At 63.0% G+C, this 54,400-nt stretch carries 61 protein-coding genes and 1 riboswitch (1 of these 62 running past the window's edge); of the genes, 33 read left to right on the forward strand and 28 right to left on the reverse strand.

All coding sequences use genetic code 11. The annotated features are described in order from the left end of the window. On the reverse strand, window positions 1–296 hold the start of the coding sequence (locus V1294_RS34900) for a sulfite exporter TauE/SafE family protein (protein ID WP_108522006.1). The gene continues 466 nt to the left of window position 1, outside the view; 296 of the gene's 762 nt are visible here — the first part of the coding sequence; its start codon is at window positions 294–296; the stop codon falls past the left edge of the window. Window positions 297–450: 154 nt separating this feature from the next. On the opposite strand from V1294_RS34900, the gene V1294_RS34905 reads away from it, so the two are divergent. From V1294_RS34905 to uvrB, 5 genes are all read left to right on the forward strand, one after another. Continuing rightward, complete coding sequence (locus V1294_RS34905; protein ID WP_334503690.1) at window positions 451–1,356, forward strand: LysR substrate-binding domain-containing protein; 906 nt, start codon at window positions 451–453, stop codon at window positions 1,354–1,356. After that, a complete protein-coding gene (locus V1294_RS34910) occupies window positions 1,346–2,569 on the forward strand; it encodes an NAD(P)-binding domain-containing protein (protein ID WP_334503691.1) in 1,224 nt (407 codons plus the stop codon). Before V1294_RS34905 ends, V1294_RS34910 begins: the two co-directional genes overlap by 11 nt. A 136-nt stretch (window positions 2,570–2,705) precedes the next feature. Beyond that, window positions 2,706–2,918 carry a hypothetical protein gene (locus tag V1294_RS34915; protein WP_108522009.1) on the forward strand — a complete coding sequence of 71 codons (213 nt, stop codon included), beginning with the start codon at window positions 2,706–2,708 and terminating at the stop codon, window positions 2,916–2,918. A 56-nt stretch (window positions 2,919–2,974) separates the two neighbouring features. Then, window positions 2,975–3,130, forward strand: coding sequence for a hypothetical protein (locus V1294_RS34920; RefSeq protein WP_442895406.1), 156 nt, complete (start codon window positions 2,975–2,977; stop codon window positions 3,128–3,130). A gap of 113 nt (window positions 3,131–3,243) precedes the next feature. Continuing rightward, the gene (gene uvrB / locus V1294_RS34925) at window positions 3,244–6,219 is read left to right on the forward strand and encodes an excinuclease ABC subunit UvrB (protein WP_334503692.1); all 2,976 of its coding nucleotides are present in this window, start codon (window positions 3,244–3,246) and stop codon (window positions 6,217–6,219) included. A 179-nt stretch (window positions 6,220–6,398) separates the two neighbouring features. On the opposite strand, the gene V1294_RS34930 is transcribed toward uvrB, so the two are convergent. Then, window positions 6,399–8,381, reverse strand: a complete 1,983-nt coding sequence (locus tag V1294_RS34930) for an adenylate/guanylate cyclase domain-containing protein (RefSeq protein WP_334503693.1) — start codon at window positions 8,379–8,381, stop codon at window positions 6,399–6,401. Between the two features lie 209 nt (window positions 8,382–8,590). Here V1294_RS34930 and V1294_RS34935 point away from each other — a divergent pair, with 209 nt between their 5' ends. From V1294_RS34935 to V1294_RS34945, 3 genes are all read left to right on the forward strand, one after another. Next, window positions 8,591–9,541 (forward strand): D-cysteine desulfhydrase family protein, encoded by a 951-nt coding sequence (locus tag V1294_RS34935; protein WP_334504956.1) that lies wholly within the window; start codon window positions 8,591–8,593, stop codon window positions 9,539–9,541. Between the two features lie 84 nt (window positions 9,542–9,625). After that, complete coding sequence (locus V1294_RS34940; protein ID WP_334503694.1) at window positions 9,626–9,877, forward strand: hypothetical protein; 252 nt, start codon at window positions 9,626–9,628, stop codon at window positions 9,875–9,877. A 111-nt stretch (window positions 9,878–9,988) separates the two neighbouring features. Next, on the forward strand, window positions 9,989–10,177 hold the full coding sequence (locus V1294_RS34945) for a hypothetical protein (protein ID WP_334503695.1): 189 nt from the start codon (window positions 9,989–9,991) through the stop codon (window positions 10,175–10,177). Between the two features lie 159 nt (window positions 10,178–10,336). Here V1294_RS34945 and V1294_RS34950 read toward each other — a convergent pair whose 3' ends face one another. The 3 genes from V1294_RS34950 to V1294_RS34960 all read right to left on the reverse strand — a co-directional run bounded on the left by V1294_RS34950 (window position 10,337) and on the right by V1294_RS34960 (window position 14,018). Then, the gene (locus V1294_RS34950; RefSeq protein ID WP_171985690.1) at window positions 10,337–10,513 is read right to left on the reverse strand and encodes a hypothetical protein; all 177 of its coding nucleotides are present in this window, start codon (window positions 10,511–10,513) and stop codon (window positions 10,337–10,339) included. 494 nt (window positions 10,514–11,007) lie between these two features. Beyond that, window positions 11,008–11,994, reverse strand: a complete 987-nt coding sequence (locus V1294_RS34955) for a transporter substrate-binding domain-containing protein (RefSeq protein WP_334485123.1) — start codon at window positions 11,992–11,994, stop codon at window positions 11,008–11,010. 1,844 nt (window positions 11,995–13,838) lie between these two features. Next, window positions 13,839–14,018 carry a hypothetical protein gene (locus V1294_RS34960; protein ID WP_334485125.1) on the reverse strand — a complete coding sequence of 60 codons (180 nt, stop codon included), beginning with the start codon at window positions 14,016–14,018 and terminating at the stop codon, window positions 13,839–13,841. Between the two features lie 339 nt (window positions 14,019–14,357). On the opposite strand from V1294_RS34960, the gene V1294_RS34965 reads away from it, so the two are divergent. From V1294_RS34965 to V1294_RS34990, 6 genes are all read left to right on the forward strand, one after another. Next, window positions 14,358–14,807, forward strand: a complete 450-nt coding sequence (locus V1294_RS34965; protein ID WP_108522012.1) for a nuclear transport factor 2 family protein — start codon at window positions 14,358–14,360, stop codon at window positions 14,805–14,807. 238 nt (window positions 14,808–15,045) lie between these two features. Next, the gene (locus tag V1294_RS34970; RefSeq protein ID WP_334504959.1) at window positions 15,046–15,312 is read left to right on the forward strand and encodes a hypothetical protein; all 267 of its coding nucleotides are present in this window, start codon (window positions 15,046–15,048) and stop codon (window positions 15,310–15,312) included. A gap of 185 nt (window positions 15,313–15,497) precedes the next feature. Next, complete coding sequence (locus V1294_RS34975) at window positions 15,498–15,932, forward strand: nuclear transport factor 2 family protein (protein WP_334503699.1); 435 nt, start codon at window positions 15,498–15,500, stop codon at window positions 15,930–15,932. Between the two features lie 248 nt (window positions 15,933–16,180). Then, window positions 16,181–17,083, forward strand: a complete 903-nt coding sequence (locus tag V1294_RS34980) for a hypothetical protein (protein WP_334503701.1) — start codon at window positions 16,181–16,183, stop codon at window positions 17,081–17,083. 182 nt (window positions 17,084–17,265) lie between these two features. Continuing rightward, window positions 17,266–17,682, forward strand: a complete 417-nt coding sequence (locus tag V1294_RS34985; protein ID WP_108522014.1) for a hypothetical protein — start codon at window positions 17,266–17,268, stop codon at window positions 17,680–17,682. 157 nt (window positions 17,683–17,839) lie between these two features. Next, window positions 17,840–17,977: a hypothetical protein gene (locus tag V1294_RS34990; RefSeq protein ID WP_156438246.1), complete on the forward strand. Its 138-nt coding sequence runs from the start codon at window positions 17,840–17,842 to the stop codon at window positions 17,975–17,977. Between the two features lie 48 nt (window positions 17,978–18,025). On the opposite strand, the gene V1294_RS34995 is transcribed toward V1294_RS34990, so the two are convergent. The 3 genes from V1294_RS34995 to V1294_RS35005 form a co-directional block, all read right to left on the reverse strand. After that, a complete protein-coding gene (locus V1294_RS34995; RefSeq protein WP_334505014.1) occupies window positions 18,026–18,175 on the reverse strand; it encodes a hypothetical protein in 150 nt (49 codons plus the stop codon). Window positions 18,176–18,335: 160 nt separating this feature from the next. Beyond that, the gene (locus V1294_RS35000; protein WP_334503704.1) at window positions 18,336–18,815 is read right to left on the reverse strand and encodes a MaoC family dehydratase; all 480 of its coding nucleotides are present in this window, start codon (window positions 18,813–18,815) and stop codon (window positions 18,336–18,338) included. A 2-nt stretch (window positions 18,816–18,817) separates the two neighbouring features. After that, a complete protein-coding gene (locus tag V1294_RS35005; protein WP_334503706.1) occupies window positions 18,818–19,279 on the reverse strand; it encodes a MaoC family dehydratase in 462 nt (153 codons plus the stop codon). A 205-nt stretch (window positions 19,280–19,484) separates the two neighbouring features. Here V1294_RS35005 and V1294_RS35010 point away from each other — a divergent pair, with 205 nt between their 5' ends. Further along, complete coding sequence (locus V1294_RS35010; RefSeq protein ID WP_334485138.1) at window positions 19,485–19,778, forward strand: DUF4282 domain-containing protein; 294 nt, start codon at window positions 19,485–19,487, stop codon at window positions 19,776–19,778. A gap of 130 nt (window positions 19,779–19,908) precedes the next feature. Here the strand turns inward: V1294_RS35010 and ychF are convergent, their stop codons facing one another. The 4 genes from ychF to V1294_RS35030 form a co-directional block, all read right to left on the reverse strand. Continuing rightward, window positions 19,909–21,006 (reverse strand): redox-regulated ATPase YchF, encoded by a 1,098-nt coding sequence (ychF, locus tag V1294_RS35015; protein WP_334489960.1) that lies wholly within the window; start codon window positions 21,004–21,006, stop codon window positions 19,909–19,911. A gap of 144 nt (window positions 21,007–21,150) precedes the next feature. Then, a complete protein-coding gene (pth, locus tag V1294_RS35020; RefSeq protein ID WP_334503708.1) occupies window positions 21,151–21,765 on the reverse strand; it encodes an aminoacyl-tRNA hydrolase in 615 nt (204 codons plus the stop codon). Between the two features lie 21 nt (window positions 21,766–21,786). Beyond that, complete coding sequence (locus tag V1294_RS35025) at window positions 21,787–22,509, reverse strand: 50S ribosomal protein L25/general stress protein Ctc (RefSeq protein WP_334485142.1); 723 nt, start codon at window positions 22,507–22,509, stop codon at window positions 21,787–21,789. A gap of 379 nt (window positions 22,510–22,888) precedes the next feature. Further along, window positions 22,889–23,170, reverse strand: a complete 282-nt coding sequence (locus V1294_RS35030; RefSeq protein WP_334503710.1) for an accessory factor UbiK family protein — start codon at window positions 23,168–23,170, stop codon at window positions 22,889–22,891. 195 nt (window positions 23,171–23,365) lie between these two features. On the opposite strand from V1294_RS35030, the gene V1294_RS35035 reads away from it, so the two are divergent. The 4 genes from V1294_RS35035 to pgeF are packed head-to-tail and all read left to right on the forward strand — an operon-like array spanning window position 23,366 to window position 26,858. Continuing rightward, window positions 23,366–24,100 carry a dienelactone hydrolase family protein gene (locus V1294_RS35035; RefSeq protein WP_334503712.1) on the forward strand — a complete coding sequence of 245 codons (735 nt, stop codon included), beginning with the start codon at window positions 23,366–23,368 and terminating at the stop codon, window positions 24,098–24,100. A gap of 12 nt (window positions 24,101–24,112) precedes the next feature. Beyond that, window positions 24,113–24,958: a prolipoprotein diacylglyceryl transferase gene (gene lgt, locus V1294_RS35040; RefSeq protein WP_334503714.1), complete on the forward strand. Its 846-nt coding sequence runs from the start codon at window positions 24,113–24,115 to the stop codon at window positions 24,956–24,958. 8 nt (window positions 24,959–24,966) lie between these two features. Beyond that, window positions 24,967–26,094, forward strand: coding sequence for a class I SAM-dependent methyltransferase (locus V1294_RS35045; RefSeq protein WP_334485148.1), 1,128 nt, complete (start codon window positions 24,967–24,969; stop codon window positions 26,092–26,094). Then, window positions 26,091–26,858 carry a peptidoglycan editing factor PgeF gene (gene pgeF, locus V1294_RS35050; protein WP_334485150.1) on the forward strand — a complete coding sequence of 256 codons (768 nt, stop codon included), beginning with the start codon at window positions 26,091–26,093 and terminating at the stop codon, window positions 26,856–26,858. Before V1294_RS35045 ends, pgeF begins: the two co-directional genes overlap by 4 nt. 2 nt (window positions 26,859–26,860) lie before the next feature. Here the strand turns inward: pgeF and V1294_RS35055 are convergent, their stop codons facing one another. From V1294_RS35055 to V1294_RS35065, 3 genes are read right to left on the reverse strand one after another with little or no spacing between them, the layout of a single operon-like run. After that, complete coding sequence (locus tag V1294_RS35055; protein ID WP_334503716.1) at window positions 26,861–27,814, reverse strand: PDR/VanB family oxidoreductase; 954 nt, start codon at window positions 27,812–27,814, stop codon at window positions 26,861–26,863. Further along, window positions 27,814–28,332, reverse strand: coding sequence for an MOSC domain-containing protein (locus tag V1294_RS35060; RefSeq protein WP_334503719.1), 519 nt, complete (start codon window positions 28,330–28,332; stop codon window positions 27,814–27,816). Before V1294_RS35060 ends, V1294_RS35055 begins: the two co-directional genes overlap by 1 nt. Next, complete coding sequence (locus tag V1294_RS35065) at window positions 28,332–29,645, reverse strand: MFS transporter (RefSeq protein ID WP_334503722.1); 1,314 nt, start codon at window positions 29,643–29,645, stop codon at window positions 28,332–28,334. Before V1294_RS35065 ends, V1294_RS35060 begins: the two co-directional genes overlap by 1 nt. 486 nt (window positions 29,646–30,131) lie before the next feature. Between V1294_RS35065 and V1294_RS35070 the strand changes: the two genes are divergently transcribed. Further along, window positions 30,132–30,734, forward strand: a complete 603-nt coding sequence (locus V1294_RS35070) for a helix-turn-helix domain-containing protein (RefSeq protein WP_334503724.1) — start codon at window positions 30,132–30,134, stop codon at window positions 30,732–30,734. Here the strand turns inward: V1294_RS35070 and V1294_RS35075 are convergent. Further along, window positions 30,703–31,098, reverse strand: coding sequence for an alcohol dehydrogenase catalytic domain-containing protein (locus V1294_RS35075; RefSeq protein WP_334503727.1), 396 nt, complete (start codon window positions 31,096–31,098; stop codon window positions 30,703–30,705). The two genes, V1294_RS35070 and V1294_RS35075, sit on opposite strands and share 32 nt — an antisense overlap. Before the next feature lie 134 nt (window positions 31,099–31,232). Here V1294_RS35075 and V1294_RS35080 point away from each other — a divergent pair, with 134 nt between their 5' ends. Continuing rightward, the gene (locus V1294_RS35080) at window positions 31,233–31,850 is read left to right on the forward strand and encodes a hypothetical protein (RefSeq protein WP_334485163.1); all 618 of its coding nucleotides are present in this window, start codon (window positions 31,233–31,235) and stop codon (window positions 31,848–31,850) included. 170 nt (window positions 31,851–32,020) lie between these two features. Then, window positions 32,021–32,974, forward strand: coding sequence for a ribose-phosphate pyrophosphokinase (locus V1294_RS35085; protein WP_190242091.1), 954 nt, complete (start codon window positions 32,021–32,023; stop codon window positions 32,972–32,974). Between the two features lie 106 nt (window positions 32,975–33,080). On the opposite strand, the gene V1294_RS35090 is transcribed toward V1294_RS35085, so the two are convergent. Next, window positions 33,081–33,896 carry an SDR family NAD(P)-dependent oxidoreductase gene (locus V1294_RS35090; protein WP_334503729.1) on the reverse strand — a complete coding sequence of 272 codons (816 nt, stop codon included), beginning with the start codon at window positions 33,894–33,896 and terminating at the stop codon, window positions 33,081–33,083. A 140-nt stretch (window positions 33,897–34,036) separates the two neighbouring features. Next, window positions 34,037–34,621 (reverse strand): 6,7-dimethyl-8-ribityllumazine synthase, encoded by a 585-nt coding sequence (locus V1294_RS35095; RefSeq protein WP_334485168.1) that lies wholly within the window; start codon window positions 34,619–34,621, stop codon window positions 34,037–34,039. Window positions 34,622–34,699: 78 nt separating this feature from the next. Further along, window positions 34,700–34,852: riboswitch (FMN riboswitch) on the reverse strand. A gap of 188 nt (window positions 34,853–35,040) precedes the next feature. On the opposite strand from V1294_RS35095, the gene V1294_RS35100 reads away from it, so the two are divergent. The 5 genes from V1294_RS35100 to V1294_RS35120 all read left to right on the forward strand — a co-directional run bounded on the left by V1294_RS35100 (window position 35,041) and on the right by V1294_RS35120 (window position 41,050). Beyond that, the gene (locus V1294_RS35100; RefSeq protein WP_334503731.1) at window positions 35,041–36,021 is read left to right on the forward strand and encodes a Bug family tripartite tricarboxylate transporter substrate binding protein; all 981 of its coding nucleotides are present in this window, start codon (window positions 35,041–35,043) and stop codon (window positions 36,019–36,021) included. 250 nt (window positions 36,022–36,271) lie between these two features. Continuing rightward, on the forward strand, window positions 36,272–37,894 hold the full coding sequence (locus V1294_RS35105; RefSeq protein ID WP_334503734.1) for a glycosyltransferase family 87 protein: 1,623 nt from the start codon (window positions 36,272–36,274) through the stop codon (window positions 37,892–37,894). 372 nt (window positions 37,895–38,266) lie between these two features. After that, window positions 38,267–38,767 (forward strand): YbjN domain-containing protein, encoded by a 501-nt coding sequence (locus V1294_RS35110; RefSeq protein ID WP_108522035.1) that lies wholly within the window; start codon window positions 38,267–38,269, stop codon window positions 38,765–38,767. Window positions 38,768–38,977: 210 nt separating this feature from the next. Then, window positions 38,978–39,796: a pyrroline-5-carboxylate reductase gene (proC, locus tag V1294_RS35115; protein WP_334503736.1), complete on the forward strand. Its 819-nt coding sequence runs from the start codon at window positions 38,978–38,980 to the stop codon at window positions 39,794–39,796. A 90-nt stretch (window positions 39,797–39,886) separates the two neighbouring features. Next, window positions 39,887–41,050 (forward strand): IS110 family transposase, encoded by a 1,164-nt coding sequence (locus V1294_RS35120; protein WP_334495839.1) that lies wholly within the window; start codon window positions 39,887–39,889, stop codon window positions 41,048–41,050. 443 nt (window positions 41,051–41,493) lie between these two features. Here the strand turns inward: V1294_RS35120 and V1294_RS35125 are convergent, their stop codons facing one another. From V1294_RS35125 to V1294_RS35140, 4 genes are all read right to left on the reverse strand, one after another. Then, the gene (locus V1294_RS35125; protein WP_334503738.1) at window positions 41,494–41,889 is read right to left on the reverse strand and encodes a thioesterase family protein; all 396 of its coding nucleotides are present in this window, start codon (window positions 41,887–41,889) and stop codon (window positions 41,494–41,496) included. A 194-nt stretch (window positions 41,890–42,083) separates the two neighbouring features. Continuing rightward, entirely contained in the window at window positions 42,084–42,296 is a 213-nt protein-coding gene (locus V1294_RS35130) for a tautomerase family protein (RefSeq protein ID WP_028350741.1), read from the reverse strand. Window positions 42,297–42,419: 123 nt separating this feature from the next. Then, on the reverse strand, window positions 42,420–43,913 hold the full coding sequence (gene hisS, locus V1294_RS35135; RefSeq protein ID WP_442895475.1) for a histidine--tRNA ligase: 1,494 nt from the start codon (window positions 43,911–43,913) through the stop codon (window positions 42,420–42,422). A gap of 117 nt (window positions 43,914–44,030) precedes the next feature. Beyond that, window positions 44,031–44,456 (reverse strand): YegJ family protein, encoded by a 426-nt coding sequence (locus V1294_RS35140; protein WP_442895407.1) that lies wholly within the window; start codon window positions 44,454–44,456, stop codon window positions 44,031–44,033. A gap of 223 nt (window positions 44,457–44,679) precedes the next feature. Between V1294_RS35140 and V1294_RS35145 the strand changes: the two genes are divergently transcribed. Next, on the forward strand, window positions 44,680–44,898 hold the full coding sequence (locus tag V1294_RS35145) for a hypothetical protein (RefSeq protein WP_334485185.1): 219 nt from the start codon (window positions 44,680–44,682) through the stop codon (window positions 44,896–44,898). Between the two features lie 25 nt (window positions 44,899–44,923). Here the strand turns inward: V1294_RS35145 and V1294_RS35150 are convergent, their stop codons facing one another. The 3 genes from V1294_RS35150 to V1294_RS35160 all read right to left on the reverse strand — a co-directional run bounded on the left by V1294_RS35150 (window position 44,924) and on the right by V1294_RS35160 (window position 47,482). Further along, window positions 44,924–45,274 carry a hypothetical protein gene (locus V1294_RS35150; RefSeq protein ID WP_334485187.1) on the reverse strand — a complete coding sequence of 117 codons (351 nt, stop codon included), beginning with the start codon at window positions 45,272–45,274 and terminating at the stop codon, window positions 44,924–44,926. A 113-nt stretch (window positions 45,275–45,387) separates the two neighbouring features. Beyond that, a complete protein-coding gene (locus V1294_RS35155) occupies window positions 45,388–46,278 on the reverse strand; it encodes a branched-chain amino acid aminotransferase (protein ID WP_334503746.1) in 891 nt (296 codons plus the stop codon). Between the two features lie 127 nt (window positions 46,279–46,405). Further along, window positions 46,406–47,482, reverse strand: coding sequence for a branched-chain amino acid aminotransferase (locus tag V1294_RS35160; protein WP_334503748.1), 1,077 nt, complete (start codon window positions 47,480–47,482; stop codon window positions 46,406–46,408). A gap of 352 nt (window positions 47,483–47,834) precedes the next feature. Here V1294_RS35160 and V1294_RS35165 point away from each other — a divergent pair, with 352 nt between their 5' ends. The 3 genes from V1294_RS35165 to V1294_RS35175 are packed head-to-tail and all read left to right on the forward strand — an operon-like array spanning window position 47,835 to window position 50,522. Next, window positions 47,835–48,386 carry a MarR family winged helix-turn-helix transcriptional regulator gene (locus V1294_RS35165; RefSeq protein ID WP_334503750.1) on the forward strand — a complete coding sequence of 184 codons (552 nt, stop codon included), beginning with the start codon at window positions 47,835–47,837 and terminating at the stop codon, window positions 48,384–48,386. Window positions 48,387–48,439: 53 nt separating this feature from the next. Then, window positions 48,440–49,123: a response regulator transcription factor gene (locus V1294_RS35170; protein ID WP_334489962.1), complete on the forward strand. Its 684-nt coding sequence runs from the start codon at window positions 48,440–48,442 to the stop codon at window positions 49,121–49,123. Between the two features lie 10 nt (window positions 49,124–49,133). Next, window positions 49,134–50,522: an ATP-binding protein gene (locus V1294_RS35175; protein ID WP_334485193.1), complete on the forward strand. Its 1,389-nt coding sequence runs from the start codon at window positions 49,134–49,136 to the stop codon at window positions 50,520–50,522. 121 nt (window positions 50,523–50,643) lie between these two features. Here the strand turns inward: V1294_RS35175 and V1294_RS35180 are convergent, their stop codons facing one another. Both V1294_RS35180 and V1294_RS35185 read right to left on the reverse strand, forming a co-directional pair. Further along, the gene (locus V1294_RS35180; protein WP_108522046.1) at window positions 50,644–51,186 is read right to left on the reverse strand and encodes a DUF3617 domain-containing protein; all 543 of its coding nucleotides are present in this window, start codon (window positions 51,184–51,186) and stop codon (window positions 50,644–50,646) included. Between the two features lie 105 nt (window positions 51,187–51,291). Then, the gene (locus V1294_RS35185) at window positions 51,292–51,612 is read right to left on the reverse strand and encodes a hypothetical protein (protein ID WP_334485196.1); all 321 of its coding nucleotides are present in this window, start codon (window positions 51,610–51,612) and stop codon (window positions 51,292–51,294) included. A gap of 165 nt (window positions 51,613–51,777) precedes the next feature. Here V1294_RS35185 and V1294_RS35190 point away from each other — a divergent pair, with 165 nt between their 5' ends. Further along, complete coding sequence (locus V1294_RS35190) at window positions 51,778–52,239, forward strand: hypothetical protein (RefSeq protein ID WP_334485198.1); 462 nt, start codon at window positions 51,778–51,780, stop codon at window positions 52,237–52,239. Window positions 52,240–52,375: 136 nt separating this feature from the next. Continuing rightward, window positions 52,376–53,056, forward strand: a complete 681-nt coding sequence (locus V1294_RS35195; protein WP_334503754.1) for a ribonuclease T2 — start codon at window positions 52,376–52,378, stop codon at window positions 53,054–53,056. Between the two features lie 150 nt (window positions 53,057–53,206). Here the strand turns inward: V1294_RS35195 and V1294_RS35200 are convergent, their stop codons facing one another. Further along, a complete protein-coding gene (locus V1294_RS35200; protein WP_334503756.1) occupies window positions 53,207–54,361 on the reverse strand; it encodes a calcium-binding protein in 1,155 nt (384 codons plus the stop codon). Window positions 54,362–54,400: the final 39 nt, after the last annotated feature.

The raw sequence follows: 54,400 nt of genomic DNA on the forward strand, positions 1-54,400 counted from the left end.
AGCGCGATCGGCTTGTCCGGCACGTAGCGGGCGATCGACCACACCCCGAGCGCCAGCGCGCAGCCGATCAGATAGACGAACACCGGCCGCCAGCGGATATGCGCCCGCCACAGAAAGGCGCGCCAGCCGTTCGAGGCCATCTGCGTGATCGCATGCAGCACCATCGCGGTGGGCAGCGGCATCAGCATCAACAGCACGCCGATCAGGATCATCCCGCCGGCCATGCCGAACAGGCCCGACAGGAACGCTGTCGCGACCATCAACGCACCGAGGGCTGCGATCATCAGGGGCGTCAAGAGAAGTCTCCTGTATCAGCGCGGCCCAGACCGAGGTCCCGGCGCGGAATAGTCTCCCTCGCACCGATTCAACCACAGCTATTCTTCTGCCTCGCTTGTGACGCGTGCGCAAACTGAGTTATCTTGCCCTGGCATCAGTTTTCCTGAGGGTTATGTGCGGCGGCTGCTCTTTCTCAACGGTATCAAGGCGTTCGAGGCTGCCGCCAGGACCGGCAGCTTTGCCGCCGCCGGCACTGAGCTCAACGTATCCGCCGCCGCGGTCAGCCGGATGGTGCATCTGCTGGAAGAGCGGCTGGGGGTGGCGCTGTTCGAGCGCAAGGCCAACCGCCTCGCCACCACGGCGGCGGGCCGCGCCTACCAGAGCGGGCTGACGCCGATCTTCGATGCGCTGGCGAGCCTGACCGCGCAGGTCACCGTCCCCTCCAGCGTGCGCGTGCTGACCATCGGGGTCGGCCCCACCTTTGCGATGAAATGGCTGATCCCGCGGCTGGCGGATTTTCGCAAACAGGAGCCGGATATCGACGTCCGCATCACCACCGGCGGCGCCGCGGTGCCGTTCGGCGAGGACTGGAGCTGCGGCATCAAGCTCGGCGACGGCGAATGGCCCGGCCTGATCGCCGAGCCTTTATTTGCCGCCGACCTGCTGCCGGTGTGCGCGCCGCGCCTTGCCAGTCAGCTCAAACGCCCCGGCGACCTGAAGGGGCCGACGCTGCTGCGGGTGGTACATTCGCCCGACGATTGGCCGTCGTGGCTCGAGGCCGCCGGCACGGCCCGCATCACGGCCCGCGGGCCGGAGTTCGAATTTTACGGCCAGGCGCTGCAGGCCGCCGTCGACGGCCTCGGCATCGCCATGGGCATCCGCCCCTATATCGACGACGACCTTGCCGCCGGCCGGCTGGTCGCGCCATTCGCGTTAAGCGTGCCGAAAGGCATGCGCTGGTATCTGGTGTATCGCGGTTTCAGCACCGCCCAGCGCGATTTCGCTGCGTTCCGGCGCTGGATTGTCCGCGCCGCGGCGGAGCCCGCCACACGCCGCAGGGGCCACAGACATGCCGGATGAAAAGATCGAGACGCTGGTGATCGGCGGCGGCCAGGCTGGCCTCGTGATGAGCCACCGGCTGAAAGAGCGCGGGCTTTCGCACCTCGTGCTCGAACGCCACCGGATCGCCGAACGCTGGCGCAGCGAACGCTGGGACGGGCTGAAATTCCAGTTTCCCAACTGGTCGGTGCGGTTGCCGGATTTTCCGTTTCCGCACAGCGATCCGGATGGCTTTGCAAACACGGACGACATCATCAAATTCATCGAGGCCTATGCAAAATTCGTCAGCCCCCCGATCCGCTGCGGCGTCGCGGTGACGCGGCTGTCGCGGCGTGACGGCGCGGGTTTCATCGCCGAAACCACTGGCGGCACGATCACGGCGGATAATGTCGTGATCGCCACCGGTCCCTATCAGCGCAACCTCGTCCCGGACATGCTGCGCGATCATCCCGTGTTCCAGGTCCATGCCGCCGACTACAGGAATCCCGGACAGCTTCCGCCGGGCGCGGTGCTGGTGGCCGGCGCCGGCGCGTCGGGCGCGCAGATCGCCGAGGAATTGCTGCAGGCCGGCCGCCGCGTCTACCTCTCGATCGGACGGCACCGCCGCCTGCCGCGCCGCTACCGCGGCCGCGACCTGATCTGGTGGCTCGCCGAGATGCGCCTCGATCAGGTCTCGCCGGAGGAGCGTGGGCCCGCGCGCCTGGGCCCTGTCATTTCCGGCGCCTATGGCGGCCGCACCATCGATTTCCGCAACTTCGCCGCCGACGGCATGATCCTGGTGGGACGCATCGAGGCGGCGCATCGCGGCGTGATCGAGATTGCACCCGGCCTTGCCGAAAGCATGACCGATGGCGATCTTGTCTACACCACCTTCCTCGATACGGTGGACGCATATGTGAAACGGCGCCGCATGGAGCTGCCCGAAGACCCCGACGCCCGCGCCACGTTCGCCGACCCGCCTTGCGTCACCGCGCCGCTCACGCATCTCGACCTCGCGGCCGAAGGCATCTCCGCGGTGATCTGGGCCACCGGCTACGGCGTCGATTTCAGCTGGATCGATCTCCCCGTTCTGGACGCGCGCGGCGAAGCGGTCCATCGCTACGGCATCTCGGCGATGCCGGGCCTGTATTTCCTCGGCCTGCAATGGCTGTCGAAGATGAACTCCTCGTTCCTGTCGGGCGTCGGCGACGACGCCGTGGTGCTCGCCGATCATATTTTGGCGCGGCGCCTCTAACCTCGCCCCGCTTGCGGGAGAGGGAGTCGATCGCATCCGGGGAACGCCAAAAAGTCCAGGACATGTGAACCCGTTCACATTTGCCTTTGCCGGACCATGCTGTTCTCGTCCCATGGGCAATTCCGGGGGACACGCCATGATCTATGGTGGCTTTGAAATTCAGTCGTTCGAAGCAGGGAGAGGGCTATGGCACGCCAGGATTCAACGGGCCGACCAAGAGCCGGTGGTGATCGACGGGATGGCGTTTCCAACGCTCGAAGTCGGTTTCGCGTGGTCGGATCCGGAAGCGGCGATTGCGGACGCGAAAGCCCATATCGACCGTTTCAAGCCGCGGTTCGCGAATCCCTAAGCACCGCCGGCGGAATCTCCCTACCCCTTCCCGAACAGACCCTGCAGGCGACGCCGGTGCTCTCGAACTGCCCGGATTGCAGCGCCTCGCTCGCCGTGCTGAGCATCATCCCCGGCCGCGCCAGCGCCGAATACTGGACCATGCGGTGCATCCGCTGCGGCGGGATTCATCTGGATATCGTCAAACCCTCGACCGCCCCGCTGACGGCGTAAGGCGCGGCGGTTCCAAATCGGCTTGCTGACATCTGCTGACATAACGACGTGCAGCATCGCGCGCGAGGCCGTTTGCCCTTTTCTCGCTGGCTGACTCATCCCATATTCGCCGCATGGCGAAGAAACCCGACAGCCCCAAAAAGCCCGGCAAAACCCCGAAATCCAAAGCCCACCGGCCGGACGTGCAGCCGATCGGCCCGGCGCTCGCCGAACTGCTCAATCCCGCGATCAACCGCGGCGATGCCGGCATGGGCTCGGGCACCGGCCTGCAGCCGCCGCCGGACAATTCGTGGGACCGCCGCGCCGGCGGCGAGGCCGCAGCGCATCGCGCGCGCGCCTCGACCAAAGGGACGAGCGATGACGTCGCGAAACGCGATGCGTCCAGAGAAGGTCTCGAAGAGGCCCCGCAAGCCAATTACGGCACCTCGGCGACCATCCCGACGCTCGACCCAGAACTCGCGCGCCAGCTCGGCCTGCCCACCGCGGAAGACGACGACGAAGCCCTCGCCCGTCCGCCGCGCAACAAGATGGAGGCGCTCGGCGTCAAGGCGACCGCCGACGCGCTGGAAAACCTGATCCGCGACGGCCGCCCGGAATTCAAGGGCGATGGCGGCCAGCTCAAGGTCTGGACGCCGCATCGGCCGCCGCGCCCGGAAAAATCCGAAGGCGGCGTCCGCTTCGAGATCAAATCCGAATACGAGCCGAAGGGAGACCAGCCGACCGCGATCGCCGAACTGGTCGAAGGCATCAACCGCAACGACCGCACGCAGGTGCTGCTCGGCGTCACCGGCTCGGGCAAGACCTACACCATGGCCAAGGTGATCGAGGCCACGCAACGCCCCGCCATCATCCTGGCGCCGAACAAGACGCTGGCAGCCCAGCTCTACGGCGAGTTCAAGAGTTTTTTCCCCGACAACGCAGTGGAGTATTTCGTCTCGTACTACGATTACTACCAGCCCGAGGCCTACGTCCCGCGCACCGACACCTACATCGAAAAAGACTCGTCCATCAACGAGCAGATCGACCGCATGCGCCACTCGGCGACGCGCGCGCTCCTGGAGCGCGACGACGTCATCATCGTGGCTTCGGTCTCCTGCATCTACGGTATCGGCTCGGTCGAGACCTATACCGCGATGACATTTGCCCTGAAGAAGGGCGAGCGCATCGACCAGCGGCAGTTGATCGCCGACCTCGTCGCCCTGCAATACAAGCGCACCCAGGCCGACTTTACCCGCGGCACCTTTCGCGTCCGTGGCGACGTCATCGACATCTTCCCGGCGCACTATGAGGACCGCGCCTGGCGCGTGAACCTGTTCGGCGACACCGTGGAAAATATAGAAGAATTCGATCCGCTCACCGGCCACAAGCAGGACGATCTCGAATTCATCAAGATCTACGCCAACTCGCACTATGTGACGCCGCGCCCGACGCTGGTGCAGGCGATCAAGTCGATCAAGAGCGAATTGAAGCTGCGGCTCGACGAACTCAACAACCAGGGCCGCCTGCTGGAAGCGCAGCGGCTGGAGCAGCGCACCACCTTCGATCTCGAAATGATGGAGGCGACAGGAAGCTGCGCCGGCATCGAAAACTATTCGCGCTACCTCACCGGCCGCCGGCCCGGCGAGCCGCCGCCGACGCTGTTCGAATACGTCCCTGACAATGCGCTGGTGTTCGCCGACGAAAGCCACGTCACCGTGCCGCAGATCGGCGGCATGTTCAAAGGCGACTTCCGCCGCAAGGCGACGCTCGCCGAATACGGTTTCCGCCTGCCCTCCTGCATGGACAACCGTCCGCTGCGGTTCGAGGAATGGGACATGATGCGCCCGCAATCGGTCGCGGTGTCGGCGACCCCGAGCGGCTGGGAGCTGAACGAAAGCGGCGGCGTGTTTGTCGAGCAGGTGATCCGCCCGACCGGCCTGATCGATCCTCCCGTGCACATCCGCCCGGCGCGCACGCAGGTGGACGATCTCGTCGGCGAAGTCCGCGCCACTGCTGCGGCCGGCTACCGCTCGCTGGTCACGGTGCTGACAAAGCGCATGGCGGAAGACCTCACCGAATATTTGCACGAGCAGGGCATTCGCGTGCGCTACATGCACAGCGATATCGACACCATCGAGCGCATCGAGATCATCCGCGACCTTCGCCTCGGCGCGTTCGACGCGCTGGTCGGCATCAACCTCTTGCGCGAAGGTCTCGACATTCCCGAATGCGCGCTGGTCGCGATCCTCGATGCCGACAAGGAAGGCTTTCTGCGCAGCGAGACCTCGCTGATCCAGACCATCGGCCGCGCCGCGCGCAACGTCGACGGCAAGGTGATCCTCTATGCCGACCAGATGACCGGCTCGATGGAGCGCGCCATTGCCGAGACCGACCGCCGCCGCGAGAAGCAGGTCGAGTACAACACGGCGCACGGCATCACGCCGGAGAGCATCAAGAAGTCGATCGGCGACATCATGAACAGCGTCTATGAGCGCGACCACGTGCTGGTCGAGATCGGCGACGGCGGCATGGCCGACGACGTCATCTCCATCGGCCACAATTTCGAAGCGGTTCTCTCCGACCTCGAAACAAGAATGCGCGAAGCCGCCGCCGATTTGAATTTTGAGGAAGCCGCCAGATTACGCGACGAAGTCAAACGCCTCCGTGCCACGGAGATGGCCGTGGTGGACGATCCCACCATCAAGCAGCGCGGTGTCGCCGCCAAAGCGGGTGCTTATGCGGGCACCAGGAAATACGGCGATGCGGCGAATTTGCCGACGTCAGCGATGAAGAAGCGCGGCGGCGCCTCTTCTTCACCCTCCCCTGGAGGGGGAGGGTCGCGCGCCGCAGGCGCGCGGGGCGGGGTGAAATCTCTCGGCAGCGGCGGTCCCTCGACCTCGCGCGTCCACAAACCCCACCTGGACGAAATGCATGGCCCGGAATCCCTGCCCTACCGCCCCGGCAACGCCAAACCGCGCAAACCCGAGCCCGACAGCGGCAGCAAAATCTTCCAGCCAACCGACTCGCGCCAATCGGGTCCCGAGTTCGGCCCCGCCCCGCGATCGAGCGGCGGTGCGCCGGGACATCGCGGCGGGTGGAAGAAGAGGTAGTTGCTGTTCGCGGAACGAGTACCGATCAATCCGGGTCACGTCGCCCAGCGAAGTCGACGTCCGCTTCCCTCCCAACGCGACGTAGTCACTGCGTAGCAACGAAACGGCGCGATGTGTCCGAAGGACATCTTGTCACTCCTCTTGTCTGCCCGTAAGCAAGCAATGAAGATTCTTGTCCCTCATTGCTCGCGAACGCCGGCCTTTCTGAGTCCATCCAGGATGTCGTCGTACTCACGACGGAACTGCGGATTGCTCGAACGTGCGTAGCCCATTTGACGGGACCACTGGACCGTGAAGTCCGGTCGGATTGCATTCAATTCAGCTAACGTTTGCTGGGCCTTTTCCAATTGGCCAGTGGCTCCATAAGCTGAAATCAGATCCACATACGGCAACCAGTCCAATTTGTTCAGATTGATCGACCGCCTGCATTCCGCAACGGCTTGGTCATATTGGCGCACATGCACGTGAGCATGACAGAGGAAGAAGTGCCAAGCGCCAGCGGACGGATCTTTGGGGCTTAGGCGCAAAGCGATCTGAACTGGGGAGAACGCTTCGCGCGCGCGTCCCGCCGTGACAAGTGCGATTCCCTTTGATGCGTGCGCGCCCGGCGAATTAGGGTCGATTTCCAGAGCGGCGTCGAATTCAGGCAACGCCCCCTCGGGATTTCCGTATATCAAAATGTTTCCCTTGGTTACGTGCGCGTTTGCACTCGCCGGGCGTTTTGCAAGAACTTGATCAACTAAGTTGGTCGCGATCTTTTTGTCTTCCATCACGGACGTTGACCATCCGTTGAGCACGCCATTGGCTATGCACCACGCTTTCCCGAGCATTGCGTCAATGTTGTCCGGATCGAGGCGCAACGCGCTGTCAAACAAGTCCTTTGCCTGCCCGTTCGTTACCTTGGTCTGAGGCCCATAGACCTTCGCCCAGCCGCGCATGCTGAAATCCACAGCATCTGGATTCGTTGACGGGTCCATTAGGCTGCGCCGGCTTTCGGCCTGGATGAGTTCGACGTTGAGAGAGCGGGCGAGCCGCGCCGTGACCTGCTCCTGCAAGGCGGTGAGATTCATCCGATCGCCGTCAAAACGATCCGACCAGACGTCGCGACCGGTCGAAAGGTCCGCAAGCGACACGTTCATCCGGACCCGATCTCCGGCCCGTTGCACGGCGCCCTGTACGGCCCATCGAATACCAAGGTCCTTGCCGAGCGTCTTGAGATCGACCTGCTTGTTCTTATAGGTAAAAGCCGTCCCGCGCCCGATCACGAATGCACCGGGCATCTGTGCGAGGTCGGTCGTCAGGTCAGTCGTAATACCGTCCGCGAAATAATCCTGCTCCGGATCGTTGTTGAGGTTCGCAAAGGGCAGGACGACAAAAGACAAGCGGGGAGCGATTTCGGGCCGGGCCGCTGCCTCTCTCTGCGTCTTTTGTCCTTCCTGCAAAGCATCAGTGCGGACCGTCTTCCCGACATGCCAATAGACGACGAGGCCGCCGGCCACCGCAGCGACGACTGCAAGCGCGCCACCGACATGCGCTAAACGCGCTCGTATCCGCCCCGTGGAACGACGAGGCGGTGACAGCGTGCCTTGTCTTGCGCGTTCAGTCTGGGTAGCCGAGCCAGGTCCATCCCTGATCATGGCATAGGCCCGCACCGGGCGGTCGATATTCTTGAGATTCTGCTCGCCCAGATCGGCGAACTCAACGCTGACCTTGCCCCTGACTTGATCGTAGGCCGAGGCTGAGATGCAGACGCCGCCCGGTTCTGCGATACTTTCAAGCCGCGCCGCAATGTTAACGCCGTCTCCAAAGATGTCGTGGGGCTCGACGATTATGTCGCCGATATTGATGCCCACACGGAAAGTAATGCGCCTATCTTCAGCATCTCCGATTGTCAGTTCGTCAATCCGGGTCTGGAACTGTACAGCAGCTCGGATGGCTTCGACGGCGCTCGAAAACTCCGCCAAGAGCCCGTCGCCGGTGTTCTTCACGACGCGGCCGCCGTGGTCGGCAATCGCTGGTTTTACACCGTTCGCTAGGAGAGTGGCCAGTTTGGCGTGGGTCGCCTCTTCGTCATGGTGCATCAACCGCGAGTAGCCAGCCACGTCGGCGGCCAATATCGCCGACAGCCTCCGCTCGACTCGGTCTGGCCGCTCCTGCACCATGCCTGCGATCCAACCTAGACGCGATTTGTACAACGGGTCACCTGGGATGGCTATACGGGCAAATGTCGCAATTGGGTCAATTGCGTCGGCTGGACCCACCATTGTTGAATGTCACTTGCAAATCAGACGGACAGAACGATGCAAATTGATCGCAGGCCGTTATCCGACCGACTCGCCGCCTTCCCTCGCTTGGGGTTAGCCAACTGCCGATCCCGCTCGAGCCGATGACGCGGCTGACGGCGCATCTCGGCGGCCCGCGGCTGTGGGTCAAGTGCGAAGATGCGACAAGGCTCGGTTTTGGCGGCAACAAGTTGCGCAAGCTCGACTATGTCCTGCATGAGGCCCTTGCGAGCGGCGCCGATACGATCGTCTCGGGCGGCGTCGTGCAGTCGAACAGCCAGCGGCAGGTCGCGGCGGTGGCGGCAAAGCTCGGCCTCGCGTGCCATCTTGCGGTCTACCACGGCCGGCTCGAACCGCCGACGCCGGAATACAAGACCTCGGGCAACGCGTTTCTCAATCGGCTGTTCGGCGCGCATCTCCATGACGTGCCTTGGACCGGTGACCGCAATGCCGCCATTCGCACGCTCGTCGGCGATCTCCAGGCGAAGGGTCACAAGCCGTACTTTGTGCCCTACGGCGTCTCGAATGCGCTGGGCGCCGTCGCCTATGCCACGACGATTGCCGAGATCGAACCGCAGGCCGCGCGATTGGGTTTTGCACAGGCCGCTATCGTGCACTGCACCGGAAGCGCCGGCACGCAGGCGGGCCTCGTCGCCGGCGCCGCCGTGGCGATGCCCAACACAGGGATCGTCGGGATTGATATCGACGCCGAGCCCGCGCGGGCGCGCGCCGATGTCGTGACGTTTGCGCGCGAAGCGTCCGATCTGCTTGATATTCCCTTCGACGAAGCAAGCGTGGAAGTCGTCGCGGGTCATGCGGGCCCTGCCTACGGCGTCCCGCACGAAGCCACCATTGAAGCGATCCGCCTCGCCGGCCGGCTCGAGGCGCTTCCGCTCGATCCCGTCTATTCCGGCAAAGGACTCGCAGGCCTGATCGCCCTGATCCGCCAGGGGCTCTGGCGCAACGACGAGGATATCATCTTCCTGCACACCGGCGGCGCTCCGGCGCTCTTCGCCTACCAGAGCGCACTCGGCATCTGAACTGGGTCGCGGTTGTACGGCTCGGAAATGGTCCGCTTGTCGGGGTAGACCGCAATCGACGGGTGAGCGGTCAAAAGATCGCGGATGACCCGCAGCAGACGAGCGGAAGCTCGCGAGCGACCATCCACCAAATTCCGAAAAAATTCGGAGCTGTGCGCCGATCACGGTGAACGAGCCGAAGTAAATGGTCGCGACGAGAACCGCTCTTTGGGGTTGACTGGTCCAAAAATCATGAACGAGCAGATAAGCGAACAGAGCGCCTATCGTTACAAATGCCAAAGCAAACGCCACGGGTCATGGCAAAATGTCGTGCAAACAGCGGTGGTTGAAGGTTAGTCTCTTTTGGTTCCTGTTCAAGCCGGTCGGCCTGATCAGCTGGTCATGGACGTTCTTCGCCTAGAGCTCGTTCTTTGCATCGGCGACAGGCTTCGGATCGAGGAGAATGCCATGCCCGAAGCACAAAGCGACATTGACTATACAGTTGATATCCGCAGACACGAGACGACATTCCGTGCGAATACTGCCAAGGGAGAGGAATTCCTCGGCGGCGTTGACCTCACCATGTCCAATGAGGAAGCACATACATTCATACAGGATGCCCGGGCGGCAGGGCTGACGGTCAAACCGTTTTTCTAACGACTTCGCAACCCCAATCAAATCATCCACTCATCAGATGAATGGCATAGGATGATCGCGGACGACCAAACCATCCGCTGGCTGTGGTGTCGCTTGGATCGCGATACTGCCGGCCGTTTGACGTAACGTGCGTGGAGGATATATCACGAGGGGTACGGGCTAATAGGTTAGGACAAGCAGGCGTTGCACAATCGCGCCTAAGCAAACGAGCACCACCAGCAATTTGAGGAGGTTTGCCAATCGGCCGTCGGTAGCAAACTTGTCGATGGCCCAAAAACAGATTGCGCCCACGACCACAATGATCAGAACGCCAATTAGAACTGAAATGATCGCCATGAGTTATCCTTGGACTTGCTGCTGCCGGGTGCAGCATCCCGAGGCACCGGCCGGGCGTCAAGGGCAAGTCGTGCTAGTTTCGTTGAATTGAGGCTACAAATTCGGGAGCTCCCGCTGGCTGGCTCGTGCCATCAGTTATCCATCAGCGTGCCGATAAGCCTTAGTAGCGCCTGGTGCTCTGGGCCGTTTGCACCGTCTCGGAGGAATTTGCCGATATCCGTGTGGAGATTTGTCCGCCAGAGCTCACGTTTGGCTCGTGTTTCACGACCGGCAACTTCGACGCCGGATCGCGCGTCCACAGCCAAGCGTCGCCATTGCTGCTTTGGTACAAAAGTCGCATACCACTTAATCGAGAGATCGCGCCGCGCGGTTCCTGATTTCACATAGCACCGTCGTGTTGACCTGCCGCAAGCGGCGGAATGGCGCCTTTCCACTCGCGCACGGCCTGCGGAACTTGAGATAACACTGAAAGCGGATGGGGGTCGCACGGTCAGTTAGGGAGATCGTGCATTTCCAAGGGTTTGGAACAGCGTTTGTCGCCACCAATCGCTTTCGATCTGATCGAGCACGGCGAGATCGAGCATTGGCCGCAAGGTACTGCCCTTCGGCAGCACGATTGCATAGCTCTCGCTGCTGAAGCTGGTGTCGACAATACGAACCGAGGCCGAGAAATCCTTCCGGACGGTCCAGGTCAGAAGCGGTTTGTCATGGACGAAGGCATCGATCGCGCCGCGGCTCAATGCAGATAGGCCGCTTTGAGGGTCCGGAAATGCTCGAAAGGAAAGTTGCTGACGAGTTAGGTAGTCGGTTGTCGCAGAGTTCGCGACGGCGCCGACGCGCACGGATCGTAAGTCGTTGAAGCCGTGAACGGCGCCTTCGAGCCCTCGGCGCGTGAGGGTGGAGGTGATACCTGCGGTGAACACGGCTATGGCGATGACGGAAGCGATCATCCACCCGGTTGCGACGATTCGCCCTGGAAGAGTTGCCGGCGCATTCTGAGCAGCTCCCGCCTGTGTCATGGCGATAGTCGACCACCAGAAGCTGGAGCCGAGCCCCTTGGCTCCTCCGCCGAAATGTTCCGTTTTCCGGCGTTCCAGTAGCCAAATGAGGAAGCCGACCGCCATCGCAAAACAAAGCAGTACCGCGACAGCCTGGAAGAAGCCGAAGGAAAGAAGTGCCCGCCCGATCGATACCCAGGCGCTTTCATTGATGGGCACCGCAATCCCAAGTCCGGTGTTGTAGAAGGGTTGCGTAAAATCGACGCTGCGTGCGCGCCCAGCGGTCACAGTTACTGCCGCGACACCGGCGTCAAGGGTGCCCTTCGCGACGTCATCCAGCAGATCCTGCACGTTCTGGGTCTCGACCAAGCGAAAGCGCAGATGCGCTCCAGCAGCGATTTTTCTCCAAAGTTCGATGCTGATACCGCCCCAGCTCCCATCCGGCTGCTTCATCGCGAAGGGCGGGGCCTCCTTGGTCGCCACTACCAATTCTCTGTCAGGGACTGTGCCTTGGGCTCGAACGGCGTTGCAGTCGAGCGCAAGCACCGCCAGCGACAGAACGCATAGCAGGAGCGGTCGAACTGACGAAATCGCTGGTTTGCCTTGAGAGGCCCGATCTCGCCGCGCTAAACGGCTAAGGGCTTCCGGAGCGAAATCCAGCCCGTCAGAAGCGCCACGGTGCGGGACTGCCGGAGATTCCTCGAACGAACTCATAGCGGACCTTAACTTAATACGTATTGGAGATCGGCCGACGGAAGCATTGCTATTTGGCGGCATTTCGTCATCAGGCGGAGCGCCGACCAGTTCGGCCCGATGCGGAACCGACGCGCCGGAACGAGGTCAAGCTTTCGAGAAGCGGTGACGCGGTGAATATCGGCTTCAACGTACGCTCAACCCGCCCCTCCGCCGACCCATAGCAGACCAATTCAACTGTTCCTTGGGAACTCGTCGCACCTATGGCCGGCGTATCCCCGTAACCCTTGAAGAATGGATGGCGCACCTTGCTCTCGGCTGACCTGACCGGTACTCGATCTCGGCGAGCAGCTCGGGCTCCACCCAGTGCCCTTATGGGCGATGCTGACCTGTATCGACGCGAGCGCCTTAACAGCAACTACGGATTAACATGCCACGTATCCTTCTCGCTTCTCTTACATTCCTCGCGATCACCTTGGTGCTTTTGCTTCACGCGACACACCACGGCGCGCACGCAAATTCGCATTGCGGCTTTTGGACCGAGATTGAGGCAGGACTGTCGTGTCGCTAGTTAGGCAAGTGTCCAATCGATCGGTGGCCAGTCAGATCTCGGCTTTCAAATTCTTGAAAGCATCCTGAATGTATTTGGCCAGCGGCGCTTGCCGTCCTGCTCGATCCACGCGTCGACGGCGAGCCGCAGCCCCTCGAGCCGCCTACGCCTCTTTCGCGAGAACACTACTACCGATTGCGTTGCTTGCCGGGCAAATCACACATGGCTTGGTCCAGTCCTCGTCGCGAAAATAATTCGCTTCGCGGTTACCCCAAATCACCTCTACAACTCCCGCCATCCCGCACCCGCTAGAGGGGCGTATCGCGATCGTCACGGACGTTGGGTGCGGGATGCGATGGACGCGGCAGCGTTGGGCGCGCGAGGGGTCGCAGGGCGGATTTTCCGTGAGCGATTATCCGGCGCGCAGACGACCGGCGCTTAAACGCCTTCGCCAGGATTTTGGTCGGCAGCACATGAGCCGGTCGAAGCGTTTTGGTGGAGGAAGCCGCGGACGGCAAAGGCGTGTGGTTCTGGCACCCGTGGCTGGTGTCAAGCTGATGGAGATTTGTCGGCCCCAACCGGGCTAATCGCCAATCCGTCAGCGACGGTGGCAAGAGGAATTCGTCGCCGGGAAGAGCGCGCTATAAGCCGTAAAACCATTGCGCAGGGAAGGCCGGGTGTTCCGGCGCACCTTGCAGTCACCCGTGTGCATTTTGTGCGCACGACTGCGGGTGCTGAGGGCACCCGGCTTTCCCTGCGCCCTCTTCGTTTTTCGAGGGCATCGCCGATCGCATGACTTCGGGCGCGTCGCGCCGCGAGAATGCGAAGGCGTGTCTCCTTGTAGGATAGGTGGAGCGAAGCGAAACCCATCGCGCGCTGCGTCCATCACGATTGATGGGTATCGCTTCGCTCCACCCATCCTGCGGTTCTAGCTGTTTGACATTCGAATCCGAAATCGCAGCCGCGTCATTGCCTGCGACAAACGCGAAGCGTTTGCGCAAGGGAGCGAAGCGACGAAGCAATCCATTCTTTCTTTACAGCCTGTGGATTGCTTCGCTTCGCTCGCAATGACGGCGCCGCCGCCTCACCCCGACCGGCGGTTGCTCGTGTTCTGCGTCATGTTGCCGTGCTCGGCCTGTTCGCGGATGTTGTTCTTCTCGTCGTCGCGATGGCCCTTGGTGGTATCGAGCGGAACGCTGGGCGCGCTGCCAGGGCCCTTGTGGCTCTGGTTATCTTGCGGGACGGGCGGAACGGGTTTCGTCATCATGGTCTCCGTTATCAATCGAAAGCAACGCCGGCCGTGGAGGGATCGTTCCCCGGAACGGTTGCATGCAACGGCGCATGCATTGTCGCCGGCCGCAAAAACCCATGCCACCGATTTCGGCGCGGCTCGGTGATCTTCGAACAGAAGGACGCCCCCGGAAGCGGCGCTCGGAAAGCAATAAGATACCGCCCCGCGCCCCTTCCCGCCGCACGGCCCGTAGCAGTGAACCATTTCGAAACCATCGCGACAGATACTTTAGTTCCTTTGGCTGATACTTCTGCCGTTCCGTTCACAATGGGGCCGGCCGCAAGAGCCGATCGAGCACAGGTAGGTGGGCGAATGACCGAGGGATCAAATCGTCAGCACGTGCTGGATTTCCTCAACGTCCTGTATTCCGGCGATGTCGAGGCCGCGCTGGAGCGCTGCACCGACGACATCGAATTCCTCGCCAACGCCCCGATCGACATCCTGCCGCACATGGGCCATCGCCGCGGCAAGGCCGAAATGCGCGAGATGTGGAATGCGGTGCGCGCCCGCTATTCCGAGCTGCGCTGCGAGGTGCCGATGCTGGTCACCGAGAACGACAAGGCGTCCGCGTTCATCCGCGTGTTCTTCCGCAAGAACATCAATCAGCGCATGGTGCAGTTCGACATCGCCGGCTTCTACACACTGCGCAACGGCAAGATCAGCCATATCAGGGAAGTCATCGACACCTTCGATCTGGTCCAGCAACTGCTCGAACGCGATATCGCCGCGATCCTGACCGGCAGGCGGCCGGACCCGATCTAGCGTCTACGCACTCCGTCATTCCGGGGCGCGTCGAAGACGCGAACCTCAGATGTGCAATTGCACATCGGGGAATCTCGAGATTCCACAATGTGCAATTGCACATTGGGGTTCGATGCTACGCATCGCCCCGGAATGACAGATGAAATGCGGAACGCTTCGCCGGATATTCCAAACGCCATTGAACCTGATCGCGTCCTCCGTGACACACCACAAGGCTGTTTCCGGACACGAAGAACACATGAAGATCGCATTGCTGACCTTGCTTGGTTTGGCGTTGGGGACCTTGGGAGGCGCGGCACTGGGCATCGGGGCCGGCCTCGCCTGGGTGCAAATCTTCAAAACCACGAGTTTTGAAGGCTATAGCGGGATGCTGGTGTTCTTCACCTTCATGCCGCTGGGGGCCGCGATCGGCGGCATTGGCGGCGCCCTGCTGTTCGGCATCATCGCCGTTCGCGACGCCGAAATCGCTATCGAGCGGCAGCCGCTGCGCGGTCATGACCGTTAAGTGATCGGCAAACGGCCGGAAACCGCCGCATTTGTGCAATGCAAAAACGGCAATTGCGTTTTGGCCATGGTCCTCTATTTGTAGCTGCAACAGTGAAGTTCAGCATTTCGGCCCGGCGTCGATGAAGACGCCCCATTTGGGCGCGACTGCTGTTTTGAAAATCCAGTTTCAAGGACCAGACCAAAATGACAGAGCATAGTCTCTGGCGTTTTTCGCGCGCGTTGCATCGCGCGATCAACGAACGCCAGCCCGCCGATCTTGAAGCCCTGCTCGACGAGGACGTTGACTGGGCGATCTTTGGCCCGATCGACATGTACCCGTTCTTCGGCTCGCGCCGCGGCAAGGCGGCCGTGATCGATGTGATCAGGCAGATCGCCGACAACTTCCGCGTCCACCGCTTCGACCGCGAATCGATCATGCTGGGCGTGGATTCGGCCGCTTCGATGATGCGCTATTCGCTGACCGCGCTGGATTCGAACAAGCCGATCAGCCTGCGCATCGCCCATTTCGCCCAGTTCAGGGCCGGCCGCCTGACCAATTTCCGCGTGCTGGTCGATACCTTCGATCTGGTCGAGCAGACCGTGGGCTATCCGATCCACCTGCCGCGCATGGCGGTCTAGCTCACGTCAATCGATTCCAATCGTCATGCCCGGGCGCGCAAATCGCATCTTCGCGCCTGGGCATCCACGTCTTCCTTCGCCAGCCCCAAGGGGGCGTGGATGGCCGGGTCATCTGGCGCTATGACGCGCTGTGCCCGGCCATGACGTTCGCGTGAAGCGAGCAAGATCGTTGCACCCGCCATAATTTCGCGACAGAGCGAACGCATTCTGGGCGAGACTTGGAATGCGGGCGGGCAATGATTCCCAAAATGCGATTTGGCTGGGCACGGCTGCCATTGCTGGCGGCCGGCATCACTTTGGCTTCGATACTGGCGGCAGCGGCACAAACGCCGCCGGCGGACGACGATGCGGACATGCCTGAGGCGGAAGAGACCGAGGCGGCTCCCAGCGTCAACGACGTCGACATCATGAAGGACATCGACGTCAGCAAGCTCGACTGGAGCCTGCTCAATGTCGATGCGTCGACCATGACCGGTCCGGCGCCGAAGGGAAGCGGCGCGTCGAAAGCCGCCGGCAGCGCGGAAGCCGCGTGGTCCGCCAATGAAAGGGCGAACGGCACGTCCGCGGTGTCGGTCAAGCAATCCATCACGCCGTTCTGGGACACGCGCATCGGCGCCGACATGACGGTCGCACGGCAAGGCACGGCGACGACATCCGAACTGCTCTCGGAAAAACTCGCCAATGGCGGCAGCCTGCCGCAATCGTCCGGCACCGCATGGGCGGCGATCACGGCCCCCGGCGTTGCCTCGATCTGGGACAAGACCTCGGTCGAAGCCCGCGTCGATCCCGGATCCGAGCAGAGCAGGCTCGGCACCTCCTTGAGCAAATCGCTGCCGCTCAGCGAGCAATATTCGGTGACCCTGAAGAACGACTACAACCTGATCCAGCAGGGCATCGTGCCGGTGCCCGGCATCGTCAGCCATCCGGCCCGCAGCTATGAGACCGATCAATCCGCGAGGCTCAGCATCAGCGACACCGGCACCAGCCTGATCGCCGGGCAGACCCTTTCGACCTCGGATGACAAATGGCTGCGCAAGGTCGGCGCCGAGCAAAAGCTGTTCGACGGCGTCACAATCTCGGGCTCGATCGGCGAAACGCCGTCCGGCGCCGCCAACAAGAGCCTCAGCGCAGGGTTCAAACGCAGCTGGTAAGGCCCGGAATTGTCCCGATTTGACGCGTTTTCCGGCCTGGACACGCCGCCCCCCGAGAATGATCCAGCATTGCCGCAGATTGGCCAAGATGCGGCCAAAATCGGCAGCGCAGATGGGAACGCTCCACTTCGTCGTGCGGGGGACGTCCGCGCTCGCCTGAAAGCGAAACAGAGGAATTGCCGATGAACGCCACCATTCGCCCCGAACAGATTGATGAAACCCCGGAGGTCGACAACGATCTCGCCGCCGTATCAGAAGTCGAGGCCGGCATCCGCGAATTCGTTCGCAACGACATCGCCTATCTGCGCCGCCCCGCGGTCGCCCCGGACACCGCGCCGCTCGATCCGAACGCGGAAGCCACCGTCAACAACGTCAATTCGCTGATCCAGCGGGTCGCCGGTACCTCGCTTGCGGAAATCGAGAAGCTGATTTCCGAACTCGAAAGCCTCCGCGACCTGCTGCATGCCGAAGGCCAGCGCGTCCAGCGCGAAATCTCGGGCTATGCCCAGCTCAGCCAGGCCGCGATGAAGTCGACGCGCATGATCTCCGACAACGTCACGCAGTGGAAGCGCGCCGCCGACGGTCTGCGCAACAGCTAAGCGCGATCGTTGCAAAAATCTAACACTCCGCCGCGTTCCGTAACTGAGCGCGGCGGTTTTGTTTGGCTGTGCTCGATCTGAACTTTATAAACACGCTCGCGTCCAAAGACGGATGTCGTCACGTGACGGCAGGCACCTTTTGGGGACACTACCTGCGATGCAAAACGTTCAGCCAGACAACATGAATTCAATGCCGCTGCGGCAATCGTCGCACAGCATGGGCACGATCGTGATCCGCTTCGTCGGACTGCTGACGCTTGCGGTCGTGGCAATGACGCTGATCTGGAGCCGCTGAACTTCTTCAGCGCTCTTGGCTATCAGATCATTGCGATCCGATCCGCAACTACTGGCGGACGAACGCGGTGTCCTCGATCGTGTAGACGCCGTCGGCGTAGCTTTTCACCACCATCGTGGCGGTCAGCATCACCGCCATCGTGACGGTTGCGAAAATAAAGCCGACGAATTTCAGGCTGCCGCGATCTGCCATCGTCATCCCCTCGGTACTTCCCCTGAGAAGCATTTGGCAGGCAGAAAGTTCAAAATGCGTTAGCAAATAATCCGTTCCATGGAGTCATGGATTACGAGGAGCTAACGGCACAATTCGCTAACCATGTTCCGGCCCCCGGGCATGACGCGGTGAGAGCAGCCTTCCCTCAACCCGCCTTCCGTCGCGGCACGAAGGCGGTTGCGAGGAAAGAATACGCCACTTCGCCGCGCTGGTTGATACCGGTATTGCGGGCCTGCACGATGCCCCATTCGGGACGCTTCTCCGAGGTCCGCTTGGTTTCAACTACACTGGAAAAGTGGATAGTGTCGCCGGCCAGCACCGGCTTGATCCAGCGCAATTCACGAAAGCCAGGCGACGGCCCCCACACCGCGACCTCCTCGCCGCGCGCGACAGCCTCGGCCGTCAAGCGCTTGCCGTCGGCGACCAGGAGCTTCATGCAGACCGCGGCGACGTGCCAACCCGATGCAGCCAGCCCCCCGAACAGGGATTTGCGCCCCTCTTCCTCATCGAGGTGAAAGCGCTGCGGGTCGAACTGGGCGGCAAACTTCTTGATGTCGTCGGCGGTGAAGGTGAACGAGCCGAACTCGCGCCGCGCGCCAATCTCGATGTCCTCGAAGAAACGCATCGCTACTTCGCCCCCGCCTCAGTGCGCCGGCGCACGATGATCGGCGACTCCATCTCGCACAGCACCATGCCGGCCGCGTTGCGGATCGTCCCCTTGAAGGTCACGATGCCGGTCTCGGGACGGCTCTTCGAAATCCTGGCCTCCGCGACATCGACATCCAGCGTCAGGTCATCGCCCGGTCGGAGCGGCGCCAGCCAGCGCATCTCGTTGACGCCGGGCGAGCCGAGCGAGGCGGTACGGCCGATAAAGCCGTCGAACAGCATCCGCATCATGATCGAGCCGAGATGCCAGCCCGAACCGGACAGGCCCTTCAGCATCGACGCCTTGGCCGCCTCCTCGTCCAGATGCATCGGCTGCGGATCGAATTCGGCGGCAAAGGCCAAAATCTCCTCGCGCGTGACGTGGCGCGGTCCGAATGTGCCGAAATGGCCGGGCGCGAAATCTTCGAAGGTCAGCGTTGTCATCTATCATCGATTTGGATTGAGGATTACGGCGGGGAAGCCTGAATGTGGCCGTTATTTGCAGCAATCTCAACCCGTCCACCCGCATGGCTCGTTCGCCAGAGGCGAGTACCGTTCCCGGCGCTCGGCCCTGACTTGCCCGAAGCAATTTTCGGGGCTAGCCCTGTGCCATCTGGGACCAGGTTTTTGACTCGCCGGAGAACCATCGATGCTCGATTTTCAGGATCTGTTTCAGTGGGACCGCTTCATCACGCCCACGATCATCAAGACCTTCTACTGGCTGGTCATCAGCTTGATCGTTCTGTTCGGCCTGTCCGGGATCTTCTCGGCACTTGCCGCGATGGCGATCAGCCCGTTCGGCGGATTCATCCTGCTGTTGTCCTCGATCGCCGGCGTCGTGGTCGGCGTGGTGTTTTCACGCATCGCCGCGGAATTCATCCTGATCGTCTTCCGCATCAACGAGCATCTCGGCGCAATCCGCGATCAGGGGCAGATGCGGTAACCCCCTCACCGTCATTGCGAGCGAAGCGAAGCAATCCACCTCTCCACCCGGGGATAGATGGATTGCTTCGTCGCTTCGCTCCCTTGCGCAAACGCTTCGCGTTTGTCGCAGGCAATGACGTGGAGGGTTCTCAGTTATTAAACCTGAAATGCATCACGTCGCCGTCGGCGACGACATATTCCTTGCCTTCCAGCCTGAGCTTACCGGCGTCGCGGGCGCCGGCTTCGCCGTTCAGCGCGACGTAATCGGCATAGGCGATGGTCTCGGCCCGGATAAAGCCCTTCTCGAAATCGGTATGGATCACGCCGGCCGACGCGGGCGCCTTGGTGCCGCGGTGGATGGTCCAGGCGCGGGCCTCCTTCGGGCCCACGGTGAAATAGGTGATGAGGTCGAGCAGCTGGTAGCCGGCGCGAATCAGGCGGTCGAGGCCGGCCTCTTCAAGACCAAGCGTCTCCAAAAAATCGGCGCGCTCCTCGCGTGACAGGGTCGCGATCTCGGATTCGATCTTGGCCGAGATCACCACCGCGACCGCGCCTTCCTTCTGTGCGTGCTCGAACACCTGTTTTGAGAAGCTATTGCCGTCCTTGGCCGAACCTTCCTCGACATTGCAGACATAGAGCACCGGCTTCGACGTCAGGAGGCCCAGCATGCCGAAGGCGCGCTCTTCCTCCGGCTTGCGCTCCAGAAACCGCGCCGGCCTGCCGTCGCGCAGCAGCACCAATGCGCGGTTGACGAGGTCGAGCGCTTCCTTGGCGTCCTTGTCGTTGCCCTTGGCCTTCTTGGCGAGATTGTCGACGCGCTTTTCAAGGCTGTCGAGGTCGGCGAGCATCAGTTCGGTTTCGATGGTCTCGATGTCGGCCAATGGCGCGATCTTGCCTTCGACATGGGTAATGTCGGAATCCTCGAAACAGCGCACCACATGCGCGACCGCGTCGACCTCGCGAATGGTGGCGAGGAACTGGTTGCCGAGGCCTTCGCCCTTCGACGCGCCACGGACGAGGCCCGCAATATCGACGAAGGTCAATCGCGTCGGGATGATCTGCGCGGAGCCTGCGATGGCAGACAGTTTATCGAGCCTGGGATCAGGCACGGCGACCTCGCCGACATTCGGCTCAATGGTGCAGAACGGATAATTCGCCGCCTGCGCCGCTGCCGTCTCGGTCAGCGCGTTGAACAGCGTCGACTTGCCGACATTGGGCAGGCCAACGATACCGCATTTGAATCCCATTTCGTCCTCTGTATCCGTATTCGTCATGCCCAGGCTTGTCCCGGGCATCCACGTTCTCGACTTCCGCCAGCAAAGACGTGGATGGCCGGGACATCTGCGCGAAGACGCGCTTCGCGCTTTGGCCCGGCCATGACGGTGAATAGATCAGGCCGGCTTGTCGCCGCCGTCTTCCTCTTTGTCGAAAATTCCCTTGGCCTGCAGCGCCAGGTGAACCTTGTTCTGGAACGTCGAATCCTTGCCCGTCGCCAGCAAGCCCGCATTGTCGGCCACCGCTTCGCACAGCGCTTCCACCCAGGGGCGGTCGCTCTTGGCGAAATCCGATAGCACGTGGCTGTGCACCAGCCCCTTGACGCCGGGATGACCGATCCCGAGCCGCACCCGGCGGTAGTCGTTGCCGATATGCGAGGAGATCGAACGCAGCCCGTTATGACCGGCGATGCCGCCGCCGATCTTGACGCGCACCTTCGCCGCCGGCAGTTCGAGTTCGTCCTGAAACACGGTGATCTCGCCGGCGGACAGTTTGAAGAAGTTCGCGGCTTCCTGAACCGCGCGCCCGGACTCGTTCATGTAGGTGGTCGGCCGCAGCAGAACGACCTTCTCGCGATCGAGCGTGCCTTCGGAAGTCTCGCCCTGAAAACGGCGGCGCCACGGTGCGAAACCGTGACGCCGCGCAATTTCATCGACGGCCATGAACCCGATGTTGTGCCGGTTGTTCGCGTATTTCGAACCGGGGTTACCGAGACCGACAAACAGGCGCATGACGCGGCATCCTGCCGCTGCTTACTTCTTCTTGTCGCCACCAGCCGGCGCTTTCGCGCCAGCCGCCGGAGCCGCAGCACCTGCCGCAGGAGCAGCAGCCGGCGCCGCAGCGGCACCCGCCGCCGGAGCGGCCGTGCCTGAAGCCGCAGCAGCCGCCGCAGCCTTCTGTTCTTCGGCGTAGCCGGACGGCGGCACGATGGTCACCAGCGTCGCGTCCTCACGCGACAGCGCCTTCACGCCGGTCGGCAGCTTGATGTCCGAGAGATGCAGCGAGTAGCTGATTTCGAGCGCGCCGGCATCGGCTTCGAGGTACTGCGGGATGTTATCGACCGAGCATTCGAGGTCGACGGTGTGGGTGACGATGTTGATGGTACCGCCGCGCTTGACGCCGGGCGAGGTTTCGCCGTTCACGACGTGCAGGGGGACGCTCACGCGGATGGTCGCGCCTTCGCCGAGGCGCATGAAATCGACATGCAACGGGAAGTCACGGACCGGATCGAGGTGGAAGTCGCGCGGAATCACGCGGTGCTTCTTGCCCTCGAGATCGATGTCGTAAATCGTGGTCAGGAAGCGGCCGGCCAGAATGCGCTGGCGCAGTTCCTTGTCGTCGACCGAAATGGTCACGGGGGGCTGGTTGTTGCCATAGATCACTCCGGGCACTCTCCCGGCGCGACGCTCTGCCCGGGCGGCCCCCTTGCCGCTCTGCGGACGCGCGGTCGCCTTCAATTCCTTGACGGTCGCCATCGTGTTAAGTCCTTGTTTTCTAAAAAGTTAAAGGCCGCATCGCGGCCCGCTGGCGTCCCACAGCAAGCCTCCAGGGGTGCGGGGGCTGCGGACGTGGCGGGCTTTTAGCCCCAAAGGGACGAAATGACAAGGAAATGAAGGGATTTTTTGGCGGGTTGGCCGCCCTCCCCTGGAGGGGTCCGAGACGAGCGGAGCTCGCTCGTGGGTCGGCTCGCATCGCAAGATGCGAGACGGGGTGGGGTGATCTCTCAACTCGGGCACTGTCGGGTGTGGAGAGACCGTCACCCCACCCCGCCGCGCGCTTCGCGCCCGTCGACCCAAGAGCGAGCTTCGCTCGTCTCGACCCCTCCAGGGGAGGGTGCCCCCTACCCGCCCGTCTTCAGACTGCGCCGGCATCCGGCGCGGCCGGCGAAATGCCGAGCTTGGCTTCCAGCGCCGCGATCCGGCTCTTGAGCGCCTCGTTCTCCTCGCGCGCCAGGCGGGCCATGTCCTTGACCGCGTCGAACTCCTCGCGCTTGACGAGGTCGAGGTCGCGCAGGATGCGTTCGGCCTGGTTGCGCATGACCGTATCGACCTCGCGCTTGACGCCCTGGGCGGCGCCGGCGGCGTCGTTCATCAAACGGCCGATCTCGTCGAAAAACCGATTGCTGGTCTGGGTCATCTGAAAACGCTCCGGTCGCTGCAAATTGATCGTCACCGACATGACAATGGCAATCCCCAGAGCGGGGTTCAAGGGCAAGGTTCAAGTGCGCGGTTCAAGACTGACGGCCGTTCGCCTTGTCATGCCCGCCTTTCCTTGCAATCGTATCGAACGTCCAGCCAGCCCCCCAGAGTCACAAAGCAAGAAGAAGCGCCCATGATCGACCAGCAGATCGATATTGCGACCAAGGACGGCAAGACCACGACCTTCATCACCCATCCCGAACGCGGCGGGCCGTTTCCGGTCATCATCTTCTACATGGATGCGCCGGCGATCCGCGAGGAACTGCGCGACATGGCGCGGCGGCTCGGCACCTCGGGTTACTACGTGATGCTGCCCAATATGTATTACCGCTCCGGCGTCATGGAGCTCGGACCGATCCCGCCGGATCCGGAAGCGCCCGAGCGCAAGCGGATGTTCGGCTTCATGAACTCCATCAACATTCCCATGGTGATGGAAGACACCAAGGCGCTGCTCGCCTATGCCGAGACGCAGGAAGCGGCGAATACAAAGATCGTCGGCAGCCTCGGCTACTGCATGAGCGGCCGCTACGCGGTCAACGCGGCGACGCATTTTCCGGATCGCGTGAAGGCGGCGGCTTCGATCTACGGCACCCATCTTGCGACCGACCAGCCCGACAGCCCGCATCTCGCTGCAAGCAAGACCAAGGCCGAACTCTATTTCGCCTGCGCCGAGACCGACATCTATGCGCCGCAGGAGACTATCGACAAGGTAGCAGCCGGCATGAAGGGATCGAACAACGAGGTCGAGATCTACCCTGGCACCCATCACGGTTTCGCCTTCCCGAAGCGTCCGGTCTATCACCGCGATGCCGCCGAGCGGCATTGGGAGCGGCTGCTGGCGCTCTATCGCCGCAACCTCGTGCCGTAGGCATCGCACCGGATGCCCTTCCTCACCATCACCTTTCCGGTAATCGATCCCGTCGCCATCTCGATCGGACCGCTCGCGATCCGATGGTATGCGCTGGCCTATATCAGCGGCATCGTGATCGGATGGATATATGCGCGCGCGCTGATCAGAAGCGAGAAATTGTGGGGCGGGCCGGCGCCGATCGCGCCCGTGCAACTCGACGACTTCATTCTCTGGGTCACCCTCGGCATCATCCTCGGCGGCCGCACCGGCTATGTGCTGTTCTACAATCCCGCCTTCTTCATCGAGCATCCCGCCGCCATTCTCAAATTATGGGAGGGCGGCATGTCCTTTCACGGCGGCTTTCTCGGCTGCGTCGCCGCGGTGATGCTGTTTGCGCTCAAGAACAATATCCCCATCCTGTCGCTTGGCGACATCACGACCGCGGTCGCTCCGATCGGAATATTCCTCGGGCGCCTCGCCAACTTCATCAAAGGCGAGTTGTGGGGGCGGGAGGCGGATGCCAGCGTGCCCTGGAGAATGGTCTTTCCCGATGACGCGAAACAACTTTTCCGCCATCCAAGCCAGCTCTACGAAGCGGCGCTCGAGGGTATCCTGCTGTTTGCGATCCTGGCGATCATGGTCCGGATGGGCGCGTTGAAGCGGCCGGGCCTGATCCTCGGCAGCTTCATCACGATTTACGCGCTTGCGCGCATTACCGGCGAATTCTTCCGTGAACCGGACCCGCAGCTCGGATTTTTGTGGGGTGGGCTGACCATGGGTATGCTTTTGTCGGTACCCATGATCATTGTCGGGGCCATCCTGATCATGAAGGCATGGCGCCGCAAGGCGCCGGAGCATATAGAGAAGTCGATTTAAGGCAGGCCGTGACCGAATTCTCGCCGTTGCAGTCGGAGATCCACAAGTTGATCCGATCGTCAGGACCGATGCCGGTCTGGCGGTACATGGAATTGTGCCTGATGCATCCCGAGCACGGCTATTACGTGTCGCGCGATCCATTGGGCCGCGAGGGCGATTTCACCACCGCGCCCGAGGTCAGCCAGATGTTCGGCGAACTGCTCGGCCTGTGGACGGCCTCGGTATGGAAGGCAATCGGGTCGCCGCCGATGCTGCGGCTGGTCGAACTCGGCCCCGGCCGCGGCACCATGATGGCGGATGCGCTCCGCGCGGTCCGGGTGCTGCCGCCGCTCTATCAATCGCTCCATATCGATCTCGTCGAGATCAACCCCGTGCTGCGCGAAAAACAGCGCGCGATGCTGTCAGGCGCCCGCAACATCAGCTGGCATGACAGCATCGACGACGTGCCCGAGGGCCCCGCGGTCATTCTGGCCAACGAATATTTCGACGTGCTGCCGATCCATCAGGTGGTCAAGCGCGAGACCGGCTGGCATGAGCGCGTCGTCAACCTCGACGCCAATGGCAAGCTGGTATTCGCAGCTTCCGACGAGCCGATGCCGCGCTTCGAGGTGTTGCTGCCGCCGCTGGTGCGCGCCGCCCCTGTCGGCGCCGTGTTCGAATGGCGGCCGGACACCGAAATGATGAAGATCGCGACGCGGGTGCGCGACCAGGACGGCGCGGCGCTGATCATCGATTACGGCCATCTGCGCAGCGACGCCGGCGACACCTTCCAGGCGATCGCCCGCCACAGCTTTGCCGATCCCCTGAGGAATCCCGGCCAGGCCGACGTCACCGCCCATGTCGATTTCCAGGCGCTGGCGCGCGCCGCGGAAGATGTCGGCGCGCGCGTTCACGGCCCGGTGACGCAGGGCGAATTCCTCAAGCGGCTCGGCATCGAGACGCGGGCCGTCACGCTAATGGGAAAAACCACGCCGGAAGTTTCCGCCGATATTTCCGCCGCGCTGAAGCGCCTGACCGACAGCGGTCGCGGCGGTATGGGATCGATGTTCAAGGTGCTTGCGGTCACCGAACCCAACCTCACCTCGGTCGCGGGCCTCAGCGACGAACCGCCGGCGCCTGGAGATGAAACAGCATGACGTTCGGATCGTCGCTGCTCGCAGCCATTCCCGGGCTGCGCCACGCGTTCTTCACCCGCGAGGGCGGGATATCCAGCGGAATTTACCAAAGCCTCAATGGCGGACTCGGCTCCAATGACGACCCGGCCAGTGTCGCGGAAAATCGCCGCCGGATGGCCGAGCAAATGGGCGTTGCGCCCGAGCGCCTGCTCAGCGCGCACCAGATCCATTCGCCCGACGTCGTGGTGGCGACCGGACCATGGCAGGGCGACAAACCGCGCGCTGACGCACTCGTCACAAGCACCGAAGGCATCGCCATCGGCGTCACCGCCGCGGATTGCGGACCCGTTCTGTTTGCCGACGCAAGCGCGCGCGTGATCGGCGCGGCGCATGCCGGCTGGAAGGGCGCGCTGACGGGCGTGCTGGAATCGACCATCGAGGCGATGGAAAAGCTCGGCGCTGACCGCTCCGGCATCGTCGCCGCCATCGGCCCGCTGATCCGCCAGCACTCCTATGAGGTCGGCAGCGAATTCGTCGAGCGTTTTCTGGACGCTGACGCGGAGAATGCCGTGTTCTTCATCCCCTCGGTTCGATCAGGCCATGCCATGTTCGATCTCGCCGGCTTCATCCGCATGCGGCTGGAGAATGCCGGCGTGCTTGTCATCGACGATATCGGCGTCGATACCTATTCCGACGAGCGCTTCTACAGCTACCGCCGCTCGGTGCACCGGAAAGAACCGGACTACGGCCGCCACGTCCACGCGATTGCGCTGGCGCGCGAGTAGCGTCAGAGGTCCAGAACCAGGCGCACGCCCGCCGATCCGGCGACGCAGACCATCAGGCTGCGGGCGCGCTCGGCCGGCGATAGCACGCGGTCGCGATGCACGGGGCTGCCCTCGAGCCAGTCGACCTTGCACGCGCCGCAAATGCCGCCGCAGCACGATGCCGGAATGTCGATGCCGAGATCGAGAAGTGCGGCGAGCATGGTTTGTCCGGGCTCGACGCGAGTTTCGATCTGCGAGCGCGCCAGCGCAAGCGTGTACGGCCGTGAATTGGGATCAGCCGGCAATGCCGGCGGCACGAAGCGCTCGACATGGACGCGCTCTCCCGGCCAGTCACGCGAAGCCCGCTCGAAGTCGTCGATCATGCCGGCGGGGCCGCAACATCCGATCGCCGTTTTGGGCGCCGGCAGGCCGATCAGTGCGGCAAGATCCGGCCGTCCGGCTGTAGCCGTATCGTGCAGGATCACATGCCCGCTTTGCACGAATGGCGCCACCTGGCGCGCCAGCGGCGGCTCGCCGCGCGTCAGCAGGTGCAGCGTGAAGTCCGGCCGCCCGATCCGCAGCAGCAACGCTGCCGCTGACAAGAACGGCGTGATGCCGATGCCGCCCGCGACGAAGATGAAGCGGGAGATCGCCGCGTCCAAAACCAATCCGCCGCGCGGCAGCGAAACGCCGATCACGTCGCCGACCCTGACCTGATCGTGCAGCTTCGCCGAGCCGCCGCGCCCGGCCGGCTCGCGCTTGACGGCCACGCGATAGCATTTGTTGTCGGCGGGGTCGTTGCACAGCGAATAGGTTCGAACCATTCCGCCGGGCAGACGCAAATCGATATGCGCACCGGCGCGAAAGGGCGGCAGCTCCCAGCAGTCGGGGTCGACCAGTGAGAATAATTTGACGTCCGGCCCGGCGTCCTCGATGGACTCGACGATCGTCGTGACCGTCGTGATCGGAACAGCCATCACTGGAAATTCCGCACGGCGTCGCCGATGCGCACGATCCCGCCCTTGAGGATCTTGCAGTTGAGCCCGGATCGGTTGATCAGCGGATCGAAAATCGCCTTGCCGGTGATCTCCTCGATGTGCCGGCAAGGGATCGACAGCCGCGTCGCTTCCAGCAGCGTTTCCCCGAGCCAGAAGCGACGTCCGACCAGATGGGTGAGCGGCACGCCTTCGACGGTGACGTTGCGCCGGTGTTCCTCAGGTCCCAGCTCGATACTGGTGTCGCGCTTCAGCGCCACCAGCGTTTCGAACTCGAACAGTGTCACCTGCCGTCCCTCTTCGGGCTTGTGCGAATAAAAGCCCGCTTCCCGACCGATCATGTAGCGATCGCCCTCGATGCCCTTGCCTTCGACCAGCTTGATCTCGTGCATCTCGCGCATCGGCAGGAAGGCACGCGGCGTAACATGGAGGTGGCGGACGACGCCGGTCCAGCCCGGCACAACCGCGCCGCGGTCGGATGTCTGGATGGTATCGAGCATCACGTCAGCTCCTTGTTGGCCGTTTCCGGTGCAACGGATGTCGCGATCGCGGTGATCAGCGCGCAGGCGATCAGGAACAGCGAGACCGGCCAGGTGGCGCCGCCGGCCCAGGTCATCAGTGACGCTGCGATCAGCGGGCTCAGTCCGCCGCTCAAGGCCGCACCGACCTGGAAGCCGAGCGAGGCGCCGGTATAGCGCAGCCGTGCGGTGAACAGTTCGGAATACCAGGGCGCCCCGATGCCGAACATCACCATCTGGCCAAAGCTGATCGCAACCACGATGGTCAGGATCACGATCGTCGGATCGCGGGTGTCGAGCAGCCAGAACAGCGGGAATGCGAATAGTGCCGAGAACAGACAGCTGGCATAGAACATCGTCTTGCGGCCGAGCTTGTCCGACATCCACCCAAACAGGGGAATCGAGAACAGCGCGACGAACGACGCAATGAATGCGCCGTTGAGGATCAGCCCGCGCGATAGTCCGAGACGCGAGGTTGCATACGACATCACGAAGACGCCGGCGATACTGGCATAGGCGATCTCCGAGATCTTCAGGCACACCGCGGTGAAGAACGGGCGGCGATGATATTTGAAGACGTCGAGGACCGGCATCCTTGCGACCTCGTTCCTCGCCTTGAGCTGACGGAAGGCCGGCGTCTCCTCCATGCGCAGCCGTATCCACAGGCCGACGCCGACCAGGAGCACGGAGATCAGGAACGGAATGCGCCATCCCCACGCCATGAATTCGCTCTCCGGCAGCTGCGACACCAGCGCGAACATGCCGATCGCCGCCAGGTTTCCGATGGGATTGCCGACCTGAACCATGCTGCCGAACAATCCGCGCCGGTGCTTCGGCGCGTTCTCGACGACCATCAGCACGGCGCCGCCCCACTCGCCGCCGAGGCCGATGCCTTGCAGGAAGCGCAACACGACCAGCAACACCGGAGCCGCGACGCCGATCTGCTGATAGGTCGGCAACAAACCGATCAGGAAAGTGCCGAGCCCCATGACGATGATCGTAACGGCGAGCATCGCCTTGCGGCCGACCTTGTCGCCGAAATGGCCGAAGATCGCGGCACCCAGCGGCCGGGCCAGGAAGCCGACGGCATAGGTGCCGAAGGCGGCAATGGTCGCCAGCGCCGGATCGCCAGCGGCGAAAAACACCTTGTTGAACACCAGCGCGGTCGCGGCACCGTAGATCAGGAAGTCGTACCACTCGACGGCGGTGCCGATCACGCTCGACCACACGATACGCCGCAGATTTGCGGCGTCGTCCGGGACGCTAGCGGCGGAGAATCCTTCTGCAACAGTCATCGGTCGCTCCTTGAAAAGACATGTTCAGTTTCAGGCGCAGTTTTCCGTTCCGCATCGCGGCTCCCCGCGGCGCAGTTCAGTCGTCTCAGGAATTTTCGCTGGTTCAGCCGCCCCAGCGTGGACGTTGACGCTCGGGGTGCGGCTGCAACCGCCGCGATCTCCGCGCCGGAAAAAGCTGCAGCAAAGGATCGCCCCTCGAACCTCCGTGCGTGTTCGAAAGCGACCATGTTTACTTATAGAAATCAACGTCGCGAAAAGCGGCATTTGGCGAGGAAGTCGGCAAAAGGCAGGGAATGCTAAATAAATAGCCTAAGACAGCGGATTTTCGCACATCATTGCCTATATTTTCCCAGCCCTTGCTGTAAATTCCTGCAATGCAAATGTTTACTGATAGGACGATATCGGCCATCCCGCTTTCGTTGTATGCGTATCGGTGCCCGATGCCCGGAACCGCACCAGCTGGACGATCCTGGAAGGAGATCCGCTTTGCTTGATGTCAGCAGGACTGCCGGAGTGGGCCTCAATCTGCGCAGATTGCGCGCGGCCAGGGGACTGACGCTGGACCGGCTCGCCAGCATGAGCGAGCTCACGCGCGGCTATATCTCGTTGGTCGAGCGCGGTCTGAAGGCGCCGTCGATTGCGGCGCTGCTTCGCATGGCCGCGGCACTGGACGTCAACGTCGCTTATTTCTTCGATCCGAAATCGAGCGCCGCGCCGCGCTACACCGTCCACCGGCATCAGGAAGAAGGTGCCGATCCCATGAAGAATGGATCGTTCGGACTGATGGCTTTGGCAGCCGCGCGTCCGCACAAGAGCATGGAGCCGTTTCTGTTCATGCCACCGTTCAAGTCGTCACGGAATTCGACCGCCGCAAACAAGACGATTCAACGGGCGTTCCATTCCGGCGAGGAGATGCTGTTCGTCGTCAGCGGGCGGGTCGCGATCGAGCTCGATGGTGAAGAGCTCAAGCTCGAAAAGGGCGATTGCCTGTATTTCTCCGGGGAGATGCCGCACCAGGTGCACAGCCTGGGCCGGCAGAAGGCGGAAGTCCTTGTGGTTATTGCGGCTGGCCGGACCGAGCCAGGTTAAAGGCAGACCGTGATATCGCTGCCCTTGCCGACGCGGAGAATGGCAAGCGACTGATTCCTACCGCACCTTCAACACCACCTTGCCCCGCTGTCCGGACTTCGCACCGGCACGCCCGAACATCTGCACCGTGGTCAGCCCGACGAGCGGCAGCGAAGCCGCTGGCGTCGAACCCGAACGGACGGGGCAGTTGATATTTCGAGACGCGCTTCAGGTCACCATGCACGATCTTGAAGTCGATCGGATTGAGGCTGGCGGCATGAATTTCGATTCTGACGTCGTCGGGGCCCGGGACCGGATCGGCGATTTCGGCAAGGCGGACTTGGTCGGCGATCGCGCCATAGCCGTCGAGGACAAAGGCTCGCATGGATCATCCCTGCGGAGTTGAAGAATTCTGGCAACAACAAGGTGAACGGGCGCGAGCCCGACGCAATCTTTTTGGGGGGCCGGTGCAGCCGCTGCCCTAGACCTTAACACATTTTAACGATATCGCAGGGAACAATGAGCAACACCGTTCCAGCTTCGTGCCTGCAAGCGCCGCGCGCCATGATCGCGGCAGTGCTGCTTGTCGTCGCCTCGGCGCTCGGCGGCTGTGCCGGCGGAGGCGCAGCCAGCGGCTCGTATGCGATGGTTTCGACGGGCAGCGGTCCGACCGTGGCGTTCGAATCGATCGACGGCCCGCCGCCGCAGGTGTTCGACCGGATGGTCAGCGTGCTCGACAGCGAATCGAAGCTGCGCAACCTGTCGATCGTCTCCCGCGAGGGCGGGGCTTCCTACCGCGTGCGCGGCTATCTCTCGGCGCAGGTGGTGCGCGGCAAGACCGTGATCGCCTGGGTCTGGGACGTCTACGACAACAACCAGCAGCGCGCGCTGCGGCTTTCCGGCGAAGAAGCGGCCGGCAAGGCCGGACGCGACGCCTGGGCGGCGGCCGACGACCTCGTATTGCGCAAGATCGCGCAGGCCGGCCTCAGTGGTCTGTCAGGTATGATTAACGGAATTCCAGATGCCGCGCCGGCCCCGGCCCCCGAGCGCCGCGGTCCCGCAGTCGCGAGTGTGGAAAGCGCCGTACCCGCGCAGGATGCGCTCGCCGTCACCTCGCTCAGCTACAGCGCCCAATAGGCGCCCCCGTAAAAGTCACGTATTTGCCGTTTTTTGACCGGGAAAACCGGGCCGACGGGTTGCCAGCCAAGCCACCCGCCTGATATCTCCTCGCCCATCAAAAGCGCCGGTTCCGAGGATTTCTCGATATGCTGAACGTCGTATCCAGCAAGGCGCGAGGAGAAGCGTTGATGGCGGCCAAAAACGGCTCGATCAAGCTGGTCGCCGGCAATTCCAACCCGGCGCTGGCGCAGGCCATCGCCGAAGGGCTGAACCTGCCGCTGACCAAGGCCAGCGTCCGCCGCTTTGCCGACAACGAAATCTTCGTCGAGGTGCTCGAGAACGTGCGCGGCTCGGACGCGTTTATCATCCAGTCGACGTCGTTTCCGGCCAACGACCACCTGATGGAATTGCTGATCATCACCGATGCGCTGCGCCGCTCGTCCGCGCGCCGCATCACGGCGGTGATCCCCTATTTCGGCTACGCCAGGCAGGATCGCAAGGTCGGCTCGCGCGCACCCATTTCGGCCAAGCTGGTCGCCAACCTGATCACGCATGCCGGCATCGATCGCGTCATGACGCTCGACCTGCATGCCGGCCAGATCCAGGGCTTCTTCGACATCCCGACCGACAATCTCTACGCTTCGCCGCTGATGGTGCGCGATATCAAGGAACGCTTCGACCTCGCCAACGTGATGGTGGTGTCGCCCGACGTTGGCGGCGTGGTACGCGCCCGCGGTCTCTCCAAGCGCATCAACGCGCCGCTCGCCATCATCGACAAGCGCCGCGAGCGCGCCGGCGAGTCCGAAGTCATGAACGTGATCGGCGACTGCGCCGGTTACACCTGCATCCTGATCGACGACATCGTGGATTCCGGCGGCACGCTGGTGAACGCGGCGGATGCGCTGCTCGCCAACGGCGCCAAGGATGTCTACGCCTACATCTCCCATGGTGTGCTGTCGGGCGGCGCGGCGGCGCGTATCGCCGGCTCGCGGCTGAAGGAACTCGTCATCACCGACTCCATCCTGCCGACCGAGGCGGTCACCAAGGCCGCGAACATCCGCACGCTGTCGATCGCGCCCCTGATCGCGGAAGCGATCAGCCGCACCGCGTCGGAAGAATCGGTGTCGAGCCTGTTCGACTGAGGCCGCCGCACTCGTCATTGCGAGGAGCGAAGCGACGAAGCAATCCATACTTTCCTTGTGGCCGCATGGATTGCTTCGCTTCGCTCGCAATGACGATCGTGGCTCCTCACTCAAATCCCGGCCGCGGCACCAGGTTCATCAGCATATTGGCGTAGCCGCCGTCGACCATGATCTCGTCGCCGTTCACATAGGACGCGCGGTCGCTGGCCAGGAACAGGATCGCATCGGCGATGTCCTGCGGCATGCCGACCCGCCGCATCGGCACCACCGCGGCGCGCCGCTCGGTTACCCCAGCCGTATCGTAAAAGGCCTGGCTCATCGGCGTGATCACCATGCCGGGGCTGACGACGTTGCTGCGGATTCCATGCGGCCCCCATTCGTTGGCGAGCTGCCGCGACAGCATGATCACGCCGGCCTTGCTGACGCTGTAGGCGCCGCTCTGCCCCTGCGCATTGCTGCCGGCGATCGAGGCCACATGAACCAGGCTGCCACGGCCAAGCTTGCGCATCTGCCGGCCGAAAACCTGCGCGCAGACGAAATAGCCGGTCAAGTTGACCGACAGAACCGCGTTCCATTCGGCAAGCGACAACGAGTCGAGCGCGCCGGGCCGCAACACCGCCGCGGTATTGACCAGCACCTCGCACGGCCCCAGCGACTTCTCGATCGTCGCGGACGCTGATGTCACGCCCTCGACATCAGACGTGTCGCAACGTGCGATGACATGCTCGGCACCAAGCTTGCCGAGTTCTTCGCGCGTCACTTCAAGACCGCGCTCATCGAGATCGATCGCGGCGACGCGGGCGCCCGCCTGGGCGAAACTGACGGCGACGGCGCGGCCGATCCCGCCACCGCCACCCGTCACCACGCAGACTCGGCCTGACAGGCCGAGCCAATCGGAAGGGTCTTGTTCGGTTCTGACCATCGATGACTCCAATCCAACGCCATGCTCGTCATTGCCTGCGACAAACGCTAAGCGTTTGTGCAAGGGAGCGCAGCGACGAAGCATACCATCTTTCTTGCGGCGCTATGGATTGCTTCGCTTCGCTTGCAATGACGGAGATCTTACCCGACGATCCCCGCGGCCACCTGTCCGCGCAGCCGCTCCAAACTGTGCAGCGTGTTGGCGCAGGCTTCCGCGACCTCGATACCCTTGATGACGAAATGCTTGCGGAAGAAGTCGTGATGCACGGCGCTGTCGTGGAACTGCTGCGGTGTCAGCACCGCGGAGAATACCGGCACCTCGGTTCTGAGCTGCACATCCATCAGCGCCTTGATCACGGTGTCGGCGACGAATTCGTGGCGGTAGATGCCGCCGTCGACCACGAGGCCGGCGGCCACGATCGCGGTGTAGCGCCGCGTCTTGGCGAGCAGTTGCGCATGCAGGGGTATCTCGAACGAACCCGGCACCTCGAACAGATCGACCTGCGCGCGCGTGATATGGCGCGCCTCGATCTCTTCGAGGAATGCGATGCGGCACTCCTCGACGACGTCGCGGTGCCAGGACGACTGCACGAAGGCGATCCGCTGCGGCTTGACGAAACGCGGATGCGCCGGTGCCGGTGGACGCTCGGGCACGTCAGGGACGTGGCTCGTTTCAACAGTTTGGGGTGGGGATTGGACTTCAGGCTCTTGCAACATCTGATTCATGGCTTTCCTCTTTCAGGACCAGAATCAGGGCATACGGAACGACGTCAGCCCACGCGCAAACGCGCGAAGGCCGCCGCAAACCGTTCTCTTTCATCCGGACTGTAACCGTCGGCTTCGGATTCACACCGAATCTGCTGACCCTTCTTCTCGGGAGAGAAGAAGGCGCTCGCGGGCTTGGGCTACGTCACCCTTACCGCCGGTGGGGATTTTCACCCCGCCCTGAGAACATCGGCCGCCCGGAATGGACGACCTGCCTTGAGAATATGACCAACGCCGGGGCGTCAGCAAGCACCTTTGGCATGGGAAAAAGGCATGTCCCCATGCCGCCGGAACAGGACGCGCAAGCGTAAATCCGCGAACGGCTTTACTCAGGCCGCGGCAATTGGGATAGGCTTGCTGCCAACAGGGGGGCGCACAGCATGAAATTTCTTCTTCGGCGGAATTTCCTCAAACTCGCCGGCGCACTCATCGCTACGCCCGCCTTGCCGCGACTTTCGTCCGCGCTCGATTATCCGACGCGGCCGACGAAAATCGTCGCCGGTTTTGCCGCCGGTGGCGGCGTCGACATCACCGCGCGCCTGATCGGTCAGTGGCTGGCCGACCATCTCGGGCAGCCCTTCGTGGTCGAGAACCGGACCGGCGCCGGCGGCAATATCGGCACCGAGGCGGTCGTGAATGCCGCGCCCGACGGATATACGCTGCTGCTGGCAACCGTCCCGAATGCGGTGAATGCTTCGCTCTACGAAAAGCTCAGCTTCAATTTCGTCCGCGACATCGCGCCGGTCGCCGGGGTCATCCGCGTGCCGATGGTGGTACTGGTCCACCCCGCGGTATCAGCGCAAACGCTGGCCGAATTCATTGCTTACGCCAAAGCCAATCCCGGAAAGGTCAACATGGCCTCGGCCGGCAGCGGCAGCGCGCCGCACATGGCCGGCGAGCTGTTCAAGATGATGACCGGCGTCGACATGGTCCACGTCCCCTATCGCGGCCAGGGCCCGGCGCTGACGGATCTGCTCGGCGGCCAGGTGCAGATCCTGTTTGCGGCTGCGCCCGGCACCGCCGATCACATCAAGACCGGCAAGCTGCGCGCGCTCGCGGTGACCACGGCCGCGCGCATGGCGGAGCTGCCGGAGATTCCGACCGTGGGCGATTTCGTGGGCGGCTATGAAGCCAGCCAGTGGTACGGCTTCGCCGCGCCGAAAAACACGCCGGCCGAGATCGTCGAGAAGCTCAACAAGGAAATCAATGCGGCAATCGCCGATCCCGGCATGAAGGCCAGGCTTGCCGCCATCGGCGGCGCGCCGATGCCGGGCTCACCGGCCGATTTCGGCAGGCTGATCGCCGACGAAACCGAGAAGTGGGGCAAGGTGGTCCGCACCGGCGGCCTCAAGCCGGAATAAAAGCCGCGGCGCTCCCGGCTACGTCCCGCGCGCACGTGCCAGCGCCACGCCCGCCAGATAGGCAAGGGCCGCCATCGGCGGATTGATCTCGACGATGATGCGATGGAGATGCGGACCGGCGTTAACGCACAATTTGCGAACAGGTCTGCGAGATCGGATGCGAGGCGATACATTCACGAATCCTTAAAAAGGCGCGTCCTAGATGTGTCTTTCAACTCCGGGTCATCCCAGCGATACAAACGAGGCAAGCGTGACACTCGCCACCGACGTTTCCCGCACGGATGCCGGAAGGCCCGCTGATCGGCCTTGGCAATGGCCCGTATTTCAAACCAGGACCTTGGTACCGATCGCCATTGCGCTCGGCTCGCTCCTGGCCGGCGCGATTTACACATGGTTTGTCGGCGAAGACGTCAACTGGGATTGGCTGAACTACCACGAGTACAATGTCTGGGCGGTCATCAACGACCGCTACGGCATTGACGCGTTGCCGGCCGGCTTTCAGACCTACTTCAATCCGGCCGTCTATTTTCCGGTTTATTATCTGCGCCATCTGCTGCCGCTGCCCTACGGCCTGATGATCATCGGCGCGGTGCACGGCCTCAATCTGCTGCTGATCTATTTTCTCGTCCGCGCCCTGCTGCGGGAAGCGGCGACGGCGAGCGCGATCGGCGCATCGATCCTGATTGCCGCGGTCGGGCCGATGACGCTTTCGGAGGTCGGCACGAGCTTCTCCGACATTCTCACCGCGCTTCCGATTCTGGCCGGCTGCGTCCTGATCCTGTCGGCGGATGGATCGCATCACGGACGCTACGTTCTCGCAGGGCTGCTGATCGGCGCCGCCGTCGGGCTGAAATTGACCAATGCCGTCTATGCGCTCGGTGCGGCCGCCGCCGTGCTTGTCGCTAGCCGGCCGCTGCTGGCAACGCTCTGCCTCGGAGTCGGCGGCGCGGTCGGTGCGCTGGCGTCGGGTGGCGCGTGGGGGCTGATGCTGTGGCGCGAGCTGGGCAATCCGATTTTCCCGCTCTTCAACGCCGTATTCCAGTCCCGGGAATTGATGCCGATGAACATCATGGACTGGCAATTCCTGCCCCGCAGCATGCTGGACGCGCTGGCGTATCCCTTCTATTGGCTGGTCGGCGACAACAGGAGCTCGGAATATCCGTTCCGCGACGCGCGGTTTGCGGTTGCGACGGTGTTGATCGTGCTCGGCATCGGCCGAGGCCTTGTCACACGCACCGATATTTTCACGCGCCGCGATACTCAGTTCCTGCTGTTCTTCACCGTCTCCTATGCCGCATGGCTCGCCGTTTTTTCGATCCAGCGCTACGCGATCGTGCTGGAGCTGTTGTGCGCGCCCTTGATCGTCCTGCTGATCCATCGCTGCATCGCCGCCACGCCCGGCTCTGCCTCGCTCCGCGTATCTTCGGTGCGCATGAATGCGGTGATGCTTGCCGTAGCCCTGGCCATCGCGCTGTGGTCGCAACCGGGAGACTGGTTCCGCCGCCCCTGGTCCAATCCCTATAATCCGAGCATCTCAAAATCCCTTGAGCAGCCCGCTGTCTATCTTCTTCTCGACAAGCCGCTGGCCTATGTCGCCCCGCTTCTGCCATCACAGTCGCGGTTCTATCAGATCGCCGACATTGCCTTGCCCATGATGCCCGACGGCAAGTTCGACCGCCGCATTCGCACCGCGTTGGAAAAACCGCTGCCGGGCGGCGCATGGGAATTGCACAGGCGCGGCAAGCCGATCCGCGAGCCATTGCTGGAGCAATATGGCATGCGCGTCGATGCTTCCCGGCCGTGCGTCGAAATCGAAGGCGCGGTGCTGGGGACAGCCATCGAGGCGTGTCCGCTGGTCGCGCGCGAGAAGTAGCCGCAGCGTCTCCGCCGGCCATCCCCGTCGCGATACGAAATCAGGCCACTCCGGGAAAATTAGGAAAAAATTAACCATTGTGGCATTCCGGCCCGATTTCTCCGGCCGCCGGACTCCGCGGCGCTCGAATCCGATTCCGGTTTGTTCTCAAATTAATAATCATGGCCGCGATCTGCTGTGAACAACGCCGCTTTGGCCTGTGGACGGACTCAGGGGTCAGTTGCGCGGATTCCGCAAATCACATCACTTGAGCCTCGGCAACCCCGGGAGGATCAGCGATCGGGGCGATTGCAGACGGCGCCGGCGCATCAGTTCAACGCGCGCCGTGCTCCGCGTGCGTATCAGAAGAATTCAAAACAAGGTCGAGACGGCATGTCCCTCCTCGAAGGCATTATCGATTCCCGGAACAACCCGCTCGCGGCGGTCGAGGACATTGCCGCCGAGAACAACTGGGCGTTCGAGCGCTCCGGCGAAGACGAAGTCACCATCGTCTCCAAGGGCAGCTGGACCGACTATCAGCTCTCCTTCACCTGGATGGCCGAGATCGAGGCGCTGCACCTGGCTTCCGCCTTCGACATGAAGATTCCGCCTGCGCGCCGCGCCGAAGTGCAGCGGCTGATCGCGGCGATCAACGAGCAATTATGGGTCGGCCATTTCGACATCTGGACCCATACCGGCATGATCATGTACCGGCAGGCGCTGGTGCTGCCGGGCGGGCTGACCGCCTCGACCGCGCAATGCGAGGCCATGCTGGCCGGCGCCATCCACGCCTGCGAGCGCTATTACCCCGCGTTTCAGTTCGTGGTCTGGGCCGGAAAGACCGCCGCGGAGGCGATGAGCGCGGCGATGTTCGATACCGAGGGCGAGGCGTAGGGGTTTCCGCCGTTCCGGCCGTCGATGTCGTCCCTGCCTTGTGCGCAATTGCGCACGGGCGCAGGGACCCATACGCCGTGGCGCCTCCGTTCAGGCAAAATGCTTGTCGCACGGTCTTCGCTTCACTAGAACCGACTATGGTTATGGGTCCCTGCGCCCGTGCGCAATTGCGCACTAGGCAGGGACGACGGCAGCATTTGTGGTGACACCTTGAACACCAACGCACTTCAAAACCTCAACGGCACCATCGCGCTCGCCGGCGCGGGCAAGATGGGCGGCGCGATGCTGACCGGCTGGCTGGCCGGCGGCCTCGACGCAGGCCGCGTCATCGTCGTCGAGCCCTTCCCGTCCGACGACATCAAGGCGCTCGCCGCCAAGGGCGTCCGTCTCAATCCGAACGACGCCGGCACCGCCGATACGCTGGTGGTCGCGGTGAAGCCGCAGATGTTCCGCGAAGCGGGGCCGGCGCTGAAGAAGCTCGTCGGATCGGACACGCTGGTCGTCTCGATCATGGCGGGCACGCCCATAGCCGCGCTGGAACAGGTCTGCGGCGGCATGGTGGTTCGCGCCATGCCGAACACGCCGGCCGCGATCGGCCGCGGCATCACGGTTGCGGTCGCGGCAAAGAATGTCAGCGCCGCGCAGCGTGCCACCGCCGATGCGCTGCTGCGCGCCACCGGCTCGGTCGAATGGGTCGACGATGAAGGCCTGATGGACGCGGTGACCGCTGTCTCCGGCTCCGGCCCGGCCTATGTGTTCCTGCTCGCCGAAGAACTGGCGCGCGCCGGTGTCGAGGCCGGCCTGCCGGCGGATCTCGCCACAAAACTCGCGCGCGAAACCGTCGCCGGCTCCGGCGAATTGCTGCATCGCTCGGAACAGGATTCCGCCACGCTGCGCCAGAACGTCACCTCGCCCGGCGGCACCACGGCGGCCGCGCTGGAAGTGCTGATGGGCCAGGACGGAATGCAGCCGCTGATGATCCGCGCCATCGCTGCGGCGACGAAGCGATCGAAGGAACTGGCGAAGTAGAAGGTGCGTAGGTGCGTAGATTCCATGGGGCGGTGAGCGTGGCCTTTCCGGTAGGTTTGGGTTTCCACACTCGAACCATCGGAGAGTCAGATGCAAGCATCGACCGTAGACACGCCCACCGTCGACCATTGTGGCACAATTTTCGTTGCAATCGAACTGAGTCAGAAGAGCTGGCTGGTGACGCTGCACAGCCCGGACAAAGGCAAGATGTCCCGCCATAAGTTGGAGGGAGGAGATCATGCCGAGTTGCTGGCACTGATCGGTCGGGAGCGCGACCGAGCGGCTCGGGCGCTGGGAGCCATTCCGGCGGTGGTGAGCTGCTACGAGGCCGGCTACGACGGGTTCTGGCTGCACCGGCTTCTGATGGCGGCCGGGATCACGAACTACGTGTTTGACCCTGCGAGCATTGCGGTGGATCAGCGGGCGCGTCGGGTGAAGACCGACCGGATCGACGGCGAGAAGATGCTGCGGACGCTGATGGCGTATCTGCGCGGTGAGCCGCAGGTGGTACGGATCGTGCGGGTACCTGCGCCGGAGCAAGAGGACGCCCGCCGCGCCAGCCGCGAACGCGGCCGGCTGATCAAGGAACAGACCGCGCACACCAGCCGGATCAAGGCGCTGCTGCGGCTGTTGGGCATGGCGGTCGGGAACCCGCGCCGGCGCGACTGGCTGAACTGGCTGGCGACGCAGCGGGATTGGCAGGGCCAGGCGGTGCCGCCACGGATGCTGGCGGAGATCAAGTACGAGCACGCGCGGCTGATGCTGGTACGCGAACAGCTCGAGCGGCTCGCACAGGCACAGGCTCAAGCGGATCCGGCACCTGCGGCGGCGCAGATGGCGGAGCGCAGCGAACTGTTGCTCCGGCTCAAATGCCTCGGCCCGGCGTTCGCGACGACGCTGGCCAGCGAGGTGTTCTACAAGGACTTCCGCAACCGGCGTGAGGTCGCGAGCTATTTCGGGCTGACGCCCAGTCCGTGGCAGAGCGGCGGGATCGACCGCGACCAGGGCATCAGCAAGGCGGGCAACCCGCGCGCCCGCTGCGCCGCGATCGAACTTTCCTGGCTGTGGCTGCGGCATCAGCCGGAGAGTGCGCTCACCCGATGGTTCCGCAGCCGCACCCACAACAACGCCAGCAAGCGCAACAAGCGCATCGCCATCGTGGCCTTGGCGCGCAAGCTGATGGTGGCGCTCTGGCGCTATCTCACAACCGGCCTGGTCCCCGAAGGAGCCCTGCTCAAGGCCACAAAGCCGTAACCGTTTCAAGCAACGCGTCAGCGTCGCGGCACCAGCCGCGGTCAGCGCGGAATGGATGATGACCGTGCCACCCTTGGGCCAAATCAACAGGCCGCTTCGTAGATGGGTCTCATCCTCGTGGCTTCCTCGCCGCAAGCATGCGGAATGTGGGTACCGGGCTGTAACCGCCCGACCGGATATGAGGTGATGCAGTGAGCTGCTGCATAAATCGCCGGAAGCCAGTTCCTGAGCGCACCGACCGCGGCGGCACGCTGCGCTACGCATGGCTCCGCGCGCCGCCGCTCCGCCGAATGCAAAAAATCACATCCAAGCCCCGGTTGGGATGCTTGACTCAAAAGGCCTCATATGAGGGTGGGCAAAGCGAAGCGTGCCCACCACCGCGAGCACAGTGCTGGATGGTGGGCACGGCGCTTCGCGCCTTTGCCCACCCTACTTCCCCGCTACTACTTCGCACCCAGCCGCTTCGTAAATATCTCGACATTGACGAGGCCTCGGGCGTGGCGGCCGTCGCCGATCTTGCGCTCGCCCTCGAAGGCTTCGACCTCGAAGCGGATCACGCGGCGCTCTACTGCTGTGACTTTTCCCGTGACGCGCACCACAGCCCCGACCAGCGACGCGCCGAGATGGCGGATATCGACCTCGGTCCCGACCGTGATCCAGCCCGGCTGAAGATGGGCCCTGATGGCGTCGCTCGATGCCATCTCCATCTCCAAAATCATCATCGGCGTCGCATAGACCATCGGCATATCAGGCACGAAATGCCCGACCGTCCGCTCGGCCGGCACGACCAGCGTCCGCTCGGCGCTCATACCGATCTTGATGAAGTCGCGTGCGTCCATGGATTGCTTCCCCTTCCCCTCTCCCCTTGTGGGAGAGGGTGGATCAATCGCGCGAAACGCGCGATTGAGACCGGTGAGGGGTCTCTCTCCGCGAGCGAATCTCTCGCATTGGTATTCGCGGATAGAACCCCTCATCCGTCGCGGACTTCGTCCGCGCCACCTTCTCCCACAAGGGGAGAAGGAAAAAGACCGAGTTACTTCTTCGCCGCCGCAGCAGCCGCCGCCCGTTCCACAAACGTCTTGCCGCCTTTCATCTTGTGGGCCAGCGGCGCTTCGTTGATCTGGATCACCACCGCATCGGCATCGACGCCGAGATTCTTGACCAGCGCCTGCGTGATGTCGCGCATCATGCCGGCCTTCTGTTCGTCGGTGCGGCCGGCGGCCATGCTCACGGTAATCTCAGGCATTCTCGTCTCCTCGTTGCTTTTCTTTCGTCATGGCCGGGCTTGTCCCGGCCATCCACGATCTCTTCTATCAAACAAGACGTGGATGCCCGACACAAGGCCGGGCATGACGCCTGGAATGAATGGCTATCCCCACTTCACGTCATGGCGCGCCAGCACTTCGCCCACCTTTGCGACGATCTCGTCCTCACCGCAGGAAAACTGCGCGGGACGGGTCTCGCGCCATTCCTGGTTGGAGGCGATGGCCGCGGCGGCTTTCGCACCCTCGATCAGGTCCTTGATCTGAATTTCGCCGCGCGCCTTTTCATCCGAGCCCTGGATGATCACGCACGGCGAGTTGCGGCGGTCGGCATATTTGAGCTGGTTGCCCATGTTCTTGGGATTGCCGAGATAGAGCTCGGCGCGGATGTTCGCGTTGCGAAGCTGCGCCACCATTTTCTGATAGTCGGCGACACGATCACGATCGAACACGGTGACGACGACCGGCCCGAAGTCGGGCCGGGTGTCGAGCTTGCCGAGCATCGTGAGCGCGGCCTGCAGCCGCGACACGCCGATGGAAAATCCCGTCGCCGGCACCGGCTCGCCGCGGAAGCGCGAGACGAGGCCATCGTAACGGCCGCCGCCACCGACAGAGCCGAAGCGCACGGGGCGGCCTTTTTCGTCCTTGGTTTCGAGGGTGAGTTCGACCTCGTAGACAGGGCCGGTGTAATATTCGAGGCCGCGGACGACGGAAGGATCGATAACGATCTGATCCGGCCCATAGCCCGATGCCGAAACAAGCTTGCTGATCGCGTCGAGTTCGTCGCGACCTTCCTGTCCGATCTTGCTGTCGCGCAGCCGCGCGTCGATCTGAGCGCCCTGTTCGATCGCACTGACGACCAGGGCAATGTCTTCCGCCTTGAGGCCCGCGCCCTTGGTGAAATCACCTGACTCGTCTTTGCGGCCATCACCCAGCAATTGCTGTACGCCGAAAATGCCGAGCCGATCGAGCTTGTCGATCGCGCGCATCACGGTCAGCCATTGTCCGTCATCGGCGATGCCGAGCGCATCGCGCACCCCATCGAGCACCTTGCGGTTATTCACCTTCACCAGATAACTGCCACGCGGAATGCCGAGCGCTTCCATCGTATCCGCCGCCATCATGCACATCTCGGCGTCCGCCGCGGGCGAGGCTGAGCCCACCGTATCCGCGTCGAACTGCATGAACTGACGAAAACGGCCCGGGCCCGGCTTCTCGTTGCGATAGACATAGCCCGCACGATAGGAGCGATACGGCTTCGGCAGCGCGTCGAAATTTTCCGCCACGTAACGCGCCAGCGGCGCGGTCAGGTCGTAGCGCAGCGAGATCCACTGCTCGTCGTCGTCCTGGAACGAGAACACGCCCTCGTTCGGCCGGTCCTGGTCGGGCAGGAACTTTCCGAGCGCGTCGGTGAACTCCATCGCCGGCGTTTCCACCGGCTCAAAACCGTAGCGCTCGTAGACTTCGCGGATTTTCTCGACCATCTGGCGCGTGGCGGCAATCGCCGCCGGGCCGCGATCTTCCAGCCCGCGCGGCAAGCGGGCGCGGAGCTTCTGGGGTTTTTTGGGTTTTTCAGCCATGGGCGGCGTTGGTACCAGCATGTGCCTGACGGGGAAAGCCGCTTTTGGCACCGCCACCGGCAAAACTAGGGTGATCCCACGCACCTACCCCACCGGGCGGGTTTTGACCAGAATGTCTTGTTTGGCCTTGGGCCTGCCTTAAGGGGTTTCCATCCGCGCGCGAAGCGCGTCGGCGTCGGCCTTCGGCATTGCTTTCAGCAGCGGCTTGATGGTCTCGCCACCGACGATCTTGCCGTTCCGCGTGAACATCCAGTCCGAGATGTCGGCCTCCTTGAACTCGGTCACGTCACCTGCCTTCTTGCCGGGCAGATCGCGCGGCGCGTTGGCGAACCTTCCCGAATAGCGGCCGTCCGCGATCTTCTTCACCTCGGCGATCCAGATGTGCTCGCCATTGTTCCTCGGATTCGGAAAACGCACCTTGAGGGAATGATCGGTCTCCGACGATTTTGGCGCGTCGTAGGAGGCCCAGAACGTCGGCAGCGTGGCCCGCCCCTTTGCGATCGCGGCATTCATCTCCGCGTTGCCGGAGCTAAGGTCGATCACCGGGGAACGGTCCTGGGCCATGACGGCCCCTGTCGGGGAGCCGAAAGCCGCGAGGGCCGCCGCAACGGCAGCCGCCACGACGCATTTGGAGCATATTGAAAGGGCTGAGGTCATTGTCACCATTTCACGCACCGAATTCTATCCGCAATCCGGGGAGTTGGTCGCACAAAGCCGCAGAAGAGTTCACGATACAGGAACCACACTTTGCGCGCCGAATTATTGTAGGTCTCCAAAGGAGAGATCCATGAGGAAGCTTATCACCGTAACCGCTCTTGCGCTCCTGTGCGGCTCGGCCTTTGCCCAGAACACCGGCCCCGCTCCGCAGACCGGCATGGAGAAGCCCGGAACGACGAGCGGCGCCAAGCCAGATGGTTCGATGGACACCACCGGCATGAGCGCAACCAAGGGCAATATCAAAAGGGACAAGGACGGTGCACCGGCCCCGAAGGACGAGAAGAAGTAAGCCGTTCGCTAACGCGGCGAGCGCATCAAGCTATACGTCGATGAGAATTTAGATGCATCAAGGCGTCAAGCTTCACAGGTTCGCCGGTATCTTGCCAGAACAGTTTTTGACTGAGGCTGCCCGCCACTATGAGGCGGTGGTGACCACCGACCAGCGTACCGTCTTTCGTTGCCTTGGCGATGATCTCGCCGTCCTCGTTCACGATGTTTCTCATGTGCCCTCCGTGTTGCTCTTGTCCGCCCGTTTCCTGAGCGCTCCAAGATCGTGGCCATGATGGCTTCGCATTTCGCCTGAAAACCTGCTCGCTCCGATCAGCTTGTGCAGCGGCGTCGCGGATGCTGCTGTCGGCCGGGAATGCTTCGTCAATCTTCGGCATCACCAACGCGGCCCGACCAGCCGAGTTCCTCTATCCAGTTCGACGACCATCATCCCAAGGCAATGCCGGTGGGGAGAGGGGAAGAGAGATCCGCCGGGGGAAGAAGCCGGGCCTTAGGCGGCCGTGGCCTTGTCCTTGGGCTGCACGTCGGCGGTGTAGTCGGCCATCAACTGCTCGGAGATATTGCCGGGCGTGAACTTCCAATTCGCTATCTCGGAGACCGGCGTCACTTCGGCCGCGGTGCCGGTGATGAAGCACTCGGTGAAGCCGTCGAGTTCCTCCGGCATGATGCGGCGTTCGATCACCTCGATGCCGCGGCGCCTGGCGAGGTCGATCGCGGTGGCGCGGGTGATGCCGGCGAGGAAGCAGTCGGCAATCGGCGTGTGGATCTTGCCGTCCTTGACGAAGAAGATGTTGGCGCCGGTGCATTCGGCGACCCGCCCCTGCCAGTCCAGCATCATGGCATCGGCATAACCCTGGCGCTCCGCCTTGTGCTTACTGATGGTGCAGATCATGTAGAGACCGGACGCCTTGGCCATCGCCGGAATCGTCGCCGGATCGGGCCGCCGGTATTCGGCCATGCCGATCCGGATGCCCTTCAGCTTCTCGGCCGGATCGAAATAGCTCGGCCAGTTCCAGGCGGCGACGGCGAGATGGATGGTGTTGGTCGGCGCCGAGACACCCATCATCTCCGAGCCGCGCCAGGCGATCGGGCGGAGATAGGCGTCGCGCAGATTGTTCTTGTCGATCACGAGTTGCTTGGCGGCGTCGATCTCGGCGACCGACCAGGGAATCTCGAAATCGAGGATGCTGGCCGAGTTCTTCAGCCGCTCGGAATGCTCCGTGCTTTTGAAGACCCTGCCGCCATAGGCGCGCTCGCCTTCAAACACGCAGCTCGCATAATGCAGGCCATGGGTGAGAATGTGCACGTTGGCGTCGGCCCACGGCACCAGCTTCCCGTCGTACCAGATGACGCCATCGATCTTGTCGAACGAAACTCCCATGGGCTCTCTCCCGGATTGGCACTGCTTCAAATGGCCGCACATCAGGCCTCGCGCGTCTCGACGAGACGCGCGCCCCCCGGCGCTCAAGTGATCTGTCGCGGAAGCGGCGGAATAATTCCGCCGCCGGTCACAGGACCTTTCTGATCCAGTCGTGCGGGTCTTCAGCGCGACCGTACTGGATGTCGACCAGTTTCTTGCGCAGCCCCATGGCGACGGGGCCGGCCGCGCCGCCAGAGATCAGAAACTCGCCGCTCGCCGAACACACCTTGCCGATCGGCGAGATGACGGCCGCCGTGCCGCAGGCAAAGGCCTCTTTCAGCTTTCCGCTGGCGGCATCCGCGCGCCACTGGTCGATCGTGTAGAGCTCCTCGCGCACGCGCGTGCCGGAATCCTTCGCCAGCGCGATGATCGAATCGCGGGTGATGCCCGGCAGGATGGTGCCGAGCGGCGGCGTCAGCAGCGAGCCGTCGTCGAACACGAAGAAGACATTCATGCCGCCGAGTTCCTCGATGTAGCGGCGCTCGACCGCATCGAGGAAAACCACCTGATCGCAGCCGTGCTCGATGGCCTCGGCCTGTGCGCGCAGGCTCGCGGCGTAATTGCCGCCGCATTTGACGGCACCGGTGCCGCCGATCGCGGCGCGCGTGTAGTTCTCCGACACCCAGATCGACACCGGCGCGGGTCCGCCCTTGAAATAGGAACCGACCGGCGAGGCGATGACGGCGAAGATGTATTCCGCGGACGGCTTCACGCCGAGGAAGACCTCGCTCGCGATCATGAAGGGCCGCAAATAGAGACTGCCCTCACCGCCCGGGATCCAGGCACTGTCGATGCGCACGACCTGCTCGACCGCTTCGATGAACAGAGCCTCTGGCACCGGCGCCATGGCCATGCGCTCAGCCGAGTTCCGGAAGCGCCCGGCATTGGCTTCTGGGCGGAACAGGTTCACGCCGTTGTCGCGCTTGTAGGCCTTGAGGCCTTCGAAAATCTCCTGCGCGTAGTGCAGGATGGCTGTGGCCGGATCGAGCGAGAAATTCGCGCGGGCTTCGACGCGCGCGTCATGCCAGCCCTTGGCCTGGTTGTAGCGGACGATCGCCATGTGATCGGTGAAAATCCGGCCGAAGCCCGGGTCCGCGAGCTTTGCCGTGCGCTCGTTCTCCGGCGTCGGATTCGCCGTCGGCTGGATTTCGAATTTCAAACTCATTCCCTTGCCCTTGCTTTCCGCTGCCGGAATCGGCGCGATTCTGGCGCCGGCCGGCCTCTCCGGGCCTGCTGGCTCAATAGGTCTGGACGTCACAGGCCTGGGCTTCACCCATCACCAGCCTTGCGGCCGGCTTCCGTCGCCGTCATGTCGGTTGAGGACATGCTTTTGCGGGATGACGAAGTCCAGTATGGTTTGCCGAAATGCCGCTCGACAATCGCACGGTAGTTCAATTTGCGGCCGTTGCCGCCATTGCTGGCTTTTTCCGGCTGCCTGACACGTCGCCAAGTTCGAAACGACTTAAAGTTTCGTCGTGGCTGGTAGTTTTGTAACATTGAACCCAAGATATGTCAACATGACTGACATAAATTTCTCAAAGGGCCTGGCCACCCCCGATTCGCAAGGCGCCGCCGGCACGTCCCCTGCCCAGCGGGCGGGCGAAATGCGCTGGGACATCATCGAATTGTTGTTCTTTGCCTACCGCGACTTCGTCGGCGATGCCGACCATGAGCTCGAGGCTTTCGGGTTCGGCCGCGCCCATCACCGGGTGATGCATTTCGTCTACCGCTATCCCGGCCTCAAGGTCGCCGACCTGCTGGACGTGTTGCGGATCACCAAGCAATCGCTTGGCCGGGTGCTCAAGCAGTTGCTCGACGAGGACTACATCATCCAGAAGACCGGCAATAACGACCGCCGGCAGCGCCTTCTTTACGCCACCCCCAAGGGCGAAGCCTTGGTGGCAAAGCTCGCAGGGCTGCAGACCGATCGGATCACCCGCGCGCTCCGGGACATCAATCCCGAAGGCGTCGCTGTTATCAGCCAGTTCCTGCGCGCGATGATCGATCGCGAAGACCCCGATAAGGTGCTCGAAGCGATCTTCGGGACCGGCAAGAAGCCAAGGGAGTGATCGTGGCGCAAGGAGCAACCATCGCTACAGCCACCGCGCGCACAACGCAGCAAATGGCCGACGACGCCCCGCATCTGCTGCTGGTCGACGACGACCGCCGTATCCGCGATCTTTTGTCGCGGTTTCTGTCAGGCGAGGGTTATCGCGTCACGACAGCGTCGAGCGCGAACGACGCCCGCGCCAAGCTGCTCGGCCTGCATTTCGATCTGTTGATCCTCGACGTCATGATGCCCGGCGAAACCGGCTTCGAGCTGGCGCGGTTCATTCGCACCTCCTCCTCGGTGCCGATCATCATGCTGACGGCGCGCCATGAGGCGGAGGCGCGGATCGAGGGCTTGCAGATCGGCGCCGACGACTATGTCGCCAAACCGTTCGAGCCGCGCGAACTGGTCTTAAGGATCGGCAACATCCTCAAGCGCAGCGCGCCGCCGCCGGTGGAGGCGCTGGAGCAGATCGCGTTCGGCCCTTACGTCTATCATCTCGACCGCGGCGAACTGCGACAGGGCGAGGAGATCATTCACCTGACCGATCGCGAGCGCGAAATGCTGCGAATTCTGGCTGCGAGCCCCGGCGAAACCGTGCCGCGTGCGGCGCTGACGGGGGGCGATACGGTGAACGAGCGCGCGGTCGACGTGCAGATCAACCGCCTTCGGCGCAAGATCGAGCGCGATCCCGCTAATCCGCTGTTCCTGCAGGCGGTGCGCGGCATCGGCTATCGCCTGGTTGCGTCGCCCTGAGCCGATTTTCATGAGTACGCTCGACACCGGCCTGACCCTGATTCGCAACGCATCGCAACGCGTCTCCGCGGTCAATGGCTGGATGGGCAACGCGTTCAAGGGCTGGATGCCGACCGGCCTCTATGCGCGCGCGCTTCTGATCATGATCGTGCCGATGGTGATGCTGCAGACGGTGGTCGCCTTCGTGTTCATGGAGCGGCACTGGAACACGGTGACAAGGCATTTATCGGCCGCCGTGGTGCAGGATATCGCGGGCCTGATCGACATCTACAAGACTTATCCGCAGGACAAGGATCGCACGCAACTCAAGCGCATCGCGCAGGAGCGGCTCGGGCTCGTGGTCGATTTCCTCCCGCCGGGCGACATGCCCACGCCGGGGCCAAAGCCGTTCTTCTCGCTGCTCGACCAGTCGCTCTCGGGGCAGATCAGCCGCCAGATCAGCCGTCCGTTCTGGATCGACACCGTCGGCAAGTCCAACCTGGTCGAGATCCGCATCCAGCTCGACGACGCGGTGATGCGGGTGTTCGCGCAGCGAAGCAGGGCCTACGCCTCCAATTCGGAGATCTTCATCTTCTGGATGCTGGGCACCTCCTCGATCCTGCTGATCGTCGCGGTGCTGTTCCTGCGCAACCAGATTCGGCCGATCCTGCGGTTGGCAGAGGCCGCCGAAAGCTTCGGCAAGGGGCGCGAGGCGCCGAATTTCCGTCCGCGCGGCGCGCGCGAGGTGCGGCAGGCGGCGCAGGCCTTCCTGGAGATGAAGGCGCGCGTCGAGCGTTCGATCGATCAGCGCACCGCCATGCTGGCCGGCGTCAGCCACGACCTGCGCACCATCCTGACCCGCTTCAAGCTCGAACTGGCATTGATCGGCGACAGCCCCGAAGTCGACGGCATGCGCAAGGATGTCGACGAAATGGCCGGCATGCTGGAGGCCTATCTCTCCTTTGCGCGCGGCGACAGCGGCGAGATCGCGCAGCCGACCGACATGGCGAAGGCGCTGGAAGAGTTGCGCAGCGACGCCGAGCGCCACGGCCATACCGCGACGGTGACGTTCCACGGCCTGCCCGTGGTGACGGTGAAGCCGGCATCGTTCAAGCGCTGCATCGCCAACCTCGTCTCCAACGCCGCGCGCCACGCCAACACGGTTTCGATCACCGGCCACCGCGATCACCGCTATCTGACGGTGACGGTCGACGACGACGGCCCCGGTATTCCCGCCAATATGCGCGAGGAAGTGTTCAAGCCGTTCCTGCGGCTCGACGATGCCCGCAACCAGGACGAGGGCGGCACCGGCCTGGGGCTGGCCATCGCCCGCGACATCGCCCGCTCGCATGGCGGCGACATCACGCTCAGCGACAGCCCGATGGGCGGATTGAGAGCGGCGGTAAGGGTGCCGGTGTAGACGCGTTGATCAGTAGCCCGGATGGAGCGAAGCGCAATCCGGGCCGGTGCGCCCCGCACAAAGAATCCCGGATTTCGCGGAGCCTGTCATCGGGCGCGCATTCGCGCGACCCGTTGGCTCGTTACTTCGCCGGCTGTTTCGGGATCAGCGCCTTCAGTTTTTGCATGTCGTTGATATTCATCTTCATGCCGCCCGGCATCATGATGTCGCCGGGCTTCTGATCGCTTTTGCAGGCGCCGATCCACTTCGCCTCGATCGTCGAGGAGCTGTCGCGCGGGGCGCCGCCCATCCCCCCCTCGGTGTGCGAGCTCGTTTTCACGGTGTAGGCAGAATTGAAATCGCCGTTGATCTCGGCCTTTGATTTGATCGTCATGCCAGCGACGCCGCAGACCGAATCGGTGACATAGCCGGTCGCCGTCTTCTGGATATCCTGCTTCGAGCAGATCTCCTTGGCCACCGGCGACATGGCGGTGCTCATGTCCTTGTCCGTGGTCTCGTCGGTGCATTGCTGCATGGTCATCTCGGGCACCGAGCCGCCACTCAGCACCTTCATCTCCCACAGACCGGCCTTGCGCACCGGCAGCTCAACGGCGACCGCGCCGTTCACCGGCAACAGGGCCAGCAGGCCAAGCGCCGAACAAGTTACAAGAAGCAGTCGTCTCATGCCTGTGCTCCCACCTGAATTCTTCCACGATATCGTGCGCGCGAGTGAACACACGCTTCGCGTGGCAAAAACATGTCCAGCCGGGGAAAGCTAGCGGGATCGCGCTCAGTAAAGCGTGCGCAGCGGCCGCTCGGCCGCGCCGTAGGGCACCCAGCGGCAGGCAAAGGAAACATAGCCGCCGTAATTGGGTTGCACGCCGAGGAATTTCACCACCTTGCCGTAGCGGGCGCAGTGGTCAACGGCGAGCTGACGGGCGTCGGCCTGCATCGCGAGCGGATAGGCGATGATGCCGCCGGTGTCATTGCCCTTGAACGGCGGCACCGTGTCGATGTCGAACCACTGCGCCTGCGCCGGCGCCCCCGCCAGCATTCCGCCCATGACGACCAGGCACATGGCAATCAGGCTCGCGGCCAGAATTCTTCGCATCGCAGACTCCATTTCGCTCGAAGCCCACCATAGTGTGCGCCGGTGGCCGTGAAAAGAATGGTTGCAGCACGAGGCGGAGTTCGCCGCCAGGTGTTGCCGCGCTGCACTTGACCTCGTCAGGGCTTCGCGGCACCGTCTCTCACGTTGATTACCGGCGGATTCCCCATGCGCAACCTGTTCACATCCTTGAGAGCACTCGGCCCCATCACGGCGGCGGTCGCCCTGCTGGTCTCCAGCCCTGCCGCCCAGGCCGCCAACCCGCTGGAGCTGAATTTCGGGCTGTTCGGCCCCAGCTATGACGGCCGCGTCGCCGAATGCGAGCGGGCGCTGTCGACGATCGCGGCGCGATTCCAGGAGAAAGAGGGCAAGTTCTGGAATTCGGCGCTGACGATCACCGGTTTCGGCCGAATCCACGAAACCGCGTTCCGGCCTTGGCAGTCCGATAACATTCCGCGCCGCTATTGCAGCGGTGACGTGATGCTGAGCGACGGCAAGATGCGCACCGTGCACTACTCGATCATTGAGGATGGCGGCTTTGCCGGCTTCGGCCAGGGCGTCGAATGGTGCGTGACCGGCCTCGACCGCAACTGGGCCTATAGCCCTGGCTGCCGGGCCGCCAGACCCTGATTCGCGAGCCCTGATTCGCTCGCGCCGCGCCGATTGAGCCTGCGCCTTCGCCCGGTTTTTTGCGATTAACCAATTTTGTTCTTGAAATGTTCCGCCTCCCTGCTAGGCTCCCGGTAGTCGAGTAGAGGGGCGTTCGATGCACCGATTTGTCGTTATTTCGCGGTTTCTGATTTCGCTGGCGCTTGTTGTCGTCTTTGCCGGAATGGCGTCCGCGCAGGACCGCCGGCAGAACGCCCCGGGCGAGTTCGATTTTTATGTCCTTGCCCTTTCGTGGTCGCCCTCGTTCTGCGAGGCGGCCGCCGAGCGTGGCAATAGCGGGCGCGCACAGGTCCAGTGCGAACGGCCTTATTCCTTCGTGGTTCACGGCCTGTGGCCGCAATATGAGCGTGGCTTTCCCGAATATTGCCAGCGGCCCTCGCCGCGGCTCGATCGCAACATCATGACCTCGATGCTGGACCTGATGCCGGCGCCCGGCTTGATCTTCAACGAGTGGGACAAGCACGGCACCTGTTCGGGCCTTGGCGCGCGGGCCTATTTCGAGAGCATCCGCAAGGCGCGCGCGGTGGTGAAGATCCCCGAGGAATTCCTGCAATTGTCGGAGCAGAAAACCATCGCTCCGGGCGATCTCGAGGCGGCCTTCATCAAGATCAACCCGGGCCTGAGCAGTGCGGCGATTTCAGTGACCTGCTCCGGCCGGCGCCTGAGCGAAGTACGGATCTGCTTGAGCAAGGACATGCAATTCCGCGCCTGCGAGGAAACCGACCGCCGCGCCTGCCGCCGCGACGAGGTGGTGATGCCGCCGGTGCGGGGCGGCTGAAGATCCTCTTCCGCCATGCCGAGGCAACCAAGGCATGGCGGCCCGTCCTGCGCAGACAGCCCAGAGCTGTCTGCGTTCCCGGTCATCCACGGCTTTATTGTCGTCTGCAAGGCACGTGGATGGCCGGGTCCCCTCTACGCAAGAGCTGTGTCAGGCACGAATATCCACGCTGGTATGATCGGCGAAGCTCAGCCGTGCCGATCCATTGAAAACAAGAGAATCGCCTGAGCCCTTGAAGTTTACGGTAGTCCTGCCGAGCTGCTGGGTAACGATGACATCATTCAGCGAATAACCACTGATCGAGAGATCGACGCTGTCGCTGCCGTTGCCGATCCGAACGACATCGTTGCCGTCACCCTTGGCAAAATTGATCGTGGAACTATCACCCGTTACATTGATGTAATCGTCACCGGCGCCGCCCGTCACGGTCGAAGATCCACCGACCCAGATCATATCGTTACCAGCGCCCGCATCGATGACGGAATAATCATGGGTCCACACATGGTCATCGCCGTCGCCGGCCGACACAGTCGCATGTGAGTATGTGCGGACGGTGTCGTCACCGGTACCGGCATCGACAACCGCATTGTCGTAGGCGTTGATATGATCATTGCCGGCGCCGCCGCTCAGGTTGGCGTGATCGTAGGCGCTGAGGCTGTCGTCGCCGGCACCGCCATCAAGGGTGGAATTGCCGTAGGCTCTGAGTATGTCGTTGCCGTTACCACCCGAAACGCTCGAATACGCATAGGTGCTGATAGAATCATCGCCGTCACCGCCGGTGACCGTTGAATGACCGTATGTGCTGATATGATCATTGCCGGCGCCGCCATCCACGGTCGAATGACCATAGGTGAAGACGACATCGTCACCCTCGCCGGCGACGACGCTGGCCTGGCCATCGACACCGATCACATCGTTGCCCGCGCCGGCATCGATCGTGGCGTTGCTGGCCTGAACGTGGATGCTGTCGTCACCGGCTCCGCTGATAATCTCGAACAGATCCATGCCGACCGACAACCCGTCGTTGGTGCCGCGAAGCCCCGCCGCCGACCCACCAGTGCGAAAGGCATCGACCTGTGCCTGAAGCTGATCAACGGCGGATTGTTCTGCCGACGCCCGCGCCAGCAACATCTTGGCGCGGTACGAGATGCTGACCGTGGTGGCCGAAGCACCGGGCGCCGAGGACGATGCCCGGCTGAACACACTTGCCGTGCTGCTCTTGGTGCCTGCATCCGCTGCCGCGGTGCCGGCCTGCGAAATCGACAAAGTGGTGTACGATGAATAGGCAGCGGCAATCACACCCATGAGGCACTTCCTTCTTTCCCAGGAGCACCAGAACACCAT

This window comes from Bradyrhizobium sp. AZCC 1678 (assembly GCF_036924765.1).
GTDB lineage: Bacteria > Pseudomonadota > Alphaproteobacteria > Rhizobiales > Xanthobacteraceae > Bradyrhizobium > Bradyrhizobium algeriense.

Bases quoted from the DNA above. Each gene is read 5' to 3' on its own strand.
- V1294_RS34910 (WP_334503691.1), top strand. From the start codon at position 1,346: ATGCCGGATGAAAAGATCGAGACGCTGGTGATCGGCGGCGGCCAGGCT.
- V1294_RS34915 (WP_108522009.1), top strand. From the start codon at position 2,706: ATGATCTATGGTGGCTTTGAAATTCAGTCGTTCGAAGCAGGGAGAGGG.
- uvrB (WP_334503692.1), top strand. From the start codon at position 3,244: ATGGCGAAGAAACCCGACAGCCCCAAAAAGCCCGGCAAAACCCCGAAA.
- V1294_RS34930 (WP_334503693.1), bottom strand. From the start codon at position 8,381: ATGGTGCAGGAGCGGCCAGACCGAGTCGAGCGGAGGCTGTCGGCGATA.
- V1294_RS34940 (WP_334503694.1), top strand. From the start codon at position 9,626: ATGACCCGCAGCAGACGAGCGGAAGCTCGCGAGCGACCATCCACCAAA.
- V1294_RS34945 (WP_334503695.1), top strand. From the start codon at position 9,989: ATGCCCGAAGCACAAAGCGACATTGACTATACAGTTGATATCCGCAGA.
- V1294_RS34950 (WP_171985690.1), bottom strand. From the start codon at position 10,513: ATGGCGATCATTTCAGTTCTAATTGGCGTTCTGATCATTGTGGTCGTG.
- V1294_RS34960 (WP_334485125.1), bottom strand. From the start codon at position 14,018: ATGACGAAACCCGTTCCGCCCGTCCCGCAAGATAACCAGAGCCACAAG.
- V1294_RS34965 (WP_108522012.1), top strand. From the start codon at position 14,358: ATGACCGAGGGATCAAATCGTCAGCACGTGCTGGATTTCCTCAACGTC.
- V1294_RS34970 (WP_334504959.1), top strand. From the start codon at position 15,046: ATGAAGATCGCATTGCTGACCTTGCTTGGTTTGGCGTTGGGGACCTTG.
- V1294_RS34975 (WP_334503699.1), top strand. From the start codon at position 15,498: ATGACAGAGCATAGTCTCTGGCGTTTTTCGCGCGCGTTGCATCGCGCG.
- V1294_RS34980 (WP_334503701.1), top strand. From the start codon at position 16,181: ATGCGATTTGGCTGGGCACGGCTGCCATTGCTGGCGGCCGGCATCACT.
- V1294_RS34985 (WP_108522014.1), top strand. From the start codon at position 17,266: ATGAACGCCACCATTCGCCCCGAACAGATTGATGAAACCCCGGAGGTC.
- V1294_RS34990 (WP_156438246.1), top strand. From the start codon at position 17,840: ATGCAAAACGTTCAGCCAGACAACATGAATTCAATGCCGCTGCGGCAA.
- V1294_RS34995 (WP_334505014.1), bottom strand. From the start codon at position 18,175: ATGACGATGGCAGATCGCGGCAGCCTGAAATTCGTCGGCTTTATTTTC.
- V1294_RS35000 (WP_334503704.1), bottom strand. From the start codon at position 18,815: ATGCGTTTCTTCGAGGACATCGAGATTGGCGCGCGGCGCGAGTTCGGC.
- V1294_RS35005 (WP_334503706.1), bottom strand. From the start codon at position 19,279: ATGACAACGCTGACCTTCGAAGATTTCGCGCCCGGCCATTTCGGCACA.
- V1294_RS35010 (WP_334485138.1), top strand. From the start codon at position 19,485: ATGCTCGATTTTCAGGATCTGTTTCAGTGGGACCGCTTCATCACGCCC.
- ychF (WP_334489960.1), bottom strand. From the start codon at position 21,006: ATGGGATTCAAATGCGGTATCGTTGGCCTGCCCAATGTCGGCAAGTCG.
- pth (WP_334503708.1), bottom strand. From the start codon at position 21,765: ATGCGCCTGTTTGTCGGTCTCGGTAACCCCGGTTCGAAATACGCGAAC.
- V1294_RS35025 (WP_334485142.1), bottom strand. From the start codon at position 22,509: ATGGCGACCGTCAAGGAATTGAAGGCGACCGCGCGTCCGCAGAGCGGC.
- V1294_RS35030 (WP_334503710.1), bottom strand. From the start codon at position 23,170: ATGACCCAGACCAGCAATCGGTTTTTCGACGAGATCGGCCGTTTGATG.
- V1294_RS35035 (WP_334503712.1), top strand. From the start codon at position 23,366: ATGATCGACCAGCAGATCGATATTGCGACCAAGGACGGCAAGACCACG.
- lgt (WP_334503714.1), top strand. From the start codon at position 24,113: ATGCCCTTCCTCACCATCACCTTTCCGGTAATCGATCCCGTCGCCATC.
- pgeF (WP_334485150.1), top strand. From the start codon at position 26,091: ATGACGTTCGGATCGTCGCTGCTCGCAGCCATTCCCGGGCTGCGCCAC.
- V1294_RS35055 (WP_334503716.1), bottom strand. From the start codon at position 27,814: ATGGCTGTTCCGATCACGACGGTCACGACGATCGTCGAGTCCATCGAG.
- V1294_RS35060 (WP_334503719.1), bottom strand. From the start codon at position 28,332: ATGCTCGATACCATCCAGACATCCGACCGCGGCGCGGTTGTGCCGGGC.
- V1294_RS35065 (WP_334503722.1), bottom strand. From the start codon at position 29,645: ATGACTGTTGCAGAAGGATTCTCCGCCGCTAGCGTCCCGGACGACGCC.
- V1294_RS35075 (WP_334503727.1), bottom strand. From the start codon at position 31,098: ATGCGAGCCTTTGTCCTCGACGGCTATGGCGCGATCGCCGACCAAGTC.
- V1294_RS35080 (WP_334485163.1), top strand. From the start codon at position 31,233: ATGAGCAACACCGTTCCAGCTTCGTGCCTGCAAGCGCCGCGCGCCATG.
- V1294_RS35085 (WP_190242091.1), top strand. From the start codon at position 32,021: ATGGCGGCCAAAAACGGCTCGATCAAGCTGGTCGCCGGCAATTCCAAC.
- V1294_RS35090 (WP_334503729.1), bottom strand. From the start codon at position 33,896: ATGGTCAGAACCGAACAAGACCCTTCCGATTGGCTCGGCCTGTCAGGC.
- V1294_RS35095 (WP_334485168.1), bottom strand. From the start codon at position 34,621: ATGAATCAGATGTTGCAAGAGCCTGAAGTCCAATCCCCACCCCAAACT.
- V1294_RS35100 (WP_334503731.1), top strand. From the start codon at position 35,041: ATGAAATTTCTTCTTCGGCGGAATTTCCTCAAACTCGCCGGCGCACTC.
- V1294_RS35110 (WP_108522035.1), top strand. From the start codon at position 38,267: ATGTCCCTCCTCGAAGGCATTATCGATTCCCGGAACAACCCGCTCGCG.
- V1294_RS35120 (WP_334495839.1), top strand. From the start codon at position 39,887: ATGCAAGCATCGACCGTAGACACGCCCACCGTCGACCATTGTGGCACA.
- V1294_RS35125 (WP_334503738.1), bottom strand. From the start codon at position 41,889: ATGGACGCACGCGACTTCATCAAGATCGGTATGAGCGCCGAGCGGACG.
- V1294_RS35130 (WP_028350741.1), bottom strand. From the start codon at position 42,296: ATGCCTGAGATTACCGTGAGCATGGCCGCCGGCCGCACCGACGAACAG.
- hisS (WP_442895475.1), bottom strand. From the start codon at position 43,913: ATGCTGGTACCAACGCCGCCCATGGCTGAAAAACCCAAAAAACCCCAG.
- V1294_RS35140 (WP_442895407.1), bottom strand. From the start codon at position 44,456: ATGGCCCAGGACCGTTCCCCGGTGATCGACCTTAGCTCCGGCAACGCG.
- V1294_RS35145 (WP_334485185.1), top strand. From the start codon at position 44,680: ATGAGGAAGCTTATCACCGTAACCGCTCTTGCGCTCCTGTGCGGCTCG.
- V1294_RS35150 (WP_334485187.1), bottom strand. From the start codon at position 45,274: ATGCCGAAGATTGACGAAGCATTCCCGGCCGACAGCAGCATCCGCGAC.
- V1294_RS35155 (WP_334503746.1), bottom strand. From the start codon at position 46,278: ATGGGAGTTTCGTTCGACAAGATCGATGGCGTCATCTGGTACGACGGG.
- V1294_RS35160 (WP_334503748.1), bottom strand. From the start codon at position 47,482: ATGAGTTTGAAATTCGAAATCCAGCCGACGGCGAATCCGACGCCGGAG.
- V1294_RS35165 (WP_334503750.1), top strand. From the start codon at position 47,835: ATGACTGACATAAATTTCTCAAAGGGCCTGGCCACCCCCGATTCGCAA.
- V1294_RS35170 (WP_334489962.1), top strand. From the start codon at position 48,440: ATGGCCGACGACGCCCCGCATCTGCTGCTGGTCGACGACGACCGCCGT.
- V1294_RS35175 (WP_334485193.1), top strand. From the start codon at position 49,134: ATGAGTACGCTCGACACCGGCCTGACCCTGATTCGCAACGCATCGCAA.
- V1294_RS35180 (WP_108522046.1), bottom strand. From the start codon at position 51,186: ATGAGACGACTGCTTCTTGTAACTTGTTCGGCGCTTGGCCTGCTGGCC.
- V1294_RS35185 (WP_334485196.1), bottom strand. From the start codon at position 51,612: ATGCGAAGAATTCTGGCCGCGAGCCTGATTGCCATGTGCCTGGTCGTC.
- V1294_RS35190 (WP_334485198.1), top strand. From the start codon at position 51,778: ATGCGCAACCTGTTCACATCCTTGAGAGCACTCGGCCCCATCACGGCG.
- V1294_RS35195 (WP_334503754.1), top strand. From the start codon at position 52,376: ATGCACCGATTTGTCGTTATTTCGCGGTTTCTGATTTCGCTGGCGCTT.
- V1294_RS35200 (WP_334503756.1), bottom strand. From the start codon at position 54,361: ATGGGTGTGATTGCCGCTGCCTATTCATCGTACACCACTTTGTCGATT.